56 protein-coding genes and 1 pseudogene (2 of these 57 cut by a window edge) are annotated in these 56,227 nt (G+C 72.3%); 31 read left to right on the top strand and 26 right to left on the bottom strand.

What is annotated here, in order from left to right:
- Together BJ999_RS42520 and BJ999_RS31155 are read left to right on the top strand one after the other, a co-directional pair.
- Positions 1-1,293: the 3' portion of a TerD family protein gene (locus BJ999_RS42520; RefSeq protein ID WP_179836569.1), read on the top strand. It extends 231 nt beyond the left edge of the window; the window shows 1,293 of its 1,524 coding nt (coding positions 232-1,524); the start codon falls outside the window, past its left edge; the stop codon is at positions 1,291-1,293.
- Between the two features lie 95 nt (positions 1,294-1,388).
- Positions 1,389-2,051 (top strand): nitroreductase family protein, encoded by a 663-nt coding sequence (locus tag BJ999_RS31155; RefSeq protein ID WP_179836568.1) that lies wholly within the window; start codon positions 1,389-1,391, stop codon positions 2,049-2,051.
- Between the two features lie 15 nt (positions 2,052-2,066).
- Here the strand turns inward: BJ999_RS31155 and BJ999_RS31150 are convergent, their stop codons facing one another.
- From BJ999_RS31150 to BJ999_RS31135, 4 genes are all read right to left on the bottom strand, one after another.
- A complete protein-coding gene (locus BJ999_RS31150; RefSeq protein WP_179836567.1) occupies positions 2,067-2,699 on the bottom strand; it encodes an HhH-GDP family DNA glycosylase in 633 nt (210 codons plus the stop codon).
- 72 nt (positions 2,700-2,771) lie between these two features.
- Positions 2,772-3,491, bottom strand: a complete 720-nt coding sequence (locus BJ999_RS31145; RefSeq protein WP_179838942.1) for a ribonuclease HII — start codon at positions 3,489-3,491, stop codon at positions 2,772-2,774.
- Between the two features lie 131 nt (positions 3,492-3,622).
- On the bottom strand, positions 3,623-4,228 hold the full coding sequence (locus BJ999_RS31140) for a response regulator transcription factor (protein ID WP_179836566.1): 606 nt from the start codon (positions 4,226-4,228) through the stop codon (positions 3,623-3,625).
- 5 nt (positions 4,229-4,233) lie between these two features.
- Positions 4,234-5,379, bottom strand: a complete 1,146-nt coding sequence (locus tag BJ999_RS31135) for a sensor histidine kinase (RefSeq protein ID WP_179836565.1) — start codon at positions 5,377-5,379, stop codon at positions 4,234-4,236.
- 260 nt (positions 5,380-5,639) lie between these two features.
- On the opposite strand from BJ999_RS31135, the gene BJ999_RS31130 reads away from it, so the two are divergent.
- The 4 genes and pseudogenes from BJ999_RS31130 to BJ999_RS31120 all read left to right on the top strand — a co-directional run bounded on the left by BJ999_RS31130 (position 5,640) and on the right by BJ999_RS31120 (position 10,108).
- Entirely contained in the window at positions 5,640-8,201 is a 2,562-nt protein-coding gene (locus tag BJ999_RS31130; protein WP_179836564.1) for an AAA family ATPase, read from the top strand.
- Between the two features lie 53 nt (positions 8,202-8,254).
- Positions 8,255-8,503 (top strand): annotated as a pseudogene (locus BJ999_RS42515) (DNA glycosylase AlkZ-like family protein); the annotation flags it as partial.
- Between the two features lie 35 nt (positions 8,504-8,538).
- On the top strand, positions 8,539-9,339 hold the full coding sequence (locus BJ999_RS31125; RefSeq protein WP_229810155.1) for a DNA glycosylase AlkZ-like family protein: 801 nt from the start codon (positions 8,539-8,541) through the stop codon (positions 9,337-9,339).
- Positions 9,340-9,412: 73 nt separating this feature from the next.
- Positions 9,413-10,108: a histidine phosphatase family protein gene (locus BJ999_RS31120; protein ID WP_179836563.1), complete on the top strand. Its 696-nt coding sequence runs from the start codon at positions 9,413-9,415 to the stop codon at positions 10,106-10,108.
- Between the two features lie 17 nt (positions 10,109-10,125).
- On the opposite strand, the gene BJ999_RS31115 is transcribed toward BJ999_RS31120, so the two are convergent.
- From BJ999_RS31115 to BJ999_RS42505, 10 genes are all read right to left on the bottom strand, one after another.
- Positions 10,126-10,974: a 5-oxoprolinase subunit C family protein gene (locus BJ999_RS31115; RefSeq protein WP_179836562.1), complete on the bottom strand. Its 849-nt coding sequence runs from the start codon at positions 10,972-10,974 to the stop codon at positions 10,126-10,128.
- Positions 10,971-11,585, bottom strand: coding sequence for a 5-oxoprolinase subunit PxpB (gene pxpB / locus BJ999_RS31110; RefSeq protein WP_179836561.1), 615 nt, complete (start codon positions 11,583-11,585; stop codon positions 10,971-10,973). Before pxpB ends, BJ999_RS31115 begins: the two co-directional genes overlap by 4 nt.
- Positions 11,582-12,334, bottom strand: coding sequence for a LamB/YcsF family protein (locus tag BJ999_RS31105; RefSeq protein WP_179836560.1), 753 nt, complete (start codon positions 12,332-12,334; stop codon positions 11,582-11,584). The genes pxpB and BJ999_RS31105 overlap by 4 nt, the downstream gene beginning before the upstream one ends.
- A gap of 43 nt (positions 12,335-12,377) precedes the next feature.
- On the bottom strand, positions 12,378-12,746 hold the full coding sequence (locus tag BJ999_RS31100) for a hypothetical protein (RefSeq protein WP_229810154.1): 369 nt from the start codon (positions 12,744-12,746) through the stop codon (positions 12,378-12,380).
- Positions 12,743-14,845, bottom strand: a complete 2,103-nt coding sequence (locus tag BJ999_RS31095; protein WP_179836559.1) for a TY-Chap domain-containing protein — start codon at positions 14,843-14,845, stop codon at positions 12,743-12,745. The genes BJ999_RS31100 and BJ999_RS31095 overlap by 4 nt, the downstream gene beginning before the upstream one ends.
- 59 nt (positions 14,846-14,904) lie before the next feature.
- Positions 14,905-16,536 (bottom strand): TY-Chap domain-containing protein, encoded by a 1,632-nt coding sequence (locus tag BJ999_RS42510; protein ID WP_229810153.1) that lies wholly within the window; start codon positions 16,534-16,536, stop codon positions 14,905-14,907.
- A gap of 97 nt (positions 16,537-16,633) precedes the next feature.
- A complete protein-coding gene (locus tag BJ999_RS31085) occupies positions 16,634-18,172 on the bottom strand; it encodes a hypothetical protein (protein ID WP_179838940.1) in 1,539 nt (512 codons plus the stop codon).
- Between the two features lie 187 nt (positions 18,173-18,359).
- Positions 18,360-18,620: a hypothetical protein gene (locus BJ999_RS31080; protein ID WP_179836558.1), complete on the bottom strand. Its 261-nt coding sequence runs from the start codon at positions 18,618-18,620 to the stop codon at positions 18,360-18,362.
- 141 nt (positions 18,621-18,761) lie between these two features.
- Positions 18,762-19,544: a cytochrome b/b6 domain-containing protein gene (locus tag BJ999_RS31075; RefSeq protein ID WP_179836557.1), complete on the bottom strand. Its 783-nt coding sequence runs from the start codon at positions 19,542-19,544 to the stop codon at positions 18,762-18,764.
- Positions 19,531-20,235, bottom strand: coding sequence for a molybdopterin-dependent oxidoreductase (locus BJ999_RS42505; RefSeq protein WP_218935306.1), 705 nt, complete (start codon positions 20,233-20,235; stop codon positions 19,531-19,533). Before BJ999_RS42505 ends, BJ999_RS31075 begins: the two co-directional genes overlap by 14 nt.
- 119 nt (positions 20,236-20,354) lie before the next feature.
- Here BJ999_RS42505 and BJ999_RS31065 point away from each other — a divergent pair, with 119 nt between their 5' ends.
- From BJ999_RS31065 to BJ999_RS31055, 3 genes are all read left to right on the top strand, one after another.
- Positions 20,355-20,936 carry an HhH-GPD-type base excision DNA repair protein gene (locus BJ999_RS31065; protein WP_179836556.1) on the top strand — a complete coding sequence of 194 codons (582 nt, stop codon included), beginning with the start codon at positions 20,355-20,357 and terminating at the stop codon, positions 20,934-20,936.
- A gap of 380 nt (positions 20,937-21,316) precedes the next feature.
- Positions 21,317-23,395, top strand: coding sequence for a SpoIIE family protein phosphatase (locus tag BJ999_RS31060; RefSeq protein WP_179836555.1), 2,079 nt, complete (start codon positions 21,317-21,319; stop codon positions 23,393-23,395).
- Positions 23,396-23,648: 253 nt separating this feature from the next.
- Positions 23,649-25,295, top strand: coding sequence for an RNA polymerase sigma factor (locus tag BJ999_RS31055; protein ID WP_179836554.1), 1,647 nt, complete (start codon positions 23,649-23,651; stop codon positions 25,293-25,295).
- Positions 25,296-25,392: 97 nt separating this feature from the next.
- Here BJ999_RS31055 and BJ999_RS31050 read toward each other — a convergent pair whose 3' ends face one another.
- Entirely contained in the window at positions 25,393-26,136 is a 744-nt protein-coding gene (locus tag BJ999_RS31050; RefSeq protein WP_179836553.1) for a YaaA family protein, read from the bottom strand.
- A gap of 47 nt (positions 26,137-26,183) precedes the next feature.
- Here BJ999_RS31050 and BJ999_RS31045 point away from each other — a divergent pair, with 47 nt between their 5' ends.
- Positions 26,184-26,891, top strand: coding sequence for a GNAT family N-acetyltransferase (locus tag BJ999_RS31045; RefSeq protein WP_229810152.1), 708 nt, complete (start codon positions 26,184-26,186; stop codon positions 26,889-26,891).
- Between the two features lie 176 nt (positions 26,892-27,067).
- Here BJ999_RS31045 and BJ999_RS31040 read toward each other — a convergent pair whose 3' ends face one another.
- The 3 genes from BJ999_RS31040 to BJ999_RS31030 form a co-directional block, all read right to left on the bottom strand.
- Positions 27,068-27,298, bottom strand: coding sequence for a DUF7455 domain-containing protein (locus tag BJ999_RS31040; protein ID WP_179836551.1), 231 nt, complete (start codon positions 27,296-27,298; stop codon positions 27,068-27,070).
- 119 nt (positions 27,299-27,417) lie between these two features.
- Entirely contained in the window at positions 27,418-28,491 is a 1,074-nt protein-coding gene (locus BJ999_RS31035) for an ABC transporter permease (RefSeq protein WP_229810151.1), read from the bottom strand.
- Positions 28,488-29,390, bottom strand: coding sequence for an ABC transporter ATP-binding protein (locus tag BJ999_RS31030; RefSeq protein WP_179836550.1), 903 nt, complete (start codon positions 29,388-29,390; stop codon positions 28,488-28,490). Before BJ999_RS31030 ends, BJ999_RS31035 begins: the two co-directional genes overlap by 4 nt.
- Positions 29,391-29,601: 211 nt before the next feature.
- Between BJ999_RS31030 and BJ999_RS31025 the strand changes: the two genes are divergently transcribed.
- The 5 genes from BJ999_RS31025 to BJ999_RS31005 all read left to right on the top strand — a co-directional run bounded on the left by BJ999_RS31025 (position 29,602) and on the right by BJ999_RS31005 (position 34,222).
- Positions 29,602-31,692 carry a DNA gyrase/topoisomerase IV subunit B gene (locus tag BJ999_RS31025; RefSeq protein WP_179836549.1) on the top strand — a complete coding sequence of 697 codons (2,091 nt, stop codon included), beginning with the start codon at positions 29,602-29,604 and terminating at the stop codon, positions 31,690-31,692.
- An 83-nt stretch (positions 31,693-31,775) separates the two neighbouring features.
- A complete protein-coding gene (locus BJ999_RS31020; RefSeq protein WP_179836548.1) occupies positions 31,776-31,991 on the top strand; it encodes a hypothetical protein in 216 nt (71 codons plus the stop codon).
- Complete coding sequence (locus BJ999_RS43785; protein ID WP_218935305.1) at positions 31,988-33,115, top strand: sensor histidine kinase; 1,128 nt, start codon at positions 31,988-31,990, stop codon at positions 33,113-33,115. Before BJ999_RS31020 ends, BJ999_RS43785 begins: the two co-directional genes overlap by 4 nt.
- Positions 33,116-33,129: 14 nt before the next feature.
- Positions 33,130-33,786 (top strand): response regulator, encoded by a 657-nt coding sequence (locus tag BJ999_RS31010; RefSeq protein ID WP_229810150.1) that lies wholly within the window; start codon positions 33,130-33,132, stop codon positions 33,784-33,786.
- A 73-nt stretch (positions 33,787-33,859) separates the two neighbouring features.
- A complete protein-coding gene (locus BJ999_RS31005; RefSeq protein ID WP_179836547.1) occupies positions 33,860-34,222 on the top strand; it encodes a hypothetical protein in 363 nt (120 codons plus the stop codon).
- Positions 34,223-34,250: 28 nt separating this feature from the next.
- Here the strand turns inward: BJ999_RS31005 and BJ999_RS31000 are convergent, their stop codons facing one another.
- Positions 34,251-34,817 (bottom strand): thioredoxin family protein, encoded by a 567-nt coding sequence (locus BJ999_RS31000; RefSeq protein WP_179836546.1) that lies wholly within the window; start codon positions 34,815-34,817, stop codon positions 34,251-34,253.
- Positions 34,818-34,869: 52 nt separating this feature from the next.
- Between BJ999_RS31000 and BJ999_RS30995 the strand changes: the two genes are divergently transcribed.
- Together BJ999_RS30995 and BJ999_RS30990 are read left to right on the top strand one after the other, a co-directional pair.
- Positions 34,870-35,232 (top strand): nuclear transport factor 2 family protein, encoded by a 363-nt coding sequence (locus tag BJ999_RS30995; RefSeq protein WP_179836545.1) that lies wholly within the window; start codon positions 34,870-34,872, stop codon positions 35,230-35,232.
- Between the two features lie 449 nt (positions 35,233-35,681).
- Positions 35,682-36,044: a hypothetical protein gene (locus tag BJ999_RS30990; protein ID WP_179836544.1), complete on the top strand. Its 363-nt coding sequence runs from the start codon at positions 35,682-35,684 to the stop codon at positions 36,042-36,044.
- Between the two features lie 89 nt (positions 36,045-36,133).
- On the opposite strand, the gene BJ999_RS30985 is transcribed toward BJ999_RS30990, so the two are convergent.
- Positions 36,134-38,623, bottom strand: coding sequence for a DNA gyrase/topoisomerase IV subunit A (locus BJ999_RS30985; RefSeq protein WP_179836543.1), 2,490 nt, complete (start codon positions 38,621-38,623; stop codon positions 36,134-36,136).
- 167 nt (positions 38,624-38,790) lie between these two features.
- On the opposite strand from BJ999_RS30985, the gene BJ999_RS30980 reads away from it, so the two are divergent.
- Positions 38,791-39,954 (top strand): lactate 2-monooxygenase, encoded by a 1,164-nt coding sequence (locus tag BJ999_RS30980; protein ID WP_179836542.1) that lies wholly within the window; start codon positions 38,791-38,793, stop codon positions 39,952-39,954.
- Here BJ999_RS30980 and BJ999_RS30975 read toward each other — a convergent pair.
- On the bottom strand, positions 39,887-41,233 hold the full coding sequence (locus tag BJ999_RS30975; RefSeq protein ID WP_179836541.1) for an FUSC family protein: 1,347 nt from the start codon (positions 41,231-41,233) through the stop codon (positions 39,887-39,889). The genes BJ999_RS30980 and BJ999_RS30975 overlap by 68 nt on opposite strands.
- A 36-nt stretch (positions 41,234-41,269) precedes the next feature.
- Here BJ999_RS30975 and BJ999_RS30970 point away from each other — a divergent pair, with 36 nt between their 5' ends.
- From BJ999_RS30970 to BJ999_RS30950, 5 genes are all read left to right on the top strand, one after another.
- Complete coding sequence (locus tag BJ999_RS30970; protein ID WP_179836540.1) at positions 41,270-41,692, top strand: MarR family winged helix-turn-helix transcriptional regulator; 423 nt, start codon at positions 41,270-41,272, stop codon at positions 41,690-41,692.
- 40 nt (positions 41,693-41,732) lie between these two features.
- Complete coding sequence (locus BJ999_RS30965; protein ID WP_179836539.1) at positions 41,733-43,004, top strand: alpha-amylase family protein; 1,272 nt, start codon at positions 41,733-41,735, stop codon at positions 43,002-43,004.
- A gap of 91 nt (positions 43,005-43,095) precedes the next feature.
- On the top strand, positions 43,096-43,740 hold the full coding sequence (locus BJ999_RS30960; protein WP_179836538.1) for an ATP-binding cassette domain-containing protein: 645 nt from the start codon (positions 43,096-43,098) through the stop codon (positions 43,738-43,740).
- Between the two features lie 39 nt (positions 43,741-43,779).
- The gene (locus BJ999_RS30955) at positions 43,780-44,907 is read left to right on the top strand and encodes a sensor histidine kinase (protein ID WP_179836537.1); all 1,128 of its coding nucleotides are present in this window, start codon (positions 43,780-43,782) and stop codon (positions 44,905-44,907) included.
- Entirely contained in the window at positions 44,904-45,509 is a 606-nt protein-coding gene (locus BJ999_RS30950) for a response regulator transcription factor (protein WP_179836536.1), read from the top strand. Before BJ999_RS30955 ends, BJ999_RS30950 begins: the two co-directional genes overlap by 4 nt.
- Positions 45,510-45,537: 28 nt before the next feature.
- Here BJ999_RS30950 and BJ999_RS30945 read toward each other — a convergent pair whose 3' ends face one another.
- From BJ999_RS30945 to BJ999_RS30925, 5 genes are all read right to left on the bottom strand, one after another.
- Positions 45,538-46,227: a class I SAM-dependent methyltransferase gene (locus BJ999_RS30945; protein WP_179836535.1), complete on the bottom strand. Its 690-nt coding sequence runs from the start codon at positions 46,225-46,227 to the stop codon at positions 45,538-45,540.
- A gap of 38 nt (positions 46,228-46,265) precedes the next feature.
- Positions 46,266-47,015 (bottom strand): SDR family NAD(P)-dependent oxidoreductase, encoded by a 750-nt coding sequence (locus BJ999_RS30940; RefSeq protein WP_179836534.1) that lies wholly within the window; start codon positions 47,013-47,015, stop codon positions 46,266-46,268.
- A gap of 81 nt (positions 47,016-47,096) precedes the next feature.
- The gene (locus tag BJ999_RS30935; protein WP_179836533.1) at positions 47,097-47,678 is read right to left on the bottom strand and encodes a TetR/AcrR family transcriptional regulator; all 582 of its coding nucleotides are present in this window, start codon (positions 47,676-47,678) and stop codon (positions 47,097-47,099) included.
- Between the two features lie 40 nt (positions 47,679-47,718).
- The gene (locus BJ999_RS30930) at positions 47,719-48,288 is read right to left on the bottom strand and encodes a hypothetical protein (protein WP_179836532.1); all 570 of its coding nucleotides are present in this window, start codon (positions 48,286-48,288) and stop codon (positions 47,719-47,721) included.
- A gap of 94 nt (positions 48,289-48,382) precedes the next feature.
- Positions 48,383-48,922, bottom strand: coding sequence for a hypothetical protein (locus BJ999_RS30925; RefSeq protein WP_179836531.1), 540 nt, complete (start codon positions 48,920-48,922; stop codon positions 48,383-48,385).
- A gap of 180 nt (positions 48,923-49,102) precedes the next feature.
- Here BJ999_RS30925 and BJ999_RS30920 point away from each other — a divergent pair, with 180 nt between their 5' ends.
- The 8 genes from BJ999_RS30920 to BJ999_RS30885 all read left to right on the top strand — a co-directional run.
- A complete protein-coding gene (locus BJ999_RS30920) occupies positions 49,103-50,362 on the top strand; it encodes a sensor histidine kinase (protein WP_179836530.1) in 1,260 nt (419 codons plus the stop codon).
- A complete protein-coding gene (locus BJ999_RS30915) occupies positions 50,350-50,997 on the top strand; it encodes a response regulator (RefSeq protein ID WP_179836529.1) in 648 nt (215 codons plus the stop codon). Before BJ999_RS30920 ends, BJ999_RS30915 begins: the two co-directional genes overlap by 13 nt.
- Positions 50,994-51,794 (top strand): DUF4097 family beta strand repeat-containing protein, encoded by an 801-nt coding sequence (locus BJ999_RS30910; RefSeq protein WP_179836528.1) that lies wholly within the window; start codon positions 50,994-50,996, stop codon positions 51,792-51,794. Before BJ999_RS30915 ends, BJ999_RS30910 begins: the two co-directional genes overlap by 4 nt.
- Before the next feature lie 396 nt (positions 51,795-52,190).
- The gene (locus BJ999_RS30905; protein ID WP_179836527.1) at positions 52,191-53,228 is read left to right on the top strand and encodes a methionine ABC transporter ATP-binding protein; all 1,038 of its coding nucleotides are present in this window, start codon (positions 52,191-52,193) and stop codon (positions 53,226-53,228) included.
- Entirely contained in the window at positions 53,225-53,881 is a 657-nt protein-coding gene (locus BJ999_RS30900) for a methionine ABC transporter permease (RefSeq protein WP_179836526.1), read from the top strand. Before BJ999_RS30905 ends, BJ999_RS30900 begins: the two co-directional genes overlap by 4 nt.
- Before the next feature lie 37 nt (positions 53,882-53,918).
- Entirely contained in the window at positions 53,919-54,734 is an 816-nt protein-coding gene (locus tag BJ999_RS30895) for a MetQ/NlpA family ABC transporter substrate-binding protein (RefSeq protein WP_179836525.1), read from the top strand.
- An 89-nt stretch (positions 54,735-54,823) separates the two neighbouring features.
- Complete coding sequence (locus BJ999_RS30890; RefSeq protein ID WP_179836524.1) at positions 54,824-55,801, top strand: STM4015 family protein; 978 nt, start codon at positions 54,824-54,826, stop codon at positions 55,799-55,801.
- Between the two features lie 13 nt (positions 55,802-55,814).
- Positions 55,815-56,227: the 5' portion of an STM4015 family protein gene (locus BJ999_RS30885; protein ID WP_179836523.1), read on the top strand. 541 nt of this gene lie beyond the right edge of the window; only the first 413 of its 954 coding nucleotides appear in the window; the start codon lies at positions 55,815-55,817; its stop codon lies off the right edge, out of view.

Here is a 56,227-nt window from a genome sequence, read left to right as displayed (position 1 = left end):
TTGGCGGTCGACCTGAACCGGGTCGAGCCCGCCATCGACAAGATAGTCATCGCCGCGTCCTCGGACGGTGGGACGTTCTCCAAGTTCCAGGGGCTCTACGTGCGCGTGGTGGACGCCGCGGCCGGCGCGGAGGTCGCCAGGTTCGAAAGCCAGGGCGCCACCACCGAGACGGCGTTCGTGCTCGGCGAGCTCTACCGCAGGCAGGGCGCGTGGAAGTTCCGTGCGATCGGCCAGGGCTACGACTCCGGGCTCGCCGGGCTGGCCACCGACTTCGGCATCAGCGTCGACGAACCCGGCCAGGCGGCGCCTCCCGCACCTCCGCAGCCGCCGCCCGCGCCGCCGCAGCCGCAGGCCCCGCCCCCGCAGGCGCCGCAGGAGCAGTACGCGCCCCCCGGCGGTCAGTACGTACCTCCGCCGCCTCCCGGCGGCCAGTACGCGCCCCCGCCCCCGCCTCCTGGCGGGCAGTACACGCCTCCGCCCGGCCAGTACGCCCCGCCGCCTGGTCAGTACCCGCCTCCGCCCGGGCAGTACGCGCCTCCGCCTCCCGGCCAGTACCAGCCCCCGGCGGACCAGTACGCCCCGCCCGCCGGCCAGCACCAGCCGCCGCCCGGGCAGTACGCGCCCCCGCCTCCTGCCGGGGCCGCGCCGCCGCAGCAGCAGGGCGGCAAGATCTCCCTGACGAAGAACGCGCCGTCGGTGTCGCTCACCAAGCACGGGGCGACGGGCGGCCACATGCGCGTCAACCTCAACTGGACGGCGCGCGAGGGCGCGGCCAAGGGGCTGCTCGGCAAGCGCCGCCGCGGCGTCGACCTCGACCTCGACCTGTGCTGCCTGTGGGAGCTGAAGGACGGCCGGAAGGGCATCATCCACGCTCTCGGCGACATGGGCGCGCTGGACCGCCCGCCGTTCATCAAGCTCGACAAGGACGACCGCACCGGCGCGGTCGAAACCGGGGAGAACCTCCACATCAACCTCGACCACACGGCGGACTTCAAGCGGATCCTGGTGTTCGCGGAGATCTACGACGGCGCGGACGACTTCCGGGGCATGGACGCGGTCGCCACGCTGTTCCCGGTGGGCGCGCCGCCGATCGAGATGCACATGAACGACTGCATGGACGCCTCCCGCGACGCGGTCCTGGCACTCATCGAGAACGTGAACGGGGAGCTGGTCGTCCGCCGTGAGGGCCGGTACGTCATGCCGCCGCCCGGCCGTCCGCGCTGGGGCAAGATGACGGTCGACCAGGCGTACGGCTGGAACCTGGAGTGGGTCGCCTCGCGCGGCAAGGACTGAGCACCCCGCGACGTGCGGAGTGCCGGAACGGGCCCGGAACGTTGGCTGATCCTGCCGATTGTCCCGGGCCCGTGGCCGACGGTAGGAACGGTCACATGAGCACCCAGCCGCAGTACCCCGTCGTGCCGGCGCCCCGTTTCGACGTCCCGCCCGAGCAGTCGGTCGAGCGTGCCCGGGCGTTCGCCGACACGATGACGCTGCGCCGCACCGTCCGGGACTTCTCCGACCGCCCGGTGCCGCGCGAGGTCGTCGAGCACGCGATCCGGGGCGCGGCGACGGCGCCCAGTGGAGCCAACCTGCAGCCGTGGCGTTTCGTGGTGGTGACCGACCCGGAGCGCAAGAGGCGCCTCAGAGACGCCGCAGAGCGGGAGGAGCGGGAGTTCTACGAAAAGCGCGCCTCACAGGAGTGGCTGGACGCGCTGGCTCCCCTCGGCACCGACTGGCGCAAGCCGTTCCTTGAGGACGCCCCCGCGGTCATCATCGTCTTCGAAGTGCACAAGGGCCCTGAGACGCCGCGTCCGTACTACGTGAAGGAGTCCGTAGGCATCGCCGTGGGGTTCCTGTTGGCCGGACTCCACCAGGCGGGCTTGGCGACCCTTACCCACACCCCGAGCCCCATGCGCTTCCTGAACGAGGTGTGCGACCGCCCACAGGAGGAACGCGCTTACGTCGTGATCCCCGTCGGCTACCCCGCGGACGACGCGATGGTGCCCGACATCGCCCGCAAGCAGGTGGACGAGGTCGCCCTCTGGACGTGACGCGTACGCGTCCCCTCACGCGGCCTTCAGGTGGTCGGCGAACTTCTTGTCCCGGGCCACCCTGACGAGCGCCGCGGTGAGCCGTGCCAGGTCCTTCTCCGGCACCTGCGAGGCGAGTTCCCCGGCGTCGCTGGGCAGGCCGAGCCGCTCGGCGCCCTTCTTCACCTGGTCGTCGACGTAGGGGCGGAGCCATGGCCAGATGGCCTGCGCCTCGCGGCAGAAGATGTCCACTCCGGTGGGGCCGATGCCGGGGAACTCCCGCAGCAGGTCCGCCGCCTTCTCGGGGTCGCGTCCGGCTTCGACGGCGAGCCGCCTCAGATCGCCCTTGTACCTGTCCTCGACGATCTCCGCCATGTCGCCCAGCCGGGACGCGGTGCTCTCGTCGTAGCGGACGTAGTGGCCCCGGCCGAGCGCGTCGACGCGCTCCTGCCAGGTGAGCCTGGCCATGCCGCGTGCCGTGCCGCCCCCTGCCTCGAACAGCTCGCGGGCGGCGGCGAGGGCGATGTCCGAGGAGATGCGGGCGCTCAGCAGGTTGGCCAGGACGAGCAGCTTGAACAGTGCGGCGGGCTGGTCCTTCAGGGTTATGCCGGCCTCCTCGGCGAACGTCCCGCCGGATTCCCGCAGCAGCTTCTTGACGACGGCATCCATGGCATCCACCTCCCGTGTCTGCCGCTCTACCCGAGCCGTCGAGGATGACTCGTGCAGGGGGTCACGGGGGATTCACAGCAGGCTGAGCTGTCCTTCACCGGCGAGCGGATCGCGGTGCTTCTTCATGTGCCGCCAGCGTGGGAGGTCGTCCAGGTACGACCAGGACAGTCTGTGATGCGGCGTGGGCCCGTGCTTCTCCAAGGCCTTCTGATGGACGGGTGAGGGGTATCCGGCGCTGTCGGCGAACCCGTAGCCGGGGAACTCGCCGTCCAGATCCGCCATGAGCCTGTCCCGATGGACCTTCGCCAAGACGGACCCGGCAGCGACGGTGACCGACCTCTGGTCGGCCTTGATCTCGCACCGGACGCGCCAGGGACGGCTGAGGAAATCGTGCTTGCCGTCGAGGATGACCACATCGGGCTGGACGGGCAGCGACTCCAACGCGCGGACGGCTGCCCGCCTCAGGGCGGCGGTCATCCCCAGCTCGTCGATTTCTTCCGGGCTGGACGCGCCTATGGCGTGCCCGGCCAGCCAGTCAGGAAGGATTTCCGCGAACGCCTCGCGGTGAGCATGCGTCAGGAGCTTGGAGTCGGTCAGCGCGACCGTCTTCTTCCCGCGTCCAGGCAGGACCGGCGGCGGGCTCAGATCCGTCACCGCCGCGCACACCACGACGGGACCCGCCCATGCGCCGCGCCCGACCTCGTCCACTCCCGCGATCACGATCGGGCGGCCGCTCCCGGACGGCGCGGCCCGCAGCTCCTCCTCGATCTCGTAGCCCGCAGCCCGCAGCACGCTGGGGGCGGCGGGCGAGGGGACCAGCCCGGGGAGGGCACCGGTGGAGTCGGTCAAGGGGTCTCCTTAGAGCGCGGACGGCCTGCGCCATCGATCGTAGGGGCGCGTCGTCCCGCACGCCCGTAGGCGGTTCACAGCCAGCCGTTGTGGCGTGCGGTCCCCACCGCCTCGATGCGGTTGCGCGCCCCCGTCTTGCCGATGGCGGCGGACAGGTAGTTGCGGACGGTGCTCTCCGACAGACGCAGCCGCCCGGCGATGTCGGCGACGGTCGATCCGTCGGCCGCGGCGCTCAGCACGTCCCGTTCCCGTTCGGTCAGCGGGTTCGGGCCCACCGACAGGGCGGCGGTGGCCAGTGCGGGGTCGACGACCTGCTCTCCGGCCAGGACGCGGCGCAGTGCGACGACCAGGTCCTCGATGGGGCCGTCCTTGACCAGGAACCCGCCGGCGCCCGCCTCCATGGCGCGGCGCAGGTATCCGGGGCGCCCGAACGTGGTGACGATAAGGATCTTGCATGCGGGCAGTTCCCGGCGCAGGTCGGCGGCGACGTCCAGGCCGCTGCGGCCGGGCATCTCGATGTCGAGCAGAGCGATGTCCGGTTCCGTTCGCAGCGCCTCGGGCAGGACCCGCGCGCCGTCGCCGACCTGGGCGACGACCTCGATGTCCTCCTCCAGGCCGAGCAGCAGCGCGAGCGCGCCGCGCATCATGCCCTGGTCCTCGGCGAGCAGAACTCTGATCACGGGGCTCACCGTCCACCGGCGTCCACGGTCGCCGTGGCGGGGACGGTGACGGTGAGCAGGAAGCCGCCGTCCGGAGCGGGGCCCGCCTGGACGGTTCCGGCGACCAACTCCATCCGCTCGGAGAGACCCCGCAGGCCGTGGCCCCCGGAACCGCCCTGCCAGCCGGAACCGCCCTGCCCGGCGCCGTCGTCCTTCACCTCCAGGACGGCACTGTCCTCGCCGTTGCGGACGGTGATCTCACACCGTCCGGCGCCGCTGTGCCGGATGACGTTCGTGACCCCTTCGCGCACCGCCCAGCCGAGCAGGGCGCCCGTCCGGGGCGCCAGTGGCGGCCCCGTGCGCCGGACGGAGACGTCCACGCCGCTGTCGGCCAGCGCCATCCTGGCGGCGTCCAGCTCGTCGGCCAGCCCGCGGCCGCGGTAGCCGCTGACCGCCTGGCGGACCTCGTCGAGGGCCTTGCGCCCCACGGTCTCGATGTCGGCGGCCTGCTCGGCGGCCACCGCGGGATCGCGCTCGGCGACGCGCCTGACGGCCTGCGCCTTGACCACCATCAGCGACAGCGTGTGGCCGAGCAGGTCGTGCAGGTCGCGGGAGAACCGGAGCCGCTCGCGCGCCACGGCGGCCTCGGCCAGTTCCTCCCGGGCGTCGCGCAGCTGCCCGATCGCGGTGAACAGCCGCAGGATGACCGCGGTCACGACCCCCGCGGTCACGGTCCCGTACCAGTTGGCGGCGAGGGCGCCGCCGTCCTCGCCGCCCAGCAGGCCCGCGAGGACGCCCAGCGACGAGACGCCGCCGATGCCGATGAACAGCGGCAGCTCCGGCCGTCCCGACCTGCCGGGGAGGTGCCCCACGACGACGCCGGCGGCGAGACCGAGGAGGGGGAACAGGGTGTACCACCGTCCCTGGAAGGCCAGTGCGGCGGCGGATGCGACACCCGCCTGGGCGACCAGGAGAACGATCGGCAACCGCATCGGGTAACGCCCGTCGAACGCGGTGCGGACGACGGCGAAATGCAGGAAGGCGAAGACGACCAGCGCGGGAATCGCGAGCCACAGCGGATGGGCCCTGCCCTTGACCATGTCCCAGACCGGCCACACAAGGATGACGAGCCAGAACACGAACGCCTGGCCACTCGGACCATTACGGTCCAACAGCTCCAAGTCCAGGGCCGGGACACGCCGAGTCGGGGTGCCTTTCCAGGGGGTCACGCGACGTTCTCCTCGTTCACGGGGCCACGGTACGCGGACTTCCATGCCGGAAGCAGAGCTGAACATCTACTTCTGGACAGGACAAATGTCCTGCTCGCGGGTGCGGCCCGGGCTCTGCTCCGCACCAGGCAGGCTCGGTGTAAGCCAACGAACAGCGCGCGGGTAGTCCCGTTCCGGGCGGTCCTGCGCTTTACTCGCTCTTGATGGCTTTGTTCGGCAGGTCCCGCTCCCGCCCGGCGAAGAACGCCGCGGCGCGGGATCTTTTCGAGCGCCTGAGATGGCGCTACTTCCAGGTCACTCCCGGGCTGAGGTTTCTGGGGGCGGTGCTGCTCGTCGCGCTCGTGCTGGTGGCGACCGTCCTCCTGGACGGGCCGATCCTCGGCGCGGCCGCGTTCACGGTGATCCTGCTCGTCGTCGTCCACCTGACACTGCGCTCGCCCACGGGCATGGCCGTCGTCGCGGTCATCCTGGCCTGGCTGGCCCTGTCGGTGCCTCTCGGCAGGCTCTACCCGGACGAAGGAAACCCGCCCTATCTGAACCCGTCGCTGCTTCTCGCCCTACTCGCCGTGCCCGTCGCATTCGCCGCCTTCCGCCTGCGTGGATACGCGCCGTGGCGCACGACGCTCCTGGGGTTGGCCGCCGCGGGTGTGGCGACGGCGGCGTGCGCCCACCCGCTGCCGGAGGCCGGCGTCATGCCGGGCTGGCTGGCGGCACTGGCTGTTCTCGCCTACCGCTGGGACCGCGCAAGACGAGCCGTTCCGGCGGAGGCTTATGAAACGGGTTGGGTGCAGGAACAGGCGAGCCCGAAGGGTGACGCCATGGCAGGGCCGCGTAAGAACTCCTCCGGCCCGGAAAAGCGTGAACGGACGGACAAGCCGAGCAGGCCCGACCGGCGCGGTTCCGGAGAGGACGGAGTCGCCGGCGCCGCCGCGCAGGCGATGCACGACCAGCGCGCCGCGGCGCAGGCCGCCGATTCCGGCGCCGCCCCCGAGCGCCAGGCGCCGCCCGAGCGCCGCACGGAGTCGCCGGACATCTCCGTGGCGGACGCGCTCGCGGAACTGGAGAACATGATCGGGCTGGAACCCGTCAAGCGGCAGGTCCGCTCCATCGCCGCGTCCATCGAGGCCGCGCACATGCGCGCCGCCGCCGGGGTGCCCACCGAGAAGCCCATGCGGCACTTCGTGTTCGTCGGGCCGTCCGGCACGGGCAAGACGACCGTCGCCCGCGTGCTGGCCAAGATCTTCTACGCGTTCGGGCTGCTGCCCGAACCCGCCCTGGTCGAGGCCCACCGCGCGGATCTCGTCGGCGAGTTCCTGGGGGCGACGGCCATCAAGACCAACCGGCTCGTCGACTCGGCCTTGGGCGGGGTCCTGTTCATCGACGAGGCGTACAGCCTGGTCAACTCCGCGGAAGGGCAACCCGACCGGTTCGGCGACGAGGCCGTCCAGACGTTGCTCAAGCGAGCCGAGGACGACCGGGACAACCTGGTCATCATCCTGGCGGGGTACGAGACCCAGATGGCGGAGTTCCTCGACTCCAACCCTGGGCTGGCGTCCCGGTTCGGCACGCGTGTGCTCTTCCCTTCCTACCGCCCCTCAGAGCTGCTGCAGATCGCCGATTACCACACCGCCCTGCGCGAGGACCGGCTGGACGTGGAGGCCCGCCAGCGGCTCGCCACCCGCTTCGAAGAGGTCGAACGGCGCGGAATCATCGACGATCTGGGCAACGGCCGGTTCGTCAGATCGCTGGCCGAGGCGGCGGCGCGCGCGCGGGACGTGCGCGTGGTCGAAGCCGTCTCCTCCTCGGGCGCACCGGCCAGACCCACCGCCGAAGACCTGGTCACCGTGCGCGCCGAGGACGTGGAGACCGCCTTCGCCGAGGTCACCGAGCGGTTCCGCGGCTACGCCGAGACCCCGACCCTGGACGAGGCGCTCGGCTCCCTCGACGCGATGATCGGGCTGGAGCCGGTGAAGCGGCAGGTCCGCGAGATCGCCGCCCAGTTGCAGGTGGCCCGGATGCGGCAGGAGCAGGGCCTGGTCACCCGCCCCCCGACCCGCCACTTCGTGTTCACGGGACCGCCGGGCACCGGCAAGACCACCGTCGCGCGGGTCCTCGGCCGCATCTTCGCCGCTTTCGGGCTGCTCGCCCGCCCGGAGGTGGTCGAGGCCCAGCGCGCCGACCTCGTCGGCGAGCACCTCGGCGCGACGGCGCTGAAGACGAACAAGGCCGTCGACTCCGCGCTCGGGGGCGTCCTGTTCGTCGACGAGGCGTACGCGCTGAGCAACTCCGGCTACTCGGGCGGCGACGCGTTCGGGGCGGAGGCGGTGCAGACGCTGCTCAAGCGGGCCGAGGACGACCGCGACCGCCTCGTCGTCATCCTGGCCGGATACGACGCCGACATGACCCGGTTCCTGGCCTCCAACCCTGGGCTCGCCTCCCGGTTCGACGTGCGCGTCGACTTCCCGTCCTACGGGCCGGACGAACTGCTCCGCATCGCCCAGCTCATGGCCGAGCAAGGCGGCGACCGGTGGGAGGAGCGCGCCCTGGACGACCTGGCCCTCGTGTTCCAGCGCGCATGCGGAACGGGCCGGATCGACGAACTGGGCAACGGCCGCTTCGCCCGCTCCATGTACGAGAAGGCGAGCGCGTGCCGGGCGCTTCGAGCAGCACGGCTCGGATCCGCGGCGACCGCCGCCGACCTGACGCTCCTCACCACCGATGACGTCCGGGACGCCTTCGCCGAGTTGTCCCACCGCCTCGCCTGACGGGCGATCGGGTGCCTCGCCTGGATGTCGGTGAGCCGCGATGTAATCGGGGCATGGCCTCGGTGACGTGGAAGCAGGTCCTCGCCTGGCGGATGCGGCGGCAGTTCGTCGAGCAGGCGGAGGACGTGTCCGCCCTGGAAATCGCCCGGCGGCTGGCGGGCGTGCAGGCGCAGGTGGCGTCCGCCGCCGAGTTCGCCATCGCGGTGCGCCGGCGGACGCCCGTCTCCGGCGAGGTGACACGCGCCCTCCTGGACGAACGGACGCTCGTCAAGACATGGGCCGCGCGCGGCACCCTGCACCTCCTGCCCGCTGACGAGGCCGCAGCCCATCTCATGCTGTGCTCGTCCATCCGCAACTGGGAGAAGGGGCCTGGCAGCGGACCTTCGGTGCCACGCCCGCCGACCTCGAGGCGATCGCCGCTGCCGCCGCCGACGCGTTGTCGGACGGGGCGGCGCTCACCCGCGAGGAGCTCACGCGGGCCGTCGTGGACGAGACGGGCTCGCGGCATCTGGCCGAGGTGCTCGGGTCCGGTTGGGGCACGCTGCTCAAGCCGCTGGCCTGGTGGGGCGTGCTCTGCTACGGACCGCCCCAGGGAGCCAAGGTCACTTTCACGTCTCCGGCGCGGTGGCTCCCGGGCTGGACCGGCCTGCCCTCCATGGAGGACGCCGCCCGTACCGTGATCCACGCCTTTCTGGGTGCCCACGGGCCCGCGACCCCCGACATGTTCGACAACTGGCTGATGCGCAAGCAGAGCCGGAAGAAGGATGTCAGGGCGTGGTTCGGCGCCGCCGGGGAGGGATTGGCCACCGTCGAGGTCGAAGGCGTCCCCATGTACCTTCTGGAAGAGCACAGGGAGGAGCTCCTTGACACCGCGCCCACCACGTCCGTCCGGATGCTCGGTGGGTTCGACCAGTACATCCTGGGCGCAGGGACGGGCTCGACCTATCTGGTGCCCGCCGAGCACAAGAGCCAGGTGAGCCGGACAGCGGGATGGATCTCCCCAGTGGTCCTGTACGGCGGGCGGGTCGCCGGCGTCTGGGACGCCGCAGAGGGCGACGTGACCGTGACCCCCTTCGAGGACATCCCCGCCGCGCCGCTCAAGGCAGAGCTGAACCGTCTGGCCTCGCTGCTGGGCTGACCCACGCCCGCCTGGACGGGACGGCCGAACCCCGCTGGTATCCCGTAGGGGCGGGTCGTCTAGGGTGCCCAGCGTGGACGAGCGGGATGAGCCGACCGAGTATCGGCAGACGCCGTACAAGGCGCCGGACGGCGCCACCGAAGTCCTTCTCATCAGGCACGGCGCTTCCGCACCGGCGCGCCCCGACCGGCCGTTCCCGCTCGTGGACGGCCACGGCGACCCCGAGCTCGCGCCCGAAGGACGGGAGCAGGCCGAGCGGGTCGCCGAGCGGCTCGCCGACGAGCGCCTGGACGCCATCTACGTGACGCCTCTGCGCCGAACATCCGAAACGGCCGCACCGCTGGCCCGCCGCCTCGGGCTGGAGCCGCGGGTCGAGCGGGACCTGCGCGAGGTCCATCTCGGCGAGTGGGAGGGCGGCCTCTTCCGCAAGATGGTCGCCGACGACGATCCGGTGGCGCAGCGGATGTTCGCCGAGGAACGCTGGGACGTCATCCCTGGGGCGGAGAAGAACGAGGCGTTCGCCGCGCGCGTCGAGGAGGGTCTCGTCCGGCTCGCGGCGGCCCACGCGGGCGGCCGGATCGCCGTGTTCACCCACGGCGGGGTGATCGCCCAGGCCCTCGCCGCCGCCACCGGCGCAAGGCCGTTCGCGTTCCTCGGCGCGGACAACGGCTCGATCTCACGGCTGGTCAGGCTCGGCGGCCTGTCGTCGCTCCGCGGCTTCAACGAGGTCTCCCACCTGGACTGGTCCGTCCCCGCACCGCTGACCTGAACGCCCTGGACGCCGGGCTAGAGCCGGAAACGAAGCTTCTGGCCGGGGCGCAGCTGCGCGGCCTCGGCGACCGAGGCCGAGGCGAGCACGGCGACCACCGGGTAGCCGCCGGTGGTCGGATGGTCGGCCAGGAAGATGATGGGCAGCCCGCTGGGCGGCACCTGGAGGGAACCGAGGACCATGCCCTCGCTGCCGAGTTCACCGTCCCGCGCCCGTACGAGGGGTGGCCCGTTCAGGCGCACGCCCACGCGGTTGCTGTCCGGCGACACCTCGTAGGGCGTGGACGTGAGCGTGGGCAGCGCGTCGTGAGTGAACCAGTCGTCACGCGGGCCGGGCAGGATCCGCAGGACCGGGGTCTCCGGCAGCGCCGCCGCCGGCACGACGTCCACGTTGATGTGGTGGAGACCCGCGGCAGAACCGATCGGCAAGCGGTCACCAGACGCGAGCGGCGCGGGCCCGAGGCCGGACAGGAGGTCGGTCGAGCGGCTTCCCAGCACTTCGTCCACGGCGACACCGCCTCGCACGGCGACGTAGCTGCGGAGCCCGGAGGTGGGCGTGCCGAATTCGACGAGGGCACCTGCCGCCGCGAAGCAGGGCGCGTTCATTCCGTGAGCACGGCCGTCGATGCGCAGCGTCACCGGAGCGCCGGTCACCGCGATCCAGGCACGTCTGTGGAAACGCAGGGCCGCCCCGCCGAAGGTGAACTCCACGGCCGCCGCGCCCTCCGGGTTGCCCACGAGGCGGTTGGCCAGCCTGAACGCGCGCTGGTCCGCGGCCCCGGACCGGGGGACGCCGAGATGGGCGCGACCGGGCCTGCCGAGATCCTGGACGGTCGCCAGCGGCCCGGGCCGCACGACCTCGATCAAGGACGCTCCTCGGGGACGAAGCGGACGTGCATCCCCGGCCTGAGCAGGGACGGCGGTTCGCGCGACACGTCCCACAGCGGCAGGCGGCTGTGCCCGAGCAGCCGCCAGCCGCCCGGTGACCGGGACGGGTACACGGCCGCGTACGGGCCCGCCACCGCCACCGAACCGGCCGGGACGGCCTTCCTCGGCGACTCGCGCCGGGCCACGTGCAACGCCGGATCCAGCCCCGACAGATAGCCGAAGCCGGGGGAGAAGCCCAGATAGGCGACCGTGTACGAACCCGCGGAATGCCGCCGGACGACCTCTTCGCGCGACAACCCGGTGAGGGAGGCGACCTCGTCGAGATCCTCGCCGTCGTAGACGACGGGTATCTCCAGCGGCTCGGCGTGGCTCACCACGTCGTCGGCCAGGCGCAGTTGCGGGAGTTGCGCGGCCAGGCGGTCCAGGTGGGCGGAGTGCTCGGCCACCACCAGGACGGTCCGTTCTCCGGGGATGACGTCCACGACCCCGGGCAGCGGGGCGTTCCTGAGGGCGGCGTCCATCCGGTGGGCGGTCGCCAGATCCCCGGTCTCCACGAGCAAGGCGGTGTCGCCGACCCGCCGCACCTTCACGCGAACGATTCCAGGACGACGCCCGCTCCGGACAGTGCGGACCGGACGGCCCTGGCGAGGACCACCGCGCCAGGGGTGTCGCCGTGCACGCAGATGGAACGCGCCTTCAACGTGACCTCGGTGCCGTCCACGGCGACGACGGTGCCCTCCACCGCCATCCGCACCGCGCGCCGCACGACCGTGTCGGGGTCGTGGACGACCGCCCCCGGCTCGCGGCGGGACACGAGCGCGCCGGTCGGCGTGTAGGCGCGGTCGGCGAAGCACTCGGCGACGACGGTGAGCCCGTCGGCGACGTCGTGCACCACGGAGCCGGGGAGCGTGAGCAGGGGGAGCGACGAATCGTAGGCCCGTACCGCGTCGGCCACCGCACGCGCCTGGACGGGGTCACGGACGACCCTGTTGTACAGGGCGCCGTGCGGCTTCACGTACGCCACGCGTCCCCCCTCCACGCGCGCGATGCCGTCCAGCGCCGCGAGCTGGTACAGGATTTCGGCGGTCAGCTCCGGGGCGGCCACGTCCATCTCCCGCCGGCCGAAACCGGCGAGGTCCCGGTAGGAGACCTGCGCGCCGATCGTGACCCCGCGCTCGACGGCCGCCGCGCACACCCGCCGCATGGTCAGCGGGTCCCCCGCGTGGAACCCGCACGCCACGTTCGCGCTCGTGATGACGTCGAGCAGCGCGGAGTCGTCGCCCAGCTTCCAGACGCCGAACCCCTCGCCGAGGTCGGCGTTGACGTCGACGACCGTCATCGTCCGCTACCACCGATCATGCCGATCCCACCGATCCCCGCGCTCAGACGGTCTCCTCGCGCAGGTCCTCGACCTCGTGCCGGGAAGCCCACGCCTGGTACACGCCCCGGTCGAACGGCTCCAGGCCGAGCCGCTCCGCCACCGGGACCTTGCCGCCGCCGTACTCCACGCGCAGCCAGCCCTCGTGCTCGCCGAGGACCACGAACGGCTCGCCGCGCCACGTGCATTGTGTGGTCACGTACTGGAGGCGGTCGACGTCCGCCAGGGGCACCACCCGGACGTACCGGTCCGGGGAGACCTGCCTGAACCCCTCCGCGTGTTGCGTGGCGTAGAGGCGCACCTCGTCGCCGTCCGGGCTCGCCTCGTACTCGGCGCCCCGCCAGCCCGCGTAGTAGCCGTGCCGGATGCTCACCCCTGGCCTCCCGGCAGCTTCACGAGCCACCTGCGCAGATCGGCGTCGTAGCCCGCCACGAGGGACTCCCTGCCCTGTGCGTCGAGCCGGTACATCTCGGCCCCGTGCGGAAGGCGCTGGCTCTCGACCTTGAACTCGGGGATCGCCGGCCCGTCGCCCGGCGCGTACCCCGACCCCGGGAACGGCGCCTTCTCGATCACCCATCCGCCCGGGATGATGCCCATGCTCCACTCGTCTATGCCGCCCAGCGGGCGGCGGAACAGGGCGGGCTTCACGGCCGGCCAGCGGATCACGAAGATCTGCTCGTCCGCCGGCGCGAACGGCGACCCTTCGTACACCAGCCCCAGGGCCCGGATCAGCGCGCCGGGGCTTCTCAGCTCCTGGACGTCCTGGAGCCGGTGCACGTAACCGGCGACCAGGTCGTAACCGCCTTCCAGATAGTGCTGCACATGCTCGGGGCGCACGGCCTTCTGCATCACCACGACCTGGGATGCGTCAGCGGGACCCTGGGGCGCCACGCCCCGCGCCCCTGACGGGGCCCGGGCCCCGCGTTCGACGATGCTGGGCGTTCTCTCCGCGCGGGTCTGCGTGTCGGCAGGCGAGGGCTTCGCGGCCGCGGCCGGGACGCTTGGCTTCCGGGTATCCGTGCTTGGTCGCCTGGGCTCTGTGCGGGGTTGCCCGGTGTCCGTCCGTGCCCGCTCCCGCCGGCCGTAGATCGGCGCTACAGGAAGCCCGTGAGGGTCGCTCGGCGTCTCACGGGACGGGGTCGGTGGGACGGCCGGTTTCCGCGCGGGCAGGCCCTGCGGATCGACAGGCGTCTCCCGGGCGACCGACGGTTCCTTCGCGACCGGTCTCTCCCTGGGGATCGGCGTCTCCCTGGTCGCCGGGGCCTGCCCGGCGACGGGAACCTCGGGACTCTGCGGCGGAGACGGGGCCGGCGCCGGAGCCGGGGGCGGCGCCTGGGGCGGCGGGGGCGGAGCCGGTCGTCGCTGGGCGGGCGCGCGGGCCCCGGGCGCGGGCGGACCGTCCGGCGGCGCTGTGCTCGCGTGTGAGGGCGCCGACGGCGCGGAGGGTGTCTCGGTTCGGGGCCGCGCCGGTTCCGGGCGCTGAGGCGGCCTGGGGGCCTGACGGCCGCCGCGCGGGGTGCCGCGGCCCCCGGTGCGGGACGCGGAGCCGCGCGACGCGGAGCGGCGCGTCGACGGGCCGGCCACGTGGACGTCGGTCGGCACCGGCGGCGTGGGCGTCCGGGGCTCCTCGGGTTCGAGGAGCGCGTTGGCGTCCAGGTAGCACGCGCTCGGCAGGCCGGGGTTCACGGCGAGCTGCCACTCCGGGTGCGGCCAGCGCCGCGACAGCTCCGCCAGCGAGGCCCGCCGGTGGTGGATCGCCTGTCCCTGCAGGGAGCGGTCCATGGCCTCGGGCGACGTGAACGCGAGCACGAACGTGCCGTCGCCGAACTGCGCCGTGGCGAACTGGTGATCGCCGCCCTCCGGATCGCCCGGCGAGGGCAGGTACAGCGTCGCGCGCGCGAGCAGCTCCAGATAGCCGTGCTGGTCACCACGTTCGCGGGCTTCGGCCAGGGCCGCCTCCAGGGTCGACCCGGACGGGCGTGCCGGACGTGCCGAGGCCCGTGCGGGACGCTCGTCCTCGGGGACGGCGAGCGCGATGCCGAGACCGGGCAGCGCCAAGGGCCCGCCGTCGGGTCCGGCCTTGCTGGCCTGGTAGACGAGTTCGAGCGGGGACTCGATGCCGTAGACGTCGCGGAACGCGCCCATCATCTGCCCGGCGAGCAGGGCGCACGCCTCCAGCAGTTCCGAGGAGGCGCGGCCGCCGCGCTCGCGGAAGGTGAGCCTGTCCCACCAGTTCTTGCGGTCCTCCTCGTCCGGCGGCTCCCAGCCGAGCGCCCTCAGCCGCCGCTCCTGGCGCGACGCGAGGGGCCGGGGCAGGAACGCGCTGCCGACGGCCTCGGCGTCGAGCGTCCCCTCGGAGCGCATCGCCTGGACGTAGGGCAGGCCGCTCGGACCTTGCACGATGAGGAACGACGTGACCGGCAGCCGTGAAAGCTCCAGTGTCAGCCGTTTGGCGAAGTCGTTCCAGTCCACTGGGATCCACTTTCACGTGCGGGGCGGGATTCCGTACTCGACGGTAGCCGAAGGGCGCGTCACTCGGTCCAGGGAGCCGGAACCGCGTCGGCCCGCACCGGTGCCCAGACGCCGCCGATGGCGTCGAAGACGGCGACCGGTGCCTGCTCGCCCTCGCCCGCCGAGCGCCACAGGCGCGTGCCGTGCGGCGGCCGCATCGGGACGCCCACCGGGCGCGGCCCGGGAGCGGGCGCCTGAGGCCGACGCGCCGGCCGGTCCTGCGGATCGTCGGCCGGGCCGCTGCCCGCCGGCCTCGTGTCGGCCGGCGAGTTCATGGCCGGCGGGCTCACGGCCGGCGGCGGCGTGTCGGCCGGCGTCTCGGCCGGCGGGTCGTCGGTCGGTGCGCCGAGAGGTGCCGCCGCGGCAGGCTCCGGCGCCCGGGGCGGGGCTCCGCCGGCGTCGAGGGCCGCCCGCAGGTCGGCCGCGGTGTACGGGTCGATCGCCGTGTGGGAGTCGTCGTACGGGAAGTCCGACGCCTCGCCCGGCGCCACTCCACCAGGCGTCGCCCCGCCCGGGGCGCGGACGCCGTGCGCCGAACCGTTGACCGGGGTGGCCGAGCCGCCGGCGACGGGGTTCGGCCCAGAGAGCGCGTTGGGGTCGACCGTGCCGTACGGGTTGGGCTCGCTCGGCAGGGGGTCGTACTGGAGGGGATCGGGCGCCCCCTGGAGGGGATCGGGCGCCCCGCCTCGGCCGCCCTGCAACCGCCCGATGACGGACGAGTCCAGGAGCACTTCGCTGGGCAGGCCCCAGTTGATGGCCAGGCGCCACGCGGGATCGGGCCAGCCGGCGGCCAGCCGGCCGAACGAGGTGCGCCGGTACAGGCCGGGGTGCCGGTCGCCGGTGCGCGCCAGTGCCCCGGGCGAGGTGAACACCGTGACATAGGTGCCGCTGCCGATGGTGATGGTGGGGAACTCGGCGCGGTCGGGGTCCTCCACGGCGGAGGCGGTCGCCGGCAGGACCAGGTCGGCGTTCTCCAGGAGCTTGAAGTAGGTGGTGTTGTCGCCGTTCGCCTTGGCTTCGGCAAGGCGGGGTTCGAGCAGTTCCGCGTCCATGCCGGGCAGTGCCTGCTCCGGCAGCGGCAGCCGCGTCCCCGCCGGGGGAGCGCCGGCGGGCAGCGGGTCGGCCCCGGGCAGGGGCTCGGCACCGGAACGGACGCCGCCGGACGACGCGCGGCGCTTGCTCACCCGCGACGGGTCGGCCACCTCGATCCCGAAGTCGAGCAGTTCGATGAGGCCGGCCCCGTGCCGGTGGAACGACTCGTACACGAGGTCGGACGGGCGGCGGACGCCCTGGACGTCCCGGAGCGCCGTGACCATCACGTCGGCAAGCCGCGAGAAGTCGGCGTCGGTCACGCTCGCCATCCCGCCGGGCATGCCCGCCTCCGGCAGCTCCGTCCACCAGTTGCGCGGCGCGGGGTCGGCGGGCGGGCGCCAGCCCACCTCGCTCATGACCTCCTCGTCGGCGAGGGTGAGCAGGAGGGGGCCTTCGAGGAAGTTGTTGCTGACGGCCTCGGCGTAGAGCCGGTCGGGCTCGCGCATGGCCTGGACGTAGTGACGGCTCTCGTCGCGTTCGCGCACGATCAGGATCGTGTCCCGTTCGAGCTCCGCCAGCTCACGTCCCAGCCGCCGGGCGAACTCGGACCACTCCAACAAGATCACTCCCTACGACCAGGGGCCGGTGCCGACCCCCGCGAGACCGCGCCCGGGACCCGATGATTGTCGCCGGGAGCGCGACGCGCAAACCAGGAGTTCAGTCGGGCGGGGGTTCGTGACGAAGCACACGCAGGGCCTCCCGGAGGGCGTCCGGGTCGTCCCCGCAGCGGTCGAGGACGTCGATGAGTCTGTGCAGGATCTCATGGCGTTCGTAGCCGACGTCCAGCAGCGACTGGGCGGTGTCCCACAGGTGCGGCGGCTCGCCGTCCCACAGCAGCCCCGCGAGCCGCACGTGCGCGGCGAGGTGCTCCTCGTCGCCTCCCGGATGTTCGAACTCCAGCAGGGCGCGGCGGTCGCCCGGGTCGGCCGGGTCCAGCTCCGACAGGTCGACGAGGCCGGGCCGCCCCGCCGGCCGGTGCGTGCCCGACAGGAACGGCAGGGCGAACGCGCGGCGGGGGAGGGCCTCCAGGTCGCCGTCGGGCAGGAGCCGGTCGACCAGAGCCCGGTCGAGGCCGAAGGCGGCCGGATCGCGGTAGGCCGCGGAGAACTTCGCGGTGGCGTCCCAGAGGGCGTCCAGGGTCGCCCTGACGCCCTCTTCCGGCAGCCCCGTCCGCCGCCCGGCCCAGCGGACCCACGCGGCCAGCACGTGGGGGACGGCCTCCTGCTCCGACGGGGAGAGCAGGACCTTGCGCGGCAGCCAGTCGAGCAGGAACATCTCGCACTTGATCGGGCTGACCCGCAGCGGCCGCCCGAAGTCGTGCGCGCAGCCGTAGTCGATGATCCGGTCCACGCACCGGATCGCCGCGGAGATGTCCGACAGCTCACCGGCCTCGTCCGAGGCGAGGAACCGCGTCGCGATCGTGGCGCGCCTGTCGTGCCCGTACACCGGAGGCTGGGGCAGGCGGCCGCCCGGCGGAAGGATGTCCACGCGCGCGCGGACGAATGCGTGGTAGGAGCCGAAGTTCTCGTTCACCGGCGGGTCGTCTGTCTCGTCGGTGAGATCCAGGGCGCTCTGCAGCAATGCCTTGGTGTCGCGCGGGTCGAGCTCCTCGAACCGCATCAGCGGGTTGTCGCGGCCTTCGCGGCGGCAGTGGTCGAGGAGCCGGTCCACCCGGGAGGAGACCCAGGCGTCCCGGACCATCCCGCTCGCCGGAGGCCGTCCCGTGCGCGCGCCGGACGCGAACGGACCGCCGCGCGGCTGGACCTCTCCGGCCCTGTTGCGGTCGACCAGGATGACCAGGGCATGCCTTTCGGCGCCCCCGTAGGTGTAGGTGCAGATGACGGAGTCCTGGTCGCCGTAGACGTCCCGGGACGCGAAGCACGCCTCGGGCTCGACCATGCCGACGCGGTCGGCCCAGCCGGGCCTGGCGACGCCGTCGCCCATCAGTTGCAGTGCCGCGCGTTCGGCCTTGGCCGCCTGCCGCGGGGTGCCCATGTAGGCGACCCCGGTGAGCAGCGCCAGTGCCGCGGGCGTGGCGGCGGCCGTGGCGTAGCCGACCAGGGCCTCGCCGATGACCTCTTCCACGTCGCCGTCCGGGATGCGCTGCCCCCACCAGGAGCCGAGGATCTCGCTGACGATCAGCTCGGCGTCCAGGGGACTGCGCACCGCCAGCAGTTCGCGGGCGTGCTGGAGCATGCCGTCGAAAATCGCCGAGACCTCGTCCGGGGGGTTCGGGCCGTCCCGGGCCGGGTCCCCGGAGGAGCGGCTGCGGCTGCGGGGACTCACCCCTCTAGCCTCTCAGATCCGGCGGGGACGGTGGCCCGGACAACGCCGAAGGCCGGAATGGGTCGCCGTCGCGCCACCCGCGTGGGCGATTGGCGGCTCAGCCGTCCGTTCGGTCGGCGACGCCGCCGGCGGGCGCGCGCCCAGAGGGCGGCCGCGATTTCAGGATCCCGGTGAGCTGCTCCCGGGCCATCCGCTCGACTCTGTCCGGCGTGGCCTCCAGACCCAGATGGGCCATGCAGGCCTGGACGTCGGCCACGCACCGGTGCACCGCGTCTGAGGGGAAGGACCCGAACTCGTCGCAAAGCCGGCGTGCGAGCGTGTCACGTGTCTCGTTCCGGTGATCGGCCAGTGCAGGCATCAGCGCACACCTCCGCGCACGGGGTACCGGCGGGCGGGGACGCCGCCGGTGAGACGGAGCGCTCCTCGGACCGGCCCTGGCAAGGGAGCTTCAGTGAGAACCCCGCCTCGATGTCACATTCCAGCCCCCATGCGGGCAGAGTCAAGACATGCCGGGAGGTCGTTTCGCAAAATCTGGACCCCGTTCACCGGACGTCCCCCGAGGATCGGCCGTCGCCTCGCCCGCCTGCGCACCCGCCCCGTCCACCTGCGCATTCGCCCCGCCGGCGGCCGGTCGTCCACCGGCGTCCGGGGTTCTTCCCGCGGGGACGGCCCAGCTCGCGTGATGCCGTGCGGCCCAGCCGGGGTCCACCCGACCGGTCAGCATCCCCGTCAGCGCCTCGCGATCCCGCAGCGCCTCCCACAGGTGCCCGGCGGTCACCGCGAGGACGGCCAGGAAGAGCCAGTCGTGGACGAAGGTGGAGCCGGTCCGCCACCGGTCGCCCCACGGACCGGGGAAGGTCATGATCTCGCCGGTGCCGAGCATGACGAGGATCGCGCCCGCCGTGAACGCCGCGTTCAGCTTCTGGCCCGCGTTGAACTTGCCCACGGGCAGGACCCCGCGCCCGTCCCGCACGGCCCTGCGGTCGCCGCGCCTGAGCCACTGCCAGTCCGCGGGCACGAACCTGTTCAACCTGCGAAGGTCGGCCCTGAACGCCCGGGACAGCAGACCGAGCACGATCGGCGCGGGCAGGGCGAACCCGCACCAGACATGGACGGTCCTGACCATCTCCCTGCGGCCCACCAACGCCGACAGCGGCGGCAGGTAGAGCAGCGCCGCGGTCAGCAGGCAGACCAGCATCAGCAGCGCGGTGACTTGATGGATCGAGCGTTCGGCCCGGGTGAACCGTACGAGCCGTCCCGACGACGGCTCAGGTCGGCGCATCGCTGCGTCCGTTCGACCGTCCCACCCAGGCGTCCACGTCGTAGCCGAGTTCCTCCCAGTAGCCGGGCTTCACCCGGTCGGTCAGTTCGATGCCGCCGAGCCATTTCAGCGACTTGTAGCCGTACATGGGCGCGACGTACAGCCGTGTGGGGCCGCCGTGGTCGTGGGTGACGGGCTTGCCGTCCATCTGGGTCGCGACCAGGACGTCCCGGCGTCGCGCCTGCTCGAGCGTCAGCGACTCGGTGTAAACGCCGTCGAACGACGTGAACCGCACGGCCCGTGCCTGGGCGGACACGCCGACCGCGTCCAGCAGGTCGGGCAGAGCCACGCCGACCCACCGCACGTCCGGCACCCGCCAGCCCGTCACGCACTGGAAGTCCCTGTCGAGCACTGTCTGCGGAAAATGCGCCAGATCGGCCATCCCAAACGATTGCGGCTTGTCGACAAGGCCGGAAACGGTCACCCGGTGCGTCGCGGCGCCGTGCCGCTTCACGCCGGACGTGACCGAGTAGTAGCGGAACCCGCCGGCGGCCGGCAGGACGTCCCCGATCGGTCCGACCGGCGCCAGCGCCCGGCTCACCTTGTCCTGGACGGATGCCCCCACGGCGACCCCCGCCACGCCGAGGCCGAGCATCCCCAGGACCACCCTCCGTCCTACCGGGCTGCCTTCCGCCCGTTCGTCCTCGCTCACCGTTCCATTCGAGCACCCGCCGCCTGCGGCTCGCCAGGGTCCGGGGGACCTCGTAAGACTTCTGACAGATCCGGGCGTCGCCCCCCAGCAGGATCCGGGCGCCGCCCTAAGCTGAGCCCATGGCCACGAAGGTTCACCTCGCACAGCGTCCGGAGGCCGACGAGCTGCTCGGACGCAGTCCGCTGGCCGCTCTTGTGGGCATGTTGCTCGACCAGCAGGTCCCGATGGAATGGGCGTTCTCCGGCCCCTACACCATCGCGCAGCGGCTCGGTTCGGACGACCTGGACGCCCACGAGATCGCCGCCCATGACCCCGAGCGGTTCGCGGCGCTCCTGGCAGAGAAGCCGGCGGTCCACCGTTATCCCGGTTCGATGGCCAAGCGCGTCCAGCAGCTGTGCCGGTACCTCGTGGACCACTACGACGGGGACGCCGAGAAGCTGTGGAAGGGCGTCGACAGCGGCAAGGAGCTGTACAAGCGGCTGAACGCCCTTCCGGGCTTCGGCAAACAGAAGGCACAGATCTTCCTGGCCCTGCTGGGCAAGCAGTACGGAATTCGGCCGGACGGCTGGCGCGAGGCGGCCGGCGACTACGGTGAGGAGGGCTCGCACCGGTCCGTCGCCGACATCACCGGCCCCGACTCTCTCGCCAGGGTGCGGGCCTTCAAGCAGGAAATGAAGGCCGCCGCCAAGGCCGCCGAGTAAGGTCGGGAGCGGGGTGGAACTCGCCGAACGTGGCGAGTTGACATCCAGTGACGCTTGCACGCCGTAACATCTCCTACTCGCCGTCCTTGCCGGGCCGCCCCGCGGGCCCTCCACGACGGTGTCCGAAACCGACGAGTTCGTCTGGGGCCGAAGGGACAAGGATGTTCAGCAGGGCTTCCGTAGGCGGCGAACCATCGGGATGATGAATACCTGACTCCGACCGGTGTTGTGATGGAGGCGGGAGCGTTAACCTGCTCCCATTCACTCATAGTGATGAATAATTGCCGCGCGGTACGGGACCCTCTGGGGCGGAGGTGTTGTCGTTGAGCACCGAGACGTCCGTTCCGCATCCCCGCGTCTCAGGGGTGGAGGGGCAGCCCATGGATGCGTCCGACGCCGCGCTGTACGCGACCTTGCTGAAGGAAGCCCCCGAGGGGCTGGCGTTCTTCGACCGCGACCTGCGTTGCCGCCGGGCCAACGACGCGCTCGCGGAACTGCTGGACGTGCGCGTCCGCGATCTCCAGCAGCGCCGGCCGTCGGAGGTGCTGCCGGAGACCCTGGCGGCGGCGTTCGAGACGGCGCTCCGCAAGGTGATCGCCGAAGACCGCGCGGTGAGCGATCTCGAACTCGTCTTCCCGGTCCGGGCGCCCGAGGCGTCCGGCGCGCCGCCCGGAGTGGCCACCGCCGTCGAGGAGCGCATCCTGTCGTGCACGTGGCTGCCCGCCAAGGGCGGCGGCGACGAGCGGCCGGGCGTCGTCCTGACCGCCCTGGACGTGACCGAGCGGCGCAGGGCCGAGGAGGTCATCCGCCGCAAGGAGCAGCGCTACCGCTCGCTCGTGGAGGCCAGCGCCCAGGTGGTGTGGGTCGCCGCACCGGCCGGCGGCGTGATCGACGACGCGCCCGAGTGGCGCGCGATCACCGGCCAGACGCCGGACGACTACGCGGTCGGCGGCTGGCTGTCGGTCGTGCACCCCGAGGACCGGCCCCGCATCGACGCGCACTGGCGCGACTGCGTCGGGGAGAACCGGGTCTTCGAGACCAACTACCGCATCCGCACCAAGAGCGGCACCTACCGGCACTTCGACGTCAGGGCCGTGCCCATCTGGCGCGGCGACGCGGTGATCGAGTGGGTCGGCGCCAACACCGACGTCACGGGGCAGCGCGAGGCCGAGGAGATGCGCGGCCGCCTGACCGAGCAGCTCTCGGCGGCGGCGCTGCGCACCGCCCGCCTCCAGCAGGCCACTTCCATGCTCGCCGAGGCCTTGACCGTCTCCCAGGTGGTCCAGGTCATCACCGAGGTCGGACGGTCCGCCATCGGCGCCGACTACTCCGCGGTGGCCCTGCTGGACGACGACAAGCTGCGGCTCAGCATCGTGGCCCCGTCCCAGCCGGGCTCGGAGGGCGAGACGCCCTCGGCGTCCCGCGACGCGATCAAGGTCAGCGACCAGACCGTGATGTCGGTGGCGGTGCGCGAGAGCCGGCCGTTCCTGGCCGAGCACCCCGACAGCCTGCGCCTGCAACTGGGCCACGGCGAGCGGGACCTGTTCGCCCAGCACACGGAGGAGCGCGCCTGGGTGGGCCTGCCGCTGCTCGCGGCCGGTGCCCCGATCGGCGCGCTCCGCTTCTCGTTCACCCGGCCCAGGGAGATCACCGAGGAGGAGCGGGTCTTCCTGGAGGCGCTGGCGGGCCAGTGCGCGCTGGCCGTGGAGCGCGCCCTGCTGTTCGAGCGCGAGCACAAGACCGCCGAGGAGCTCCAGCGGAGCCTGCTGCCGAGCGACCTGCCGCAGCTCCCGGGCATGGCGCTGGCCGCCCGCTACAACCCCGCGACACGCCACGTGCAGGTGGGCGGCGACTGGTACGACGTCTTCCGCCTGGCCGACAACCGGCTCGCCGTGGCCGTCGGCGACGTGATGGGCAAGGGCGTCCTCGCCGCGGCCGGAATGGGCCGCGTCCGCAACGCCCTGCGCGCCCTCGCGCTGAACGACCCGCGTCCCGCCGCCGTCCTGGCCGGGCTCGACCGGCTGTTCAGCGCCACCGAGGACGAGGAGCAGTTCACCACCGTCGTCTACGCGGTCATCGACCCCGAGACCGGGCAGGGGGAGCTCAGCAACGCGGGCCATCCTCCGGCCCTGCTGATCTCGCCCGACAAGCCCGCCCGCGTGAGCACGCGGGAACCTGGAACGCCCCTCGGCTGGCCGAGCCAGCGGCAGCAGACAAGTTTTTCCATCCAGACCGGCAACACTGTGGTCTTCTATTCCGATGGACTTGTGGAGAACCGTAGGCGTGGGGTGGACGCCGGGCTGGAGGAGCTTGTCGCCGTCGCGGCGGACGCCCCACCTGAAGTGGTAGGAGATCCCGAGAGACTCGTCGACTTCCTGGTCGATCGGATGCTTGCCGGGTATGAGCAGGTAGACGATGTGACCGTGCTTGCCCTGCACGTCCCGCCCAAGTCCGAGTGAACCCCGCCGAAGTCGGCGCTGAGACGGTCCGAGACGTTCGAAGGACCGCCCCGCGCCCTCTAAGGTGGAGTGTTACCGGGTAGGACTCCGAGGCGGAATGCGCAGCAGTGCCAGAATGCTTGACCCAGAGAGAGCGGGTACGCTGCGGTCCCGCACCGGGAGGTCCGCTCCGTGTGTGGTCCCACCCAGTGTGAGGCCGAGCCCGTCAGGGCACTTGGGTCAACCAAGCCACACGTTCGTTCGAGAGGTATTTGTGTCGCCTGCTAGCTCGACCTCGAAAGCGTCAGATCTGCACGATCACGTCATCGCGCAACTGATCGAGCGTGGACGGTCCCAGGGTTACCTCGAAGCCGACGACGTACGACGTACGTTCGAGGAGGCCGACATCCCCGTGTCGAAGGCCTCCAGCATTCTGCGGAGCCTCAGCAAGGAGGGTGTGACCGTCATGGTGAGCGCTGCCGACTCCGCGGCGCCCAAGCGTCCGCGCAAGCGCGCGACGCCGCAGGCGCGCAGGCCCAAGACCGCCGCCGCCGCCAAGGAGCAGCCCGACACGGTGACCGCCGTCGTCGGCGACGACGCGCCGGAGGAGGCCGCCGCCGCGCCGCGCCCGGCGGCTCCCAAGCCCGCGCCGCCGAAGAAGGCCGCTCCGGCCAAGGGCGCCAAGGCCAAGAAGGGCGCGCCGGCGAAGAAGGGCGCCGTCCAGCCGGTCAAGGCCGCCCCGTCCGACAAGGCCGACAAGGGCGAGGACCCCGAGGTCGACGACGAGGTCGACGTCGACCTCGACGAGGACCTGACCGACCTTGAGGTCGAGCTCGTGGACGACACGCCCGAGGCCGAGGAGCCCGAGGCCGAGGAGGAGCCCGCCGCCGCGCCCGTCGCGAAGGCCGTCGCTCCGACCGGCAAGGGCGACACCCCCTCCGAGGAGGAGGGGTTCACCCTCGGCGACGACGACGAGGACGCGCCCGCGCAGCAGATCGCGGCCGCCGGCGCCACCGCCGACCCGGTCAAGGACTACCTCAAGCAGATCGGCAAGGTGCCGCTGCTGAACGCCGAGCAGGAGGTCGAGCTCGCCAAGCGGATCGAGGCCGGCCTGTTCGCCGAGGAGCGCCTCGCCGTCGCCGGTCCCTCGATGTCCGAAGAGGACCTCGAGGACTTCGAGTGGATCGCCGAGGACGGCCGCCGCGCCAAGAACCACCTCCTGGAGGCCAACCTCCGCCTGGTGGTCTCGCTGGCCAAGCGCTACACCGGTCGCGGCATGCTGTTCCTGGACCTGATCCAGGAGGGCAACCTCGGTCTGATCCGCGCGGTCGAGAAGTTCGACTACACCAAGGGCTACAAGTTCTCCACGTACGCCACCTGGTGGATCCGGCAGGCCATCACCCGCGCGATGGCCGACCAGGCCCGCACCATCCGCATCCCGGTGCACATGGTCGAGGTCATCAACAAGCTGGCGCGCGTGCAGCGGCAGATGCTCCAGGACCTGGGCCGCGAGCCCACCCCGGAGGAGCTGGCCAAGGAGCTCGACATGACCCCGGAGAAGGTCGTCGAGGTCCAGAAGTACGGCCGCGAGCCCATCTCGCTGCACACGCCCCTCGGTGAGGACGGCGACAGCGAGTTCGGCGACCTCATCGAGGACTCCGAGGCCATCGTCCCGGCCGACGCGGTCAGCTTCACGCTGCTGCAGGAGCAGCTCCACTCCGTCCTGGACACGCTCAGCGAGCGCGAGGCGGGCGTGGTGTCGATGCGGTTCGGCCTCACCGACGGCCAGCCGAAGACGCTGGACGAGATCGGCAAGGTGTACGGGGTGACCCGGGAGCGCATCCGGCAGATCGAGTCCAAGACCATGTCGAAGCTGCGCCACCCGTCGCGTTCCCAGGTCCTGCGCGACTACCTGGACTGACCGGCCGCGCCGCGTACCGACCGACGGCAGGGCCCCGGCGATCTCGCCGGGGCCCTGCCGCGCACCGGGCGCGTGCCGTCGATCCGTGCGCGGGCCGTCAGTCGTGCAGGATGACGTCGAGGTTCGCGCCGTTCAGCTCGACGGTATGGCCGAGGCCGGCGACGGCCTTCACCAGGTCCTCCGGGGTGCGCGGCGCGGCGCCCGCCTTGATCAGGTCGTGGGCGATCCGCCCGCGGGTCGCCTTGGCCATATGGCTGACGACGGTGCGCTTGGCGACGCCGCCCGCGAGTCGCTCCCGGAACACCCTGACGGAGACCGCCGGGCCCGGCGCCTTCCACACCGACGCGTACGGTCCGGACCGCATGTCCACGACCAGGTCGTCGTCCAGCCGGAGGGCCTTGCGCATCGCCGGGCGCCACGACGCCCCCAGGCCGCCCCCAGGGGGCAACGACACCCCCATGGACAGCCGGTAGGGCGGGACGCGGTCGGTGAGCCTCAGCGCGCCCCACAGCCCCGAGAACACGATGATCTGCCGGGCGGCGGCCTCGGCGTCCAGATCGGGCAGGTCGAGGTTGTCGTAGAGGACACCGGTGTACAGCCGCGCCGCCGGCAGGGTCGGCGCCTTGCGCAGCGCCCTGTTGCGGGCGAGGGCCTCGCCCGCCTGCCCGGGGGGAAGACCGAGTACCTCCGCCGCGTCGGCGCCCCGGCACGCCTTCGCCAGGGCCGCGAGGACGCGCCGCCGTGCCGGCGTCAGGCCGGGGAAGCTCAGCGAGGCGAGGTCGAGGGGCGGACCGTCCCCCTCGGTAGCCTTCTTCTCCGACGGCGGCAGCAGGATGTGCACGATTCCCCCGAAAGCGGTGACAGATGGCGCGGTCCCTGGAGAGGCGGTTGGACGAACTGGTCGCCGAAGCGTGGCCCGCGCCCTCCGCACAGGATATTGGCGGCTGGCTGCTGCGCCACGCCGACGGCGTGACCAAGCGGGCCAACTCCGTCCTGCCCCTGTACGACCCAGGGGACGTGGATCGGGCCGTTGAGCGGGCTGAGCGCTTCTACACCGCGCTTGGGCTGCCGACCGTGTTCCTGATGGACGCCCAGGCGCGGCCTGAGGGGCTCGACGGGGTTCTTGAGGGGCGAGGCTACGAGCTGGTCGAACGCACGATCGCGATGACGGCCGAACTGGGCGGTCCCTACGAGCGGGAGCGCGTGGACGTCATGGACGCCCCGTCCCGGGAGTGGCTCGATCTGTGGTGGTCGGTGGACGGTCGCTACGACCGCCGGCTGCCGGTGGCGGAGAAGATCCTGAGGGGTGTGAGCGCCGGCTACGCCTGCGTGGACGGTCTCGCCGTGGGGCGCGGCGTGCCCCAGGGAGACTGGCTGGGCGTCTACGCCATGGCCGTCGCGCCGGACGCGCGAAGGCGGGGGCTGGGTCGGCGCGTCCTGCGGGCCCTTCTCGGTTGGGGGAGCGAGCAGGGATGCAAGCGGGCGTACCTGGTCGTCGTCGAGCGGAACGCTCCCGCCAGGGCGCTGTACGAGTCGGAGGGGTTCGTGCAGGCGGGCGCCTATCACTACCGCGTGAGGAATGCCACCGCGAGGTGAGAAGTGGAGGGCCGAGCGCATCTCGGCACTGTCCCAATATGGTTACGATATGCAATCACTCGCATACTCTCCGCGATTATCGCCGCATCATGCTGCTCGGCACGCGAAAGGAATGAAAGCGAACGGCGGCCACCGTCTCCGGTGACCGCCGTCCTTGGCTCGCTCTATTTGGAGGTCTACCGCTCCTCGTCAGGAGCGGCGGCAGGGGTTTCGGTGAGCCGGTTGGTCTCGTCCTGTATGTCGGCCCCGTTGGAGCGGAGCGCCTCTGCGTACTTGCGTCCGTGGTGGGCGCAGAACAGAAGGTCGCCGCCGCCTACAAGGACCGCACGGACGTAGGCCTGAGCGCCGCAGCGGTCGCATCGGTCGGCGACGGTCAGCGGCTTGGTTGGGGCAAGGGCTCCAGTCACGGCACCTTCCTCATGCTCGGGGTCGGTACTTAGGACAACATCTAACCCGACGTCGGCGTTCCCAACCTGGTTCTTCGTACGCCCACAGCAGAATGGCCCAATAAGTGATCGAGGTCACATTAGGCGGCGTCCCACCGGAACAGGCGTACGGCGATCAAGGCCCCGACGACCGCGACCCCCAGCAGAACGGCGATCTGGGGCAGTGCGGAGGTCGGCCCGAGCCCTCTGCCCATCACATTGAGCATGCCCTCGTTGAGATAGCGCAGGGGGAAGATGTAGGACAGCGCCCTCATCCAGCCCGGCGAGGCGTCCAGCGGGAAGAACGAGCCGCCCAGGAACGCCATCGGCAGCACGATCAGCTGGGTCACCGCCTGGGCGGTCTCCTGGGTCTTGGCCCACGCGCCGATCAGCATCCCGATCGACAGGAAGGCCAGCACGCCCGCGATCACCATCGGGATCGCCATCCACCAGGCGCCGCTGAGCTTCAGGCCGAACATCGGGAGCTGCGCCACGACCACGAAGAGCGCGAACTGGACGAGGGCCACGGCGAGGCTGACCGCCACGCGCGCGGCGAACACGGTGGGAATGGGCGCCGGGGAGAGCTGGAGGCGGCGCAGGATTCCCTTGGTCCGCCACGTGACGAGCGTCTGGGACGCCCCGAAGACGCCCGCCGACGCCAGCGCCCAGCCCAGCAGGCTCGGCGTGAAGAACTGGATGGCCTTGAGCGAGTCGTCCTCCACCTGCCGGTCGGTCAGCCGGTAGGAGGGCGGCTTGCCGGAGGCCGAGAGGTTCGCCGACTGGACGACCGAGTTCATCAGCCCCCGCACCGTCCCGGACTTGACCTGGTCGGCCGCCGAGTAGTGGACGACCAGCTCGCCCCCGCGCTGCTCCACGACCGCGTCCGCGTCGCCCTTCTCCACCGTGCGCAGGGCGGCGGCGCGGTCGGTGGCCTTCTCGACCTTCAGGACCTTGCCGAGCTCTCCCGCTCCCTGCGCCACCGCCTGGTCGAGGACCGGCGCCCTGCCGACCTCCAGGACCTTCACCTTGGACGTGGACTGGTGGCCGAAGATCCCGCCGAAGACGACCAGGAACATCAGGGGGAACAGCACGGTGAAGAACAGCGCGGTGCGGTCGCGCCGGAAGCCCAGGAACATCGCCCTGGACAGGCTCTTGAAACTCTCGAACGTGCTCACGCCCTGTACTCCCGTCCGGTGAGCTCCAGAAAGACGTCCTCAAGGGTGGCGCCGCGGATCTGGACGCCGTCCAGCGCGTCCTTGGCGGCCATGGCGGCGACCACCGCGGAGGGGTCGCGGGTGGAGATGGTCAGCGAGACGCCGTCGTCCTCGGCCTCGTCCGCGCCCGGCAGCAGCCGCGCGTCTCCGACGTCCAGGACGCCGCTGGCCACGCTGATCCTGGCCGGGGCGTCCAGCCCGCGTACCAGCACCGCCGGAGGGCCGAGCCTCAGGATCCTGCCCGCGTCCATGATGGCGACGCGGTCGCACAACATCTCCGCCTCGTCCATGTAGTGCGTGGTCAGGACGATGGTGCGGCCCTCGGTGTTGATCGACCGGAGCACGTCCCACAGGTTGCGGCGGGCCTGCGGGTCCAGCGCGGCGGTGGGCTCGTCCAGGAACACGAGCTCGGGGTCGTGCACGAGCGCGCACGCGATGGACAGGCGCTGCGCCTGGCCGCCGGAGAGCTTCTCGACGCGGGTGTCGGCCTTGTCGTCCAGGCCGACCAGTTCGAGCATCGCGTCGGCCTTCTTCGCCGTGACGCCGTAGAGGGAGCCGAACGTCCGCAACTGCTCGCGCGCGGTCAGCCGCTCGAAGAACGACGACGCCTGCAACTGGACGCCGATCCTGGGGAGGAGCTTGGAGTTGCGCGGCCACGGGGACAGGCCGAGCACGGTGAGGTCGCCCTCGTCCGGCTCCCGCAGCCCCTCGATGATCTCCAGCGTGGTGGTCTTGCCCGCGCCGTTCGGCCCGAGGATGCCGAAGAACTCGCCCTCCTCGACGGCGAACGTCACCCCGTCCACGGCCCGGATGTCCCCATATCGCTTGCGGAGGCCCGTGACCTCGATCGTTTGCGCCATGGGAGGACAGTAGGGATGAATCGGGCCTTCTCACACCCATCCAAAGGTGGAGGTCCGGGTCTAGAAGTCGGAGTACGGGTAGCCTGGCGAACCGTACGGGCCCTCCCGCGCCGGCGTGCGGAACGTCGGCGGCGGCGAGCCTTTCGGTGGATTGTCGGCGGCCGGGGGTACCCTGCTGCCGACCGTCCTACCCCCGAGGAGCACACGCACGTTGACCGCCGCGACCGCCGAAGCGACAACCGAAGACCCGCACGGCTACTCCGCCCGGCACCTCTCGGTGCTGGAGGGGCTGGAGGCCGTGCGCAAGCGACCCGGCATGTACATCGGGTCGACCGACAGCCGTGGCCTCGCGCACTGCCTGTGGGAGATCGTCGACAACTGCGTCGACGAGGCCCTAGCGGGCTACTGCACGCACATCAGCGTGACGATGCACGCCGACGGCTCCTTCGAGGTGGGCGACAACGGTCGCGGCATCCCGGTCGACCTGGAGCCCAAGACGGGCCTGCCCGGCGTCGAGCTGGTCATGACGCGGCTGCACGCGGGCGGGAAGTTCGGCGGCGTGTCCTACACGGCGTCCGGCGGCCTGCACGGCGTCGGCGCCTCCGTGGTCAACGCGCTGTCCGCGCGGCTGGACGTGGAGGTCGACCGCGACGGCCACACCCACGCGATCAGCTTCCGGCGCGGCCTGCCCGGCGAGTTCGCCGACGAGGGCCGCCCGAACGCCCGCTTCAAGAAGCGGTCGGGCCTGCGGCAGGTCCGCAAGGTCGCCAAGAAGACCACCGGTACCCGCGTCCGCTTCTGGCCCGATCTGCAGATCTTCCTGAAGGACGCCACGGTCGAGCAGTCCCTCATCCTCGACAGGATGCGGCAGACCGCGTTCCTCATCCCGGGCCTGACGATCGACGTCCGCGACGAGCGCGGCGAGGAGATCGTCGACGAGACGTTCCGGTTCGACGGCGGCATCGGCGAGTTCTGCTCCTACCTCGCCAAGGACGCCCCGATCGTCGACGTGCTGCGGCTCCAGGGGCGCGGCCACTTCACCGAGACCGTCCCCGTCCTCGACGACCAGGGCCACCTGACGCCCACCGACGTCGAGCGCGACCTCGAGGTCGACATCGCGCTGCGCTGGGGCAACGGCTACGACACGATCACCAAGTCGTTCGTCAACGTGATCGCCACCCCGAAGGGCGGCACGCACGTGCGCGGCTTCGACCGCGCCGTGCTCAAGGTCCTCAACGAGCAGCTCCGCGCGACGAAGCTGCTCAAGAACGGCGACGAGGACGTCATCAAGGAGGACGTCCTGGAGGGCCTCACCGCCGTGGTGACGGTCCGCCTGCCCGAGCCGCAGTTCGAGGGCCAGACCAAGGAGGTCCTCGGCACGTCCGCCGCGACGCGCATCGTCTCCCAGGTCGTGCTGCGCGAGCTGCGCGCGATCTTCGAGAACCCGTCGCGCGGGCAGAAGCAGCCGCTGCGCGCCGTCCTGGAGAAGGTGGTCGGCGCGGCCAAGACGCGCATCTCCGCCCGCACCCAGCGCGACAACCAGCGCCGCAAGAACGCCCTGGAGAACTCCGCCCTCCCGGCCAAGCTCGTCGACTGCCGCTCAGCCGACGACCGCAGCGAGTTGTTCATCGTCGAGGGCGACTCGGCCCTCGGTACCGCCAAGCTGGCCCGCGACTCCGAGTTCCAGGCGCTGCTGCCGATCCGCGGCAAGATCCTGAACGTGCAGAAGGCGTCCGTCGCCGACATGCTGAAGAACGCCGAGTGCGCCGCGATCATCCAGGTGCTCGGCGCCGGGTCGGGGCGGACGTTCGACGTCGACGCCGCCCGCTACGGGCGCGTGGTGATCCTGGCCGACGCCGACGTCGACGGCGCGCACATCCGCACGCTGCTGCTCACCCTCTTCCACCGCTACATGCGGCCGATGCTGGAGGCCGGGCGGATCTACTCCGCCGTCCCGCCGCTGCACCGCATCGAGCTGGTCAAGCCGCGGAAGGGGCAGGAGAAGTACATCTACACCTACTCCGACGCCGAGCTTCGGAAGCGGCTCGTCGAGCTGGAGCGCAAGGGCCAGCGCTGGAAGGAGCCGATCCAGCGCTACAAGGGCCTCGGTGAGATGGACGCCGACCAGCTGGCGGAGACGACGCTCGACCCCCGGCACCGGGTGCTGCGCCGCGTCCGCATCGAGGACGCCGAGGAGGCGGGCAAGGTGTTCGACCTGCTGATGGGCAGCGAGGTCGCCCCGCGCCGCGCGTTCATCACCGCCGGAGCAGCCGAGCTGGACGTGGAGCGCATCGACACCTGATCGGGGGCCTCCACCCGGGGGTGGACGGGAAGTCCAGCCGGGCGCCGATCCGCGCGAGGGCCTCCGCTGCCTACTCTCGAGCCATGAACACGCTGGACGACGTCCTCCCGGCCGCCGCCGTCATCGCCCCGGTCCCGGACCGGCGGTTGCGGGCGAGCCCCGCCGACGCGCGCAGGGCGTACGCCGTCCCGCCGCTCCCCGCGGTGGCGATCGTCCGGGCCCCCGCCGCCGGGCCGCGAGCGAAGAGCCCGGTCGGCGTCGTACCGGTCAACGCCGTGCCGGTCAGGGGCGTACCGTGAGGCTCACCCGGGAGCGGACCATCCGTGTCGCGGTCGTCGGCGTCCCGCTGACCTGGGGCCTCGTCGCCTACGTCCGGGGGACGCTCAGAACCGATCCCGCTCCCGCGCTGCACGGCGTCGGCCTGGCCCTCGTCGTGCTCAACGTGGTCATGTTCGCGTCCCTGGGGAGCGGCATCTGGCTCGGACGGGAGAGCGAGGCGCGTCGCCGGCGCCTGGGCGTCGTCCTCCTGCTGGGGGCCATCGGTTCGGCGATGGCGCTGTACGCGCTCGCCCCCGGCTCCGGCAACGGGTTCTTCTTCTCCATGGCCGGGCTCTGGATGCTGCTGATGTGGCTGCCGGTACCGGGGGGCATCACGGTGAGCGCGCTGACGATCGCCGCGATCGGCGGGCTGGGGGAGGCGTTCGGCTCCGACGGCGCCGACCTCGGTCAGATGGCGGCGGTCGCGGGCATCACCCTCGGCGCTCTCGCGAGCCGCCAGGGCAAGGCGGCGCAGGAGGCGACCCGCCGCGCGGAGGCGGCCAACGCGGTCCTGGCGGAGCGGTCGCACATCGCGCGGGAGATCCACGACATCCTGGCCCATTCGCTGTCGGCGCAGGTCGTCCATCTCGAGGGGGCGCGGCTGCTGCTGGCGCGGGACGGCGACCGCGTCCAGGCCCTGGACCGGGTGGAGCGCGCGCGGAACCTCGCCCGCTCCGGCCTGGAGGAGACCAGGCGGGCCCTGGCCACGCTGCGCGGGGAGATACCGCAGCCCAAAGAGGTCATCCAGGAGCTCGCCGAGGAGTTCTACGCCAGCACCGGACGTCCCTGCGACGTGCTCGTGACCGGCGAGCCGCGCGAACTGCCGCCGCAGGCCGGGCTCGCGGTCGTCCGGACCGCGCAGGAGGCGCTCACCAACGTTCGCAAGCACGCCCCCGGCGCGCGCGCCCGTGTCGCCCTGCGGTACCTCATCGGCAAGGTGGAGCTCGAAGTGACCGATACGGGCGGCACCGAGCTCGGCGCGGAGCTGGGCGGCGGCGGGTACGGCCTCGTGGGGATGCGGGAGCGTGCGGAGTTGATCGATGGCACGCTGGTCACCGGACCGGTCGGCGAGGGGTTCCGCGTGTCCCTCAGCGTGCCGGCCTGAGGGAGGGGCGAGCGGTGAGCGACACGGCGAGGATCCTGGTCGTCGACGACCAGACCGTGGTGCGGGAGGGCCTGGTCCTCCTGCTGGAACTGCTGCCCGGCATCGAGGTCGCGGGCGCGTGCGGTGACGGCGAGCAGGCCGTGGCGATGGTCGCCGAGCTGCGTCCCGACGTCGTCCTGATGGACCTGCGCATGCCGCGGATGGACGGGGTGGAGGCGACCCGCCGCATCAGGGAGGCGCACCCGGACGTCGGGATCGTCGTCCTGACCACCTACGCCGACGACGAGTCGATCTTCGCCGCGCTGCGCGCCGGAGCCCGCGGCTACCTCACCAAGGACGCCGACGCCGACGAGATCGCCCGCGCCGTCACCGCCGTCCGCGGGGGAGCGTCGCAGCTCGACCCGGCCGTCCAGCGCCGCCTGATCGAGGCCGTGGCGGCCGGCGAGGCCCCCCGCCGGGCCGCCGGCGGGCTGCCGGACGGCCTGACCCGGCGCGAGGCGGAGGTGCTCGCCCTCATCGCCCGGGGGCGCTCCAACACCGAGATCGCGGGCGACCTGTTCATCTCCGAGGCGACGGTCAAGACGCACATCAACAACCTGTTCGCCAAGGCGAACCTCCGCGACCGGGCCCAGGCCGTCACCTACGCCTTCAGGCACAGCCTCGGCGGATGATCTTCGGTCAGGGTCCGGCAAGGACACGGTCAAAGCCTCCTCGCGCGCGCCCGCGCGGCCTGAGCATGGGACCGTGCTCAGAACCTGCATGATCGCGGACTACCTGCGCCCCTACGCGCAGTGGCGGATCAACCGCCCCGACCCCTGCGACGACGGCCGCAACGCCCGTGCCGCGATCGGCCTCATCGACGCGGCCGCCTACGTGAACGAGCTGGACGACAGCGAGCGCGTCATCGTGCGCATGGCCATCGCCGGCTGTTTCACCCTGGGCCGCTTCAACCCGGGCGCGGAGGGGGAGAAGGTCATCCGGTTCTGGCACTACGACGACGCCTCCGGCGGCCCGGCCGACCTCCTGGAGACCCTCGCGGACTGCGCCGAACGCGGCCTGCGGACCACGGTGCCCCGTCCCCGCGAAGGCCAGACCACCATGGCGTGACCCGCCTCCGCCGATTCCGGCGGCGTGATCACCCGGGCTCGTTGCCGGGCTTCCACTTGATGCCGCAGCCGAGGCTCGGCGCGTGCGGCTCGGGGACGTCCTTGCCGGCCAGGACCAGGTCCAGCGCGGCCCGTAGGGCGGCTCCGTCCGCCTTGACGTCGTTGCTCGGCCTGGCCCCGTCGAACTCGCCCCGGTAGGCGAGCGTGCGCTCCCGGCCGTAGACGAAGAAGTCGGGCGTGCAGGCGGCCTTGAACGCCTTGGCCGTCTCCTGTGACTCGTCCACCAGGTAGGGGAAGGCGAACCCCGCCCTCTCCGCCTGCTCCCGGAGGTGCTCGGCGCCGTCGTCGGGATAGTTCGAGACGTCGTTGCTGCACACGGCGACGGTGGCCAGCCCCTTGCCCGCGTACTCGGTGGTGAGAGCGCCTATCCCGTCCTCGATTCGCCGCACGTAGGGGCAGTGGTTGGACAGGAACACCACCAGGAGGGCCGCCGCGTCCGGGAAGTCGCCGTCCGATACGGACCCGCCTCCGACGGCGGGCAGCCGGAACGCGGGAACGGGGGAGCCGAGCGGAACCATGAACGATGCGATAGCCATGCCCCCATCATGACCCATTAGTAACCAAGCGATCGCTTGCTAGGCTTCGGGCATGCCCTCCCAGGACCACATGAAGCAGGCGCTCCAGACCTACGTCGACGCCCTCAATGCCGCCGACGCGGTGACCGTGACCGGCCTCTACGCCGACGACGCCGTCATCGAGGACCCGGTCGGCCACCCTCCGATCAGCGGCCGCGCCGCCATCGAGGAGTTCTACGCCAACGCCATCGCCGGCGGCGCCAAGCTCACCCTCGACGCGCCCATCCGCGGATCCCACGGCGACCGCGCCGCCATGGCCTTCACCGTCGACGTCCCCGGCCTGCGCGTCCACGCCATCGACGTCATGACCTTCAACGCGGAAGGCAAGATCGTCCGCATGGAGGCGCACTGGGGCCCGGACGACGTCGAGACCTGAGATCCGGAACGGCCTCCCCGTGCCTCGCCGGTGAGGGGCGACCTCGTCGCCCATGGCACCGCCGACGCGGCGCGTCCACCGTCGCCGGCGCCGTCCGCCGATCCCGAAGGCCCAGGGTCGCGCCGTCCGTTGCCGTGACCCCGAGAATCGACGGCCTTCGGAGCGGGGGTTTGAGTGGCCGGATCCGGACGCGCACTTTCTGTAACTAATCAACTACCGCAGGTGAGAGCACTGGGAAGAGGGCGGACCCTCTGTCCGACGCGGTATGTGCACACTCCGTAATCAAGTGAGTCGTTCGGGCATCTGGCAGCCAAGCGTGACGTAGTGAACACTCCTTGTGTTCGGACCTCACCGGCTTACCCGCCGTCACTCGCGACTCCGGCACCTCCTGCGTCTCACGGGGCGTGCGCGGGCTCCGGCGGTGGGGAGCCATCGTCGAAGGAGAGCACATGCCGTCGATCAAGACCACCGCCCTGGCCCTGGCCGCGACCGCCATGGTGACCGGCCTGGCCACCGTCGGAGTCGCCAGCGCACAGGCCCCCTCCAAGCCGGCCGCGCCTCGGGCCGCCGCCCTTCCGCCGGGCTATCAGATCGTCGCCCTGCCGAACGCCAACGTCCCCAACTTCCAGCGGCGGGTCGTCGTCTGCCCCGGCACCAAGCACGTGCTCGGCGGCGGCGGGGAGGCGCGGGGCAACGGCGCCATCCTGGTGGGCTCCTTCCCCACCGACGACGGGCGCGGATGGATCGCGCTCGGCCGCCAGATCGGCTACAACGACGTCGGCATCAGCGTCTACGCGATCTGCGCCGACTGACGCAGGCCCCCTTCCCCGATCCCGGTGGCCTCCGCGGCGCCGGGCGGTGAAAGGCCGAGGCCCCGGGCATTCGCCCGGGGCCTCTCGCGTCATTCCTCTTCGGACGGGCCTTCTTCGGGGGCCGGGCCGATGGGGCCGCTGATGGCGGTCAGGGGCGTGTCCAGCCCCTCGCCGGAGCCGTCCCGGCGGCCCATGGTGACGTTGAGCGTCGCCGGTTTGCCGTTGGCGCCCGCCGCCCGCAGGGGCGTCAGGGCCGCCCATGCCTGGAGCAGCACGTCCTCGCCCTTGAGGAAGCGGTGGGCGCGGACGCCGCCGGTGGCGCGGCCCTTGGGCGGGAAGTCGGCGAAGTCGGCGAGTTTGATCGCGCCGGTCTGGGTGCCGGGCAGCGCCGAGGACGAGCCGGAGACCGTGATGACGCGGGCCTCGCGGGACGGGTCCAGGGCGCCGAACCACAGGACGCTCGCGCCGGAGCCGAGCTTGATTCCCGCCATGCCTCCGGCGGCCCGGCCCTGGGGACGGACGAGGGACGCGGGGAAGTGCAGCAGCTGGGCGTCGGTGCTGATGAAGACGAGGTGCTGCTCTTCGGACATGAGATGGACGGCGCCGACCACGCGGTCGCCGTCCTTGAGGCCGATGACCTCGAACTCGTCGCGGTTGGCGGGGAAGTCGGGGACCACCCGTTTGACCACGCCCTGGGCGGTGCCCAGCGCCAGGCCGCCGCCCTCCTCGCCGACGGCGGCGATGCCCACGACCGTCTCGTCCGGCTCCAGGTCGACGTACTCGGTGACCGGCGCACCGCCCGCCAGGGACGGGGGCGTCGCGGACGGCGGCAGCGTCGGCAGGTCCAGGACGTCGATGCGGATCATCCGGCCCAGGGACGTCACCGCGCCGACCTGGCCGCGGGCCGTGGCGGGCACGACCGAGGTCAGCACGTCGTGCGCGGCGCGGGGGCCGCTGTCGGGCAGGGGCGAGGCGTCGTGCGTGCGGGCCATGAGGCCGGTGGTGGACAGCAGCACCGTGCACGGGTCGTCGGCCACCTCCAGCGGCACGGCCTCCGCCGCGGTGTGGCCCGAGGACTCCAGCAGGATGGTGCGGCGCGGGGTGGCGAACTCCTTGACGACCTCGCCCATCTCCCGGGAGACGACGCCGCGCAGCTTCCTCTCCGAGTCGAGGATCGCGGTCAGCTTGGCGATCTCCTTGGCGAGCTGCTCCTTCTCCTTCTCCAGCTCCAGGCGGTCGAAGCGGGTGAGACGGCGCAGCGGGGTGTCGAGGATGTACTGCGCCTGGATCTCCGACAGCTCGAAGATCTGCATGAGGCGCTGCTTGGCCTGGGCGGCGTCGTCGCTCTGCCGGATGACCTGGATGACCTCGTCGATGTTCAGCAGGGCGACGAGCAGGCCCTCCACCAGGTGGAGGCGGTCCTCGCGCTTGCGGCGCCGGAAGAGGGAGCGCCGGCGGACGACGTCGATGCGGTGGTCGATGTAGACCTGGAGCAGGTCGCGCAGGCCGAGGGTGCGGGGCTGGCCGTCGACCAGGGCGACGTTGTTGATGCCGAACGTCTCCTCCATCGGCGTCAGCCGGTAGAGGTCGGCGAGGACGGCCTCGGGGTTGAAGCCGTTCTTGATCTCGATGACCAGGCGGAGGCCGACGGTGCGGTCGGTGAGGTCCTTCAGGTCGGCGATGCCCTGGATCTTCTTGGCGTTGACCAGTTCCTTGATCTTGGCCTTCACGCGCTCGGGGCCGACGGCGTAGGGCAGCTCGCTGACGATGATGCCCTTGCGGCGGGGCGTGACGTTCTCGACGGAGACCGTGGCGCGGGTGCGGAACGTCCCCCGGCCGCGCTCGTAGGCGTCGCGGATGCCGTCCAGCCCCACGATCTTTCCGCCGGTGGGCAGGTCGGGGCCGGGCACGAAGCGCATCAGCTCCTCGAGCGTGGCGTCCGGGTGGTCGATCAGGTGCCGGGCCGCGGCGACGACCTCGCCGAGGTTGTGCGGCGCCATGTTCGTGGCCATCCCGACCGCGATACCGGACGCGCCGTTGACCAGCAGGTTCGGGAACGCGGCGGGCAGCACCTCCGGCTCGTGCTCCTGCCCGTCGTAGTTGGGCCGGAAGTCGACGGTGTCCTCGTCGATGGAGGTGACCATCAGCATCGCCTCGCGGGACAACCGCGCCTCGGTGTACCGCATGGCGGCGGGCATGTCGTCGCCGCCGAGCGACCCGAAGTTGCCGTGCCCGTCCACGAGCGGCATCCGCATCGCCCAGGGCTGGGCCATCCGCACCATCGCGTCGTAGATGGCGCTGTCACCGTGCGGGTGCAGCTTGCCCATGACCTCGCCGACCACGCGGGCGCACTTGACGTGCCCGCGGTCGGGGCGCAGCCCCATCTCGTTCATCGAGTACAGGATCCGGCGCTGGACGGGCTTCATGCCGTCGCGCGCGTCGGGGAGCGCCCGCTGGTAGATGACCGAGTAGGCGTATTCGAGGAAGCTGCCGCGCATCTCGTCGGAGACGTCGACATCGACGATGTTCTCCTCGAAGTCCGGCGGAGGTGGAGGGGCTTGGGATCCGCGTCGTGCCATGCCCCACATTGTGGCCGGTCCCGGGGACATCTTTCGCCCGCCCCACCGGGTGATCCGGCCGAGTCGGCGGATCGATTCCGTTTCGTCACCTCCGCGGACCTGGCAGATTGGGCGGGGACCGTTTCGGTTTCCCCGGGTGGAAGTTCGTCGAGCAGGTGGAGGTTTCGTTGAGCGGGCTGGCCGACTTCCAGAACTCGATCTATCTGCAGGGGCTCGGGGACGTCCTGCCGGCGCTGCCGACGGACCTGACGAGGCTGGAGGGCCTCGCCGAGCGGTCGCTGTCGGCACAGGCGTTCGGCTACGTGGCCGGGTCGGCGGGCAGCGAGGCGACCGCGCGGGCCAACCGTGCCGCGTTCGACCGGTGGCGGATCGTCCCGCGCATGCTGCGGGACGTCGCCGAGCGCGACCTGGCGGTGACCGTGCTGGGCACCCCGATGCCCTCGCCGGTCCTGCTCGGCCCCATCGGCGTGCAGTCCATCTTCCATCCGGACGGCGAGCTGGCCGTCGCGCGGGCGGCCGCGGCGGAGGGGCTGGCGATGGTGCTGAGCACCGCGTCCTCGTTCGCCATCGAGGAGGTCGCGGAGGCGAACGGGGACGGGCCGCGCTGGTACCAGCTGTACTGGCCGAAGGACCGGGAGCTGGCCGTCAGCTTCCTGGAGCGGGCGAAGTCGGCCGGGTACACCGCCCTCGTCGTCACCCTCGACACGTTCACGCTGGCGTGGCGTCCGCGCGACCTGGACCAGGCCTACCTGCCGTTCCTGCGCGGGATCGGGGTCGCGAACTACTTCAGCGACCCGGTGTTCCAGAGGGCCGTCGGCGGGCCCGTGACGGAGGCCAACCGCGACGTGGCGCTGCTGCACTGGGTCGCCAACTTCGGCAACCCGAGCCTGACCTGGGACGACCTGATCTTCCTGCGCGAGCACTGGGACGGGCCCATCGCGCTCAAGGGCATCCAGCACCCCGACGACGCCCGCCAGGCCGTGGACGCCGGGATGGACGCCGTCATCGTCTCCAACCACGGCGGTCGCCAGGTGGACGGCGCGGTCGCCTCGCTGGACGCGCTCCCCGGGGTGGTCGAGGCCGTCCGCGACCAGGCGACGGTCCTCTTCGACAGCGGGATCCGGACCGGGGCGGACATCGTCAAGGCGCTCGCCCTCGGCGCCAAGGCGGTCCTGGTCGCGCGCCCGTACGCGTACGGGCTGGCACTGGGCGGCCAGGCCGGCGTCCAGCACGTCCTGCGCTGCCTTCAGGCCGAGCTGGAGCTCACCCTGGCGCTTTCCGGCTCCAAGCGTCCGGACGAGCTGACCCCGGAGATCCTGGTACGCGCGTAGCCGGCGCGTAGAGCTCGCGGATACCGGCCACCGCTGTGTCGATCTTCTCTTGGGCGGTGCCGTCGGCGGGCGGGGCGCGGAGGTGGCCGAGGATGTCGCGCAGGTGGTCGACCACGTCGGCATGGTGCGGGCGCTGCCGGGTGATGGCCCGGTGCGTCCTCAGCGGGGGGTAGAGCTTGTCCAGGTCCGCGACGGAACGCTCGAACCCGGCCATCGCCCCGGGCTCGCCTTGGAGGGCCCGGGGAAGGACGGCGAGCGCCGCGGCCGAGCGGCGCCGCAGGACGTCCCCGGTCCGGAACGGCAGCACGAACCAGGCGGACGCGACGCCGATGACCGCTCCGGCGAGGATGGCCTCCATCCGCGTCCAGAGCAGGGGCATCGCGGACTGCCCGAGATATCCGTACAGCAGGGCCAGGGCCGCCGTGATCCCACCAGCCCAGTACGCGTAGCTCTTGGGACGCAGCCAGACGGCGACACCCAGCACGACGAAGACGAGCGCGACGGACCACCGGTTCCCCGGACCGGACATCCCCGCCAAGAGGGTGGCCAGAAGGGTGCCACCGGCCGCGCCGAGCGTGCGCAGGAAGCCCTTGTGCAACGCGTCTCCTTGCCCAAGGGCGCCGTTGCACACGATGAACGCGGTGAGGACGACCCAGGACCAGTGGCCGGGGAAGAGCAGATGGCCTGCGGTGAACGCGGCGGCCAGGGCGACCGCCATCTGGGCGGCCATCCGCCCACTGACCGGGCTCCGTCTTTCCGGTCCCTCCGTGCCGGCAGGGCCGGTCGCGGTCACGTGGTCGGCGAGCAACTGGAACGCCGTGACCCAGAACCACGCGATCAGTGCCATGACCGGTGCCCACACGAGGTGTCCCGGTGCATGCGCGTGCGGGACGACGAGAAGGGCCACCGCCGGAAGCGTCATGAGCGTGCCCACGCGCGCGAAACGGCGCCCGAACCTGCGGATCCAGATGGCGGACGTGACGAGGAGCATGAAAGCGGCGTCGCCCGCCACGCGGTGGTCGGACATGAGCGCCCCCAGCGCGGCCATGGCAAGGGCGACGAGGGGCATGACGACGCAGGCGGCGAGCCGGTCGGCCGGCGGTATGCCCCGCTGGGCTCCGGCGAGCGTGACGGTCAGGACGACCGCCTGCACGACGGCGTCGACGCCCGGGTGGGCGAGTTGTTCCAGCACAAGCGCCGAACCGAAGGCGGCGAGGACGGCCGCCATGGTGACGGCGGCCGGCGGCGCCGAACGGACCCGCGCTCTGTCGAGAGCCATGACCGCCTCCTAATTAGTAAGTGATAGCGTAGCATTATGGAGCGAGTGTCAACGGAGGCCGTGACGGAGATCCGGCACGGGGTCATGCGCATGTCGCGCCGGATGCGCACGGCCAGGTCGCCCGAGGCGCTGAGCTTGAACAAGCTCACCGTGCTCGGCCACCTGTACCGGAACGGTCCCGGCACGGCGGGCGAGGTCGCCGGGGCGGAAGGGCAGCGCCCGCAGTCCCTGACGCGTGTCTTCGCCGAACTGGAGGCCGAGGGGCTGATCTCCCGGGCCCGCGCCGACCGGGACAGGCGCCAGGTCGTGCTGGCCCTCACCGAGCGGGGTGCCGAGGCGCTGCGGCGCGACGTCGCCGAGCGCGAAGCCTGGCTGGCGGGAGCCCTCGCCGGGCTGTCGGAGGCTGAACTCGACCTCCTGCGGGTGGCCGCCCGGCTCATGGAACGCCTGGCCGAATAGTTCGCGGTTACGTAATGATTTTCCGGGTAGGGAGGGGCGCATGCGCTGGCCCGATCACGCCATCTGGTGGCATGTCTATCCCCTCGGCTTCGTCGGTGCCGAACGTGAGGCCGCCGCCGCCCCTGAACCGCGGCTCGGCCGGATCACCGGCTGGCTCGACCATCTCGTCGGCCTCGGCTGCAACGGACTCGCGCTCGGCCCGGTGTTCGCGTCCGAGACACATGGCTACGACACCGTCGACCACTACCGGGTCGATCCCCGGCTCGGCGGAGAGGACGACCTGCGGCGGCTGATCGACGAGGCGTCCGGCAGGGGTGTCCGCGTGCTGCTCGACGGCGTCTTCAACCACGTCGGGCGCGGGTTCGTCCCGTTCGCCGATGTCGCCGCCAAGGGCGACGCCTCCGCGTACCGCAAGTGGTTCCATGCCGACCTGCGCACGTTCGAGGGCCACGACAGGCTCGTCACCCTGAACCACGCCGAACCCGAGGTCGCCGACTACGTCACCGACGTCATGACCCACTGGCTGGAGCGCGGCATAGACGGATGGCGCCTCGACGCCGCCTACGCCGTCCCACCGGACTTCTGGCGGACGGTCACCGACCGCGTCCGCGCGCGCTTTCCCGATGCCTGGCTCGTCGGCGAGGTCATCCATGGCGACTACGCGGGCGTTGTGAAGCAGGCGGGATTCGACTCCGTCACCCAGTACGAGCTGTGGAAGGCCATCTGGAGCTCGCTGAACGACCGGAACTTCTTCGAACTCGCCCACGCACTGGACCGCCACAACGGGATGCTGGCCACGTTCGCCCCGCAGACCTTCATCGGCAATCACGACGTGACCCGCATCGCCACCCGGCTGACCGAACGGCGCGATCTGGCCCACGCACTCGTGATCCTGATGACCGTCGGCGGCGTCCCGTCGATCTACGCGGGGGACGAGTTCGCCTTCGAGGGCGTCAAGGAGGACCGCGAAGGCGGAGACGACGCCATACGGCCGCCGTTCCCCGCCCGCCCCGGCGAGGTCCCCGGTCACGGCGGCGTCCACCACCGCCTTCACCAGGACCTGATCGGAGTGAGACGGCGCCATCCGTGGCTGGTCCGGGCCCGGTCCACGGCTGCCACCTTGACCAACACGGCCTTCTCCTACACCGTGGAGAGCGGTCCCGAGCGGCTGGGAGTCGTCCTGAACGCGGGCGAGGAGCCCGCGAAGGTGAGCCTGCCCGACGCCGGCTGGACGTGCGTGGCGGGGGACGCGGCCTTCTCCAGGGACGGCGCCGTCGTCCCGCCCTCCGGATGGGCGATCGCCGAACCATGACATTCGTCATGGGCCACCCCTGAGAACTTCATGATCGTTTCCTGACGTCCGTGACTGCACGCCCGCGCGCCCGCCGGACAGCATGGAGGCCATGAAGGCACCTGTGATCGAGGTACGCGACCTGGACCTGAACGAGGCCGTGCGCACCGTCTCGTTCACCGTGGCGCAGGGCGAGGTGTACGCGCTGCTGGGCCGCTACGGCTCCGGCAAGACGGCCCTCCTGGAGATCCTCGCGGGACTGCGGCGGCCCACCGGCGGAACCGTCCGGCTTCGCGGCGCCGACCCCTACACCGACCGGGACGCCGCGCGCGCCGGCGCCGTCTGGCGCGACGGCGGCCTGTTCCCGGGACTGACCGTCGCCGAGGTGGTCGACACCTGGCGGCGCTGGACCCTCGACCCGCTCACCCGCGACGAGGCGCTGCGCCTGGTCGGCCTCGCCCGGCTCGCCGACGTGCCGTTCGAGCGGCTGACCGCGGGGCGGCGGCGCCTGCTCGACCTGGCGCTGGCCCTGGTCGGACGGTCGGACGTGCTCGTCCTCGACGAGCCCACCGCCGGGCTCGGCGGCGCCGCCGCGCGCGAGGTGTGGTCGGTCCTGGCGAGACTGGCCGCGGACGGGGTCGCCGTGGTGGTCACGACCCGCGACCCGGACGAGGCGTGCCGCGCCGACCGGGTCGGGATCCTGGACGAGGGCCGCCTGGTCACCGGACGGGACGCCGCCCGCCTCCGCGCCGCCTGAGCCCCCGCGCCCCCCTTGACGGCCGCATACGCTGGGCGCGTGCAGCCCAGGATCCCCCGGCCCACCGTCATCGCCGCGATCATCGTGGGGATGACGGCGCTGACGCTGGCCGGGTTCCTGCTGCCGGCGCTCTGGTACGAGATCGTCGACCGGCGGGACGCCGGCCGCCTGATCCTGGCCCTCCTCGGGGCCGGCGCCGCCTTCGCCCTCTACGCCCGCCTCCTCTGGCAGAACCTGATGCGCCGCACCGCCCCCGCGCACAGGCTCGGGCTCGCCGCGATCGCGGCGATCTGCTGGGCGCTGCCGCCGCTGCTCGACACCGGTCAGGGCTGGGGCAACGCACTCCTGGTCCCCGCCGGGCTGATCGCCGTCGTGCTCCCGGTGCGCGAGGCGATCGCCGTGACCGCGGCGGCGACCGTCCTGACCCCCGTCTACGGCGTGCTCCTCGGGCTCCCCGCGCTGACCGTCCTGTACGAGGTGACGGGCGTGCCGCTCGGCGCCTTCTCCGGATACGTCACGGTCTGGCTGTTCCACGTCGTCCAGGAGCTCCGGGAGGCGCGCGCGGAGCTGGCCCGGTCCGCGGTGGGGGAGGAGCGCCTCCGGTTCGCCCGCGACCTGCACGACGTGCTCGGCCACAGCCTCCAGGCCGTCGCGCTGCGCGCCGAGGTGGCCGAACGGTTCGTCGAACGCGACGACGGCCGCGTCCGCAAGGAGCTGACCGAGATCCAGACGATGGCGCGGGACGCGGTGCGGGACGTGCGCGAGGTCGTCCGCGGCTATCGCGCCACGTCCCTGCGCACCGAGCTGGACGGCATGTCCGCCGTCCTGCGCGCCGCCGGGATCCGCTGCGAGCGCCCCGAGGTGTCGCCGGAGCTGCCCGCCCACGTTCACGAGCCGCTCGGCTGGGTCGCCCGCGAGGCCGCCACCAACGTGCTGCGGCACTCCAGCGCCAGCTGGTGCGAGATCACCCTCCGGGCCGGCCGCGACCGCGTCCAGCTGGAGGTCGTCAACGACGGCGCCGCGCGCCGCGGCGCCGGGGACGCCGGCAGCGGCCTGGCCGGGCTCGCCGAACGGATCACGGCCGCCGGCGGCCGCTTCCGGGCGGGCCCCGCGGGCGACGGGACGTTCCGGGTGACGGCCTCGGTCCCCGCGAAGGGAGACGCATGATCCGCGTGCTGCTCGCCGACGACCACCTCCTGATCAGGGAGGCGCTCGTCCTGCTGCTGGAGGCCGAGGACGGCATCGAGGTCGCCGCCGACGTCGGGCGCGGCGACGAGGCCGTCGAGCGCGCCCTCGCCCTCAGGCCCGACGTCGCCGTCCTCGACATCGACATGCCCGGACTGGACGGTCTCGCCGCGGCCGAGCGGCTGTCCCGCGAGCTGCCCGCCTGCCGCCTGGTGATCGTGACCGCGCACGGCCGCCCCGGCAACCTGCGGCGCGCCATGGCCGCCGGCGTCCGCGGCTTCCTCGGCAAGGACGCCCCCGGCCGCCGGCTCGCCGAGGTCATCCGGCAGGTCGCCGGGGGCGCCCGCTACATCGACCCCCAGCTCGCCGCCGACGCGCTCGCCGCCGAGGAGTGCCCCCTCACCCCGCGCGAGCTCGACACCCTGCGCGCCGCCGCCGACGGCGCCCCCGTCTCCCGCATCGCGCGCACGCTGGGCCTCTCCGAGGGCACCGTCCGCAACTACCTCTCCGCCGCCGTCACCAAACTGGGCGCCGACAACCGCCACACCGCCGCCCGCACCGCGAAGGAACGTGGATGGCTGTAGTGCCCGTGGCGGGCGGGCCGCCGACCCCTCACCGGCGGGCTAGGACCAGGGAGCCTCGTTTCGTCACCGGGAGGGGTGTGCGGAGGCGGGTGGCGGCCTCGGTGGCCTGGGGACGGGGGACCCGCCGGGCGATCAGGTAGTCGCGGACGGCGGCCTGGTCGGGGAGGGTGATCAGGGGGGCGTCCCAGCGCTCCACCTCGACCTCGCCGAAGACCTCGCCGACGCGGGCCGGGGCCTCCTCGGCGTCGAACGTGGTCGGCTCGGGGCGCCACACCGGCGACAGTTCGGGGCTGTCGGTCCGGCAGATCGCGCTGACCAGGAGGAGGCCGCCCGGGGCGAGGATGCGCCGGGCCTCGCGCAGCGCCCGTCCGGGGTCGTCCAACTGGGGGAGCAGGTTCAGGCCCACGGCGGCGTCGAAGGTCCCGTCCCGGAACGGCAGGCGCAGCGCGTCGGCCCGCAGGCGCGGCGCCGGGTGGGCGGACACCAGGTCGGCGGAGACGTCCAGCCCCACGAGCCGGAACGGCGGCGGGTGGGGGAGGGCGTCGCTGAGGGCGCCCTCCCCGCAGCCGATGTCCAGGACGCGCGACGCGCCCGAGCCCAGCAGCTTGAAGGCGATGTGGTCGTGCAGGCTCCGAGCCCCGATCAGGTACTTCCTGGTGACCCTGGCGGCGAGGCGGAAGCGTTCCGGGCCGGAGTCGTGATCGGGTGTGATGGCCATGCAGGGAGTCTGCCCGGTGTACCGCCCGGAAAGCGTCGTCAGGCGGTGACGCCTCCGTCGACGACCAGGTCGTGGCCGACAACATGGGACGACGCGTCCGAGGCCAGCCACAGGATGGTCTCGGCCACCTCGGCGGTGTCGGCCACACGGCCCGACGGCGCGGCGGCGCGCATCCGCTCGGCGCGCTCGGCGGGCGTCTCGCCGGGGCGCAGCGACATCGGCGTGTCGGTGGCGCCCGGGCTGACGGCGTTGACGCGGACGCCGTCGGCGACGTGGTCGAGGGCGGCGGTGCGGGTGAGGACGCTGACCGCCGCCTTGGACGCCGCGTACGCCGCGAGGCCGGGGTGGCGCCCGTGCGCGCCGATGTTGGACGCGACGTTGACGATCGCGCCGCCGCCGTGGGCGCGCATGTGGGCGATCTCGTGCTTCATCGACAGGAAAACGCCGGTCAGGTTCACCGCCAGGACGTCGTTCCAGGCGGTGGCGTCGACGTCGGCGACGGGTCCGGTGGCGCCGAAGATCCCGGCGTTGTTGACGGCGACGTGGAGGCCGCCGTGGCGGCCCGCGACCGCCTCGACCATCCCGGCGGCCGACGCGGGGTCGGCCACGTCCGCGACGACATGGTCGGCCCGGCCGGGGCCGATCTCCTTCACCGCCTCGGCCAGCGCCGCCGCGTCGCGTCCGGCCAGGACGACGGTCGCGCCCTCGCGGGCGAAGGCGTGCGCGGTGGCGCGGCCGATGCCGCCCGCGCCGCCGGTGATGAGGACGATCTTGCCGTCGAAGGGCATGGCGTGTCTCCCAAAATATTAGATCGATCGGTCTTGAATAGGGGGCGAAAGAAGCCCCGCCGGGCGGCGGGGCGGGTCCGGTCAGGTGAAGAGGGCGGCGGCCTGGCGGGTCGCGTCGCGGAGGCGGTGGTCGTCGGCGGGGGCGCGGCCGAGGACGCGCATGCCCTGGAAGAGGACGAGCAGGAGACGGGCCAGCGCGCGGGGGTCCTTGTCCGGGGACAGTTCGCCTTGGGCCCGGGCCCGGGTCAGCGCCGTGGTGAGCGAGGCCTCCAGGAAGTTCCAGCTCGCCTCGACCAGGCGCGCGGCCTCGGCGTCGCGCGCGGCCAGTTCGACCGCGGTGTTCACCACGAGGCAGCCGAGGCGGGGCCGGCCGTGCGCCGACTCCTCGGCGTAGCCCTCGATCAGCGCGAGGACCGCCGGCAGCACGGGCCCGGGCTGCGACAGCGCCTCGGCGATCTTCGGGTCGGTGTCGCGGAGGTAGCGTTCGAGGGCCTTCAGGTACAGCTCGCGCTTGCCGCCGAACGTGGCGTAGACGCTGGCCCGGGCGATGCCGAGGTGCGCCACGAGATCGGCCATGGAGGTCGCCTCGTAGCCGCGCTCCCAGAACAGCTCCAGCGCGCGCAGCAGCGCGGCGTCCGGATCGAACTCTTTCGTCCGTGCCATGCCGACGACGATAGGCCGTTCGAGAACGAACGGTCAAATATCAGCCCTGGGACGCCACCGGGACGGACGGGCGGTCCAGGTCCATGACGTCCAGCACCGCGCCGTCGGAGGCGAGCGCCTCGATGACCGGGCCCCGGCGGGCGCCCCAGACCACGACGACGTGCCCGTGCTCGGGGACGTCCAGGATCCGCTTGCCGACCCGCACCCGCGCGACCTCGGCCGAGGCCCGCAGCCGCGCCTCGTTCACCCACTTGGCGCCCCATGGCAGCAGCCGGTTGGCGTTGCGCACCGTCCGGGCCGACCCGTACTTGAGCAGATGCCGCCCCATCTCGCCGGACGAGCGGCGCGCCAGCGGCTCGTCGGGGGCCGACCCGCCTGCGCCGCCCAGCTCCATCCACTCGCCGTCGCGGCGGTGGAACGTCCAGCCCTCGATGAACGAGGGCGCGGAGTCCCCCCACTGGTAAAGGAACGTGACAACGGCGACGTCGCCGTCCTTGTCGAGCCCGAGCGGAAGGTAGTCCCGGCCTTCGGCGAAGGCGGCGGGAGCGGGGACGGGAAGGCCGTCCCGGAGGAGCCGCAGGCACTCCTCGTGCACCTCGTGGTCGTTCATGATGGGGGACCTCTGATCGTGCAGGCAGGGCAAAGGGCCCTCCCGCGAGAGGGCCCCACGTGGCACTCACTCTAGACGTCCGGCTCGTCTGGTTTCACCCGTCTGGCGTACTCCCGACAAGCCTTTGCCATCTGTCCTTCATCTCATGGTCGACCACCGGCCCGCGGGGCCGGAACGCCCGCGCGGCGAGGGTGGCGCACAGTGCGGCCAGCGGCAGTTCCACCCCCGCGGCCAGGGCGATCGCCATCGCCCGCTCCCCGCCGGGCGGGGCGGTCATCACGTCGAACCAGGCGTCGACGGCCAGCAGCGTCCCGGCCGCGGCGGCGCCCAGGCCGTGGCGCGGATCGCGTCGCAGGAGCAGCACGCCGGTGCCGAGCAGCGCGGCGGCCTCCATCGCGTCCAGCCCCAACCAGGCGGTGGACCAGTTCGACACCGTGGTGGTGGGCGGCATGGTGGCGGCGAGCATCCACATCCAGGGCACCAGCGCCGCGGCGCCTCCGATGAACGCCCAGCCGAGCCGCCGGCCTCCCGCCGTCCGTCGCGCGACGGGGCCGGGCGCGGAGCGCGGCCGGCGCCGGACGGCGACCGCGGGACGGGGGGAGGGGGGACGGGGGCGGGCGACGACGGCGACCATGGGAACTCCTGCGGACGGTGATCGGTGCGCATCCGCTGCCCGGATGCCTGATCAAAGCCTCGCCGGGAACCGCCGCGCGATCAGTAGCGCACCCTTCCGATCCGGGGTGGCACTGGGTTCACCCCCGGCCCTGCACCCTGGTTCATGGCGGCACCCGAACTGGGGCAATACGGTTTCCCCATGGCATCCCTCTCCGCGGCCCGGCGCGTCCGCGTGCACGCTCCGTGGTCGGCCGCGGCATGGCGCGACACGGTGTTCGTCGCCTCCGGGGTGCCGCTGCAGCTCGCCGGGTGGCTGATCCTCGGCTCCCTCTGGACGGTCTGGACGCCGATGCGGGTGACGCCGATCCTCCTGCTCACCGGCGCGTCGGTGCTTCTGCTGCTGCTCGCGCTGCGCCCGCTGACGTCATGGCAGCGGGAGCGGTGCTGGGCGATGCTCGGTCTCGACATCCCGCGGATGCCCGGCTTCGACGACGGGCGCGCCTGGGACGCGCTGCGCGACCTGCGCTCGCCCGAGCTGTGGCGGGTGGTCCAGTACCACCTGCTGGCCGGGCCGTTCCTCGCCCTCGGCGGGCTGGTCGTGATCGCGGCGTGGGCGGCCGGGCTCGCCCTCGCCACGTCCGCGACCTACGCGTGGGCGGTGCACTCCACCGACCGGTTGGTCGACCATCCGCAGCGGTTCGCCGTCCTCACCGCGGTCGGGGTGCTGCTCCTGGCGGCGGCGCCGTGGGCGGCGGCGGGCGTCCGGCTCCTGGACGCCCGCGCCGCCGCCGCGCTGCTCGGCCCCGACCGCGCGAAGGAACTGCAGCGGCGCGTCGAGGACCTGGCAGAGAAGCGCGCCAGCGTGGTGGACGCCGCCGACATCGAGCGCCGCCGCATCGAACGGGACCTGCACGACGGCGCCCAGCAGCGGCTCGTCTCCCTCGCGCTCAACCTCGGCCTGGCGCGCGAGACGCTCACCGGCGTCCCGGACGAGGCCATGCGCGTGATCGTGGAGGCGCACGAGGAGGCGAAGGCGGCGCTGACCGAGCTGCGCGGCCTGATCCGCGGCCTGCACCCGGCCGTGCTGGAGGACCGCGGCCTGGACGCCGCCCTGTCCGGCGTCGCCGCGCGGGTGCCGCTGCCCGTCCGGCTCCGCGTCGACATCGAGCCGCGCGCCTCCTCCACCGTCGAGGCGGTCGCCTACTTCGTCGTCTCCGAGGCCCTCACCAACGTCGTCAAGCACGCGCGAGCGAACGAGGTGGACGTCCGCGTGGCCCGCCGCGGCGACGCGCTGCTGGTGACCGTCCGCGACGACGGCGCGGGCGGCGCCGACCCGGCCGCCGGGACCGGCCTGACCGGGCTCGCCCGCCGCGTCCGGTCCGTGGACGGCACCTTCCGGATCACCAGCCCCGCGGGGGGCCCGACGACCGTCACCGTGGAGTTGCCGTGCGCATTGTGATCGCCGAGGACTCGGTCCTGCTGCGGGCCGGGCTGATCAAGCTCCTGGAGACTTCCGGGTTCGAGGTCGCCGCGGCCGTCGGCGAGGCCGAGGGACTGCTCGCCGCCGTGCGCGAGCACCGGCCCGACGCGGCGATCGTGGACGTCCGGATGCCGCCCGGTTTCACCGACGAGGGCGTGCGCGCGGCTCTGGTGATGCGGCGCGAGACGCCCGAGACCGCCGTGCTGCTGCTGTCGCAGTACGTCGAGGAGCGGTACGCGGCCGACCTGCTGTCGACCAGCACCAGCGGGGTCGGCTACCTGCTCAAGGACCGCGTCGCGGACGTGTCGGTGTTCCTGGACGCGCTGCGCCGGGTCGCCTCCGGCGGCACCGCGCTGGACCCCGAGGTCGTCTCGCAGCTGCTGCTGCGCCGGCACCGCGACCCGCTCGACCGGCTCACCCCGCGCGAGAGGGAGGTGCTCGCCCTCATGGCCGAGGGGCGCTCCAACGCGGGCATCGCCGCGGCGCTGGTGGTGAGCGAGAGCGCGGTCGCCAAGCACATCAACGGCATCTTCGCCAAGCTCGACCTCCCGCACGCCGAGGGCGACCACCGCCGCGTCCTCGCCGTGCTGCGCTTCCTGGGCGGCGAGGGGTGACGGCCCCGGCCGCACCGGACCGGCCGAGGCGCCGCGCCGTCTGGATCGTGCTGGCGCTCGCGACCGCGCTGGCCGTGGTCGCGCCCGCCGGCCTGCTGGCGTTCGGCCGGGTCGTCCAGCGGACCTCGACGTCCATGACCCCCTACCGGCACACGATCCGGGAGGTGCGGCTGGACGTGAGCGGCGCCGAGGTCTCGATCGGGCCGGGATCGGACGGCGAGGCGCGCGTCTACAAGGATCTCCGCTGGGGGCCGAACAGGCCCGAGTTCACCGAGTCGCTGGTGGACGACGTCCTGTTCGTCACCTTCCGCTGCTCGGGGCCGGACTGGCCGGGCGCCGAATGCGGGGCGGACATCGACGTCCAGGTCCCGGCCGGGGCGCGCGTGTCGGCGGTCTCCGGCTCCGGGCGGATCGACGTGCGCGGGGTGACCGGCGACCTCGACCTGCGGACCGGGTCCGGGGAGATCGACGTCACCGGCGCGCGCGGTCGGCTGCGGCTGCTGGCGAGGTCCGGCACGATCACCGGCCGCGCCCTCGCCGCGCCGAAGACGCAGGCGGACGTGTCGTCGGGCACCCTCGACCTCCGCTACGCCGAGCCCCCGGGCGCGGTGGACGCCTCCGCGGGGTCCGGCACCGTGAAGATCATCGTCCCGCCGGGCTCGCGTTACCGGGTCGCCGGGTGGACCGGCGCGGGCAACGCCCACCTCAACCCGGCCGTCTACGACGACCGCTCGCCTCGCCGGATCTCCGTCCGCAGCGGCTCGGGCGGGACCTACATCGACTACCGCGACGGCTAGGGCGAACGCCGCGATCCGGAGCGATGAGCATCACACCGGGTGGATTTGCGTCATCGGTGTGTGGCCGGTTAACTGCTGATATGCCTTCCGTACGCCCGTGCCATGAGCACCGCCCGCCGATGCGGCGGGCCATGCGGCGTACGTGTTGCCGGCGAATGTGTGACCACTGAGGGCCCCCGCCTGAGACTCGCGCCCCGAAGCGAGCGAACTCCGACCCCCTGAGTCGCGCATGTGTTTCGAACGCCACCTGCTGAGCCACGCACCGTACCCGCCCGGTCTTTCCTGAGCGCGGGGCGCCGCCTCGGCGCATCCTCCGACACCCGGCAGATCCTGATCGCCGACCCGTCCTGAACGCCGCCGCGCTCCGGCGGCCCCCGTCCGCATGGGTGATTCCCTGTGATTCAGATCGAAAAACTTCGTAAGGTCTACCGCGGCCGCGGCCGCGAGGTGACCGCCGTCGACGGCGTCGACCTGACCGTCGCCGAGGGCGAGGTCTTCGGCGTGCTAGGCCGCAGCGGCGCCGGCAAGAGCACCCTGCTGCGCTGCGTCAACCTGCTGGAGCGCCCGGACGAGGGCCGCGTCGTGGTCGGCGGCCGGGACCTGCTCGCGCTGCGCGGCGGGGAGCTGCGCCGGGCGCGCCAGGGCATCGGCATGATCCACCAGCATTTCGGCCTGCTCGGCAGCAGGACCGTCGCCGGGAACGTCGCGTTCCCGCTGGAGGTCATGGGCGTCCCGCGCGCCGAGCGGGCCGGGCGCGTCGCCGAGCTGCTGGACCTCGTCGGGCTCACCGAGCACGCGAAGGCCCACCCGGCGAAGATCTCCGGCGGCCAGAAGCAGCGCGTCGGCATCGCCCGGGCGCTCGCGGGACGGCCGAAGGTGCTGCTGTCGGACGAGGCGACGTCGGCGCTCGACCCCGAGACGACCGCCTCGATCCTGGAGCTGCTGCGCGACCTCAACCGCCGGCTCGGCCTCACGATCCTGCTCATCACCCACGAGATGGACGTGGTGAAGCGCATCTGCGACTCGGCCGCGGTCATGCGGGAGGGCCGGTTCACCGAGTCGGGGCCGGTGCCCGCGCTGCTCGCCCGCCCGGGCTCGGAGCTGGCGCGCGGCCTGTTCCCGCTGCCGCCCGCCGAGCCCCGCGACGGCACGACGCTGGTCGAGGTCACCTTCACCGGCGGCGCGACCGACGAGCCGTTCGTGTCGGCCCTGGCCCGCAAGTACGCGCTGGACGTCAACATCCTCGGCGGCGCCGTGGAGACGGTCGGCGGCGAGCGCGTCGGCCGGCTCCAGCTCGAACTGCCCGGCGACCCGGCGGACAACGCCGCGCAGCTGGCGTTCCTGCGCGAGTCCGGCCTGGCCGTGCAGGTCGGAAACCCCGTGGTCGGAAACCCCGTGCAGGTCGGAAACCCCGTACAGGAGGACCCCCGATGAGCTGGGACGAGGTCATGCCGCTGCTGTGGCCCGCCACCCGCGAGACCCTCTACATGACCGGCGTCGCGACGCTGTTCACCGCCGTCCTCGGGCTCCTGGCCGGGGTGCTGCTGGTGATCACCGAGCGGGGCGGGCTGCTGCCAGCGCCGCCGGTCAACGGCGTGCTCGGCGTCGTGGTCAACATCGGCCGGTCGCTGCCGTTCCTGATCCTGATGGTGGCGATCATCCCGTTCACCCGGGCGGTCGTCGGCACCAGCATCGGCAACGCCGCCGCGATCGTCCCGCTGACCGTGGGCGCCATTCCGTTCTACGCGCGGCTCGTCGAGATCGCGCTGCGCGAGGTCGACCCGGGCGTCGTCGCCGCGGCGGACGCGATGGGCGCCACCCGCCGCGAGATCGTCGGCAAGGTCCTGCTGCGCGAGGCGCGGCCGGGCCTGGTGTCCGGGCTGACCGTCACCGTCATCGCGCTCATCGGCTACACGGCCATGGCCGGGACGGTCGGCGGCGGCGGGCTCGGCAACCTCGCCGTCGTCTACGGCTACGAGCGCTTCGAGACCAAGGTCATGGTCTCCACCGTGGCGCTGCTGGTCGTCATCGTCCTGATCATCCAGGCCGCGGGAGACCTCGTCGCCCGCCGGCTGACCCACAAATAGCACCGATCCCCTGGAACCACAGAGAAAGGCACTCCTCGTGCTTCGCAAGCTCACCGCCGCGCTGGCCTCCGTCGCCCTCCTCACGGGCCTCACCGCCTGCGGCTCCTCCTCGGCGTCCGACGATCCGGACGCCCCGCTCAAGGTCGCGGTCAACCCCGTCCCGCACGGCGACATCCTCAAGTACGTCAAGGACGACCTGGCGGGCAAGGCCGGCCTCAAGCTGGAGATCGTCACCTTCAGCGACTACCAGCAGCCGAACACCGCGCTGAAGGAGAAGCAGGTCACCGCCAACTACTTCCAGCATGTGCCGTTCATGGAGGAGTTCGAGAAGAAGTCCGGGACGAAGCTGGCGTTCGTCGCGCCCGTGCACCTGGAGCCCCTCGGCGTGTACTCGAAGAAGGTGAAGAGCCTGCAGGCCGTCCCGCAGGGCGCGACCGTCGCCGTGCCGAACGACCCGGCCAACGAGGGGCGCTCGCTGAAGCTGCTCGCCGACAACGGCCTGATCACCCTCAAGCCGGACGCGCCGACCAGCGCGACCGAGCGGGACGTCGCGAGCAATCCCAAGGGCCTGAAGTTCAAGCCGCTCAAGGCCGCGCAGCTGCCCCGCTCGCTGGAGGACGTCGACCTGTCGGTGATCAACGGCAACTACGCCATCGAGGCCGGGCTCGCCCCGAACAGGGACGCGCTCGCCGCCGAGAAGGCCGAGGGCAACCCCTACGCCAACGGCATCGTCACGCTGCCGGAGGACAAGGACGACCCGCGCGTGAAGAAGCTCGTCCAGCTGCTGCAGGGCCCCGAGGTGAAGAAGTTCGTCGAGGACAAGTACAAGGGGTCGGTGCTGATCGCCTCCTGACCCGGACCGTTCCCCGAACCGCGGAAACCGGCGCGGTTTGTCCGCCGGTCCTGATAGGACATGTGCCGACGATCAGGCGAAGGGGACCCATGGGCATCTATCAGCACCTTGAGGAATATGTCGGCCTGCCGGTGGCCACGTTCAACGAGGACACCGGCACCGAGGAGGAGGACGACGGCCGCGGCGCGGGCTCCGATCCCGTCAGCGGAGAGGACTTCCCGCCCGCGGGCGAGGCCGCCTGGTTCGTCGGGACCTCCTTCGACGAGGAGCCGTTCGGCGAGGTCTTCGCGCGGTTCCTGGAGACGATCGACACCACCGAGGTGACGGCGCTCATCATCGGCTACTGGGGCGCGTCCTACGAGCTCGAGAAGGTCCCCGACCCGGTGGCGCTGCTGACCGGGGCGGCCGCGTCGTTCCCGAAGCTGCGGTCGCTGTTCCTCGGGGACATCACCGGCGAGGAGGCGGAGATCTCCTGGATCGAGCACGCCGACATCTCGCCCCTTTTCGCCGCGTTCCCCGACCTGGAGCGGTTGGAGGTGCGCGGTGCGCAGGAGCTCTCCCTCGACCCGATCAAGAGCGAGGCGCTGAAGGTGCTGCGGTTCGAGTCGGGCGGGCTGCCGGCGCGGATCGTCCGCGCCGTCGGGGCGAGCGACCTGCCGAACCTGAGGCACCTCGACCTGTGGCTCGGCGAGGCGAACTACGGCGGCGACACCACCGTCGCCGACCTCGCGCCGTTCCTGTCCGGCGAGCGGCTGCCGGCGCTGCGCCACCTCGGCCTGGAGGACAGCGAGATCCAGGACGAGATCGCGGCGGCGGTCGCCGGCGCGCCGGTCGTCGCCCGGCTGGAGTCGCTGAGCCTGGCGATGGGCATCCTGACCGACCAGGGCGCCGAGGCGCTGCTGGCCGGCCAGCCGCTCACCCATCTGCGCAAGCTGGACCTGCACCACCACTTCCTGTCCGACACGATGATCGAGCGGGTGCGGGCCGCGCTGCCCGGCGTCGAGGTCGACCTGGACGAGCAGGAGAAGCCGGACGGCGACTGGCACTACATCGCGGTGTCCGAATGATCGCGGTGTCCGGATGATCCAGGAACGCCTTTCCACCTTCGCGGGGCTGCCCGTCCACACCTTCGACGGCGAGCCGGACGGCCCGCTGCCGGAGCCGGGGGACGTGGCCTGGGGCGTCTACCACCACGTCCACGACAACGGCGTGTGGGGCGCGGAGGTCCCCGAGAACCTCGACCTCCTCCTGGAGAAGGTCGAGACCGCGCAGGTCACCCATCTCGTCATCGGCTTCTGGGGGTTCAACACCGAGGACTTCTCCCCGGTCGAGTGGCTCGTGGACAACGCCGAGCGGTTCCCGCGCCTGCGGGCGCTGTTCCTCGGCGACATCCTCGACTGGGACGTGCACATCTCCTGGATTCAGCACGGCGACATCTCGCCGCTGTTCGACGCCTTTCCGGGGCTGGAGCACTTCGAGATCCGCGGCGCGTC

Source organism: Actinomadura citrea (genome assembly GCF_013409045.1).
Taxonomy (GTDB): domain Bacteria; phylum Actinomycetota; class Actinomycetes; order Streptosporangiales; family Streptosporangiaceae; genus Spirillospora; species Spirillospora citrea.
This window is presented reverse-complemented; position numbering and strand designations above follow the sequence as displayed.

What these genes read in the sequence shown, in the direction of transcription:
- BJ999_RS31155 (WP_179836568.1), top strand. Translation starts at nt 1,389, where the DNA reads ATGAGCACCCAGCCGCAGTACCCCGTCGTGCCGGCGCCCCGTTTCGAC.
- BJ999_RS31150 (WP_179836567.1), bottom strand. Translation starts at nt 2,699, where the DNA reads ATGGATGCCGTCGTCAAGAAGCTGCTGCGGGAATCCGGCGGGACGTTC.
- BJ999_RS31130 (WP_179836564.1), top strand. Translation starts at nt 5,640, where the DNA reads ATGGCTTTGTTCGGCAGGTCCCGCTCCCGCCCGGCGAAGAACGCCGCG.
- BJ999_RS31105 (WP_179836560.1), bottom strand. Translation starts at nt 12,334, where the DNA reads ATGACGGTCGTCGACGTCAACGCCGACCTCGGCGAGGGGTTCGGCGTC.
- BJ999_RS31085 (WP_179838940.1), bottom strand. Translation starts at nt 18,172, where the DNA reads ATGCTCCAGCACGCCCGCGAACTGCTGGCGGTGCGCAGTCCCCTGGAC.
- BJ999_RS31080 (WP_179836558.1), bottom strand. Translation starts at nt 18,620, where the DNA reads ATGCCTGCACTGGCCGATCACCGGAACGAGACACGTGACACGCTCGCA.
- BJ999_RS31075 (WP_179836557.1), bottom strand. Translation starts at nt 19,544, where the DNA reads ATGCGCCGACCTGAGCCGTCGTCGGGACGGCTCGTACGGTTCACCCGG.
- BJ999_RS31065 (WP_179836556.1), top strand. Translation starts at nt 20,355, where the DNA reads ATGGCCACGAAGGTTCACCTCGCACAGCGTCCGGAGGCCGACGAGCTG.
- BJ999_RS31060 (WP_179836555.1), top strand. Translation starts at nt 21,317, where the DNA reads ATGGATGCGTCCGACGCCGCGCTGTACGCGACCTTGCTGAAGGAAGCC.
- BJ999_RS31030 (WP_179836550.1), bottom strand. Translation starts at nt 29,390, where the DNA reads ATGGCGCAAACGATCGAGGTCACGGGCCTCCGCAAGCGATATGGGGAC.
- BJ999_RS31020 (WP_179836548.1), top strand. Translation starts at nt 31,776, where the DNA reads ATGAACACGCTGGACGACGTCCTCCCGGCCGCCGCCGTCATCGCCCCG.
- BJ999_RS31000 (WP_179836546.1), bottom strand. Translation starts at nt 34,817, where the DNA reads ATGGCTATCGCATCGTTCATGGTTCCGCTCGGCTCCCCCGTTCCCGCG.
- BJ999_RS30995 (WP_179836545.1), top strand. Translation starts at nt 34,870, where the DNA reads ATGCCCTCCCAGGACCACATGAAGCAGGCGCTCCAGACCTACGTCGAC.
- BJ999_RS30990 (WP_179836544.1), top strand. Translation starts at nt 35,682, where the DNA reads ATGCCGTCGATCAAGACCACCGCCCTGGCCCTGGCCGCGACCGCCATG.
- BJ999_RS30985 (WP_179836543.1), bottom strand. Translation starts at nt 38,623, where the DNA reads ATGGCACGACGCGGATCCCAAGCCCCTCCACCTCCGCCGGACTTCGAG.
- BJ999_RS30975 (WP_179836541.1), bottom strand. Translation starts at nt 41,233, where the DNA reads ATGGCTCTCGACAGAGCGCGGGTCCGTTCGGCGCCGCCGGCCGCCGTC.
- BJ999_RS30970 (WP_179836540.1), top strand. Translation starts at nt 41,270, where the DNA reads ATGGAGCGAGTGTCAACGGAGGCCGTGACGGAGATCCGGCACGGGGTC.
- BJ999_RS30965 (WP_179836539.1), top strand. Translation starts at nt 41,733, where the DNA reads ATGCGCTGGCCCGATCACGCCATCTGGTGGCATGTCTATCCCCTCGGC.
- BJ999_RS30960 (WP_179836538.1), top strand. Translation starts at nt 43,096, where the DNA reads ATGAAGGCACCTGTGATCGAGGTACGCGACCTGGACCTGAACGAGGCC.
- BJ999_RS30950 (WP_179836536.1), top strand. Translation starts at nt 44,904, where the DNA reads ATGATCCGCGTGCTGCTCGCCGACGACCACCTCCTGATCAGGGAGGCG.
- BJ999_RS30945 (WP_179836535.1), bottom strand. Translation starts at nt 46,227, where the DNA reads ATGGCCATCACACCCGATCACGACTCCGGCCCGGAACGCTTCCGCCTC.
- BJ999_RS30940 (WP_179836534.1), bottom strand. Translation starts at nt 47,015, where the DNA reads ATGCCCTTCGACGGCAAGATCGTCCTCATCACCGGCGGCGCGGGCGGC.
- BJ999_RS30935 (WP_179836533.1), bottom strand. Translation starts at nt 47,678, where the DNA reads ATGGCACGGACGAAAGAGTTCGATCCGGACGCCGCGCTGCTGCGCGCG.
- BJ999_RS30930 (WP_179836532.1), bottom strand. Translation starts at nt 48,288, where the DNA reads ATGAACGACCACGAGGTGCACGAGGAGTGCCTGCGGCTCCTCCGGGAC.
- BJ999_RS30925 (WP_179836531.1), bottom strand. Translation starts at nt 48,922, where the DNA reads ATGGTCGCCGTCGTCGCCCGCCCCCGTCCCCCCTCCCCCCGTCCCGCG.
- BJ999_RS30920 (WP_179836530.1), top strand. Translation starts at nt 49,103, where the DNA reads ATGGCATCCCTCTCCGCGGCCCGGCGCGTCCGCGTGCACGCTCCGTGG.
- BJ999_RS30900 (WP_179836526.1), top strand. Translation starts at nt 53,225, where the DNA reads ATGAGCTGGGACGAGGTCATGCCGCTGCTGTGGCCCGCCACCCGCGAG.
- BJ999_RS30890 (WP_179836524.1), top strand. Translation starts at nt 54,824, where the DNA reads ATGGGCATCTATCAGCACCTTGAGGAATATGTCGGCCTGCCGGTGGCC.